Below are 55,830 nucleotides of genomic sequence, written 5' to 3'. Positions count from 1 at the left end.
TGGATGGGTCCGGCATGGAGGGACGAAGAAGGGCGGTGAGCTTGCCACGCGCCAGGAGGGGCCGGGGTGATTTCACACCGGGCGCCCGGCACCCACCTTCCTCTCGGAGGCGAAGGGGCCTCCTCGTGGTTCCGGCGCCAGGAGGGGCCGGGCGGTGATGTTGGTGTCATGGCATCCCCTCACCCGGAGTGAGTGACTCCGGACGGAGTGTGAGCGGGCCAGTCGTCCGCTCCCGAGCAGCCCGCCCTCGCGTCGGCTTGCCTGCCCGCCAGGAGCGGACGCATGAAGACCCCGTGGGCCCGTGCGTGGCCACGCCTCACCTCGGAGGAGACATGCGCGCCATCGACTCGGGAGATGCCAGGGTGGCCTCCATCCTCGTCGCGGATGACCCGGCGCTGCCGCGACGAGACGGCCTGGACGTGGTGGTGCGACTGCGCGACGGCCGTGGGTTCACCCTCACCCTGGTGCCACTCCATGTGCTGCAGCGGCGGCTGGCCGCGGCGCCCTCCCTGCTCGCCACACGCCTGGTGCTGGTGCGGCAACTCACCGACGACGCCGTGCTGCACGCGGTGCGCTCAGCGGTGGACGAGGGCATCGAGCAGTTCGGCACGCTGCAGCCCCCGCTGGAGCAGTAGCCCTCCGCGCACGAATTGCGCCCACCTCCCCGGGGGCGCAAGAACTGCGCGAACAGGCTCGCCCGCCGGGGCACTGTCCGACGGCGCACGGATTGCTAGGGCCTTGGGGTAGGAATTTTCCCCCGCGCGAAGGAACGCCGACATCATGAGCAGCACCGTCGTCCCCTCTCCGAGCCTGAATCCGAGCTCCGACATCCGCCTGGTTCCGGTGGAGATTGCCCCCGAGACGTTCTGGGTGGGCAAGCGAGAGCCCGGCAACATCTTCTACGCCAACCCATACCTGCGCCGCTTCCGCGGCACGGACACGAAGACGCAGCGGCCCACGGAGTTCAACCTCCTCATCGACCCGGGCTCCAGCAGCGACTTCTCCGCCATGCACACCAAGGTCACCGCGCTCATCGGGGGCATGGAGCGCCTGTCGGCCATGTTCGTCAACCACCAGGACCCGGACGTGGGCTCGTCGGCGAGCCTCATCTCCGCGCGCTACGCGCCCCGAGCGGGCATCCTCTGCTCGGAGGACACGTGGCGGCTCATCGTCCACCAGAACCTGCCGCGCCACCGCTTCATCCCCACGGAGAAGTTCGCCCAGGGGCTGAGCGTGCCCACCGGGCACAAGCTGTTGCCGGTGCCCTCGCCCTTCTGCCACTTCCGGGGCGCGGTGATGCTCTATGACCCGCAGACGCGGGTGCTCTTCTCCGGCGACCTCTTCGGCGGCCTCACCGACTCCAACGCGAAGGGGCTGTGGGCGGACGAGTCCGACTGGACGGGCATCCGCGCCTTCCACCAAATCTACATGCCGGTGAACGCGGCGCTGGCGCGCGCGGTGGCGGCCATCCGCAAGCTGGAGCCGGGCGTGGAGATGATTGCCCCGCAGCACGGCCGCATCATCCGCGGCCCGCTGGTGCAGCAGTTCCTGGAGCGCATGGAGCGGCTGCAGGTGGGCCTGGACATCATGGACGAGGCGCAGGACCGCACGCACCTGCAGGCCTGGAACGCGGTGCTGGACCGGGTGCTGTCGCTGGCGCGCGGCTACCTGGGCGCCTCCGTGGACGCGAAGCTGGCGGCCAGCAAGGAGCTTTCGGACACGGCCACGTACGACGGCAAGAGCCTCCACGTGAACAAGCTGGGCAAGTGGACGCTGGAGCACGTGGTGTCCCTGCTGTGCCACGGCGAGCCGCCCGAAATCGCCGGCCCCATCATCGTGGAGGCCACCAGCGCCGCCGCCGAATACAACCTGCCCACTCCGCACCTGGACCTCGAGGGCGCGGGGGCTCCGTCCCACGTCTCACTGCTGGACCCGTGAGCCGGGGCGCACCCACACGAATCGAGGGAGGGGCTGGTGCAGCCGACGGACGATGATGCCGGCGACGTGGCCTACCTGGGCGGGGCCGCGCCGGAAGCGGTACCCGCCCCATACTCGCCGGTGACACCTCCAGGCGCGGACCTGCGGCCCGTGACGCCTCCGCCAGCGGTGTCGCTGGCGGACACGCTGCGGCCGGCCACGCCGGTGTCGCCGCAGGGCACGCTCCTCCAGGGCTTCACGACGCCGCTGCCGCTCTCCATGATGGTGCGGGGGCTGGTGCCGGGGCAGGTGGTGGCGGGCCGCTACCGCGTGGAGCGCTGGCTGGGCGCCGGGGGCAGCTCCACGGTGTACGAAGTCACGGACCTCCAGCAGGGCGAGCACGTGGCGCTCAAGGTGCTGGCCGTGCCCCACGCGGAGGCGCACCTGGTGGCGCGCTTCCGCAAGGAGGTGGAGCACGTGCGGGCGCTCGAGCACGTCAACATCCTCCGCGTCTTCGACGTGGGCGACGACGGCGAGCGCCACTTCCTCACCATGGAGCTGCTGGAGGGCTCGGACCTGCGGCAGGTGCTGGCGGAGCGGCGGCCCTCATGGACCGAGGCCCTGCGCTGGCTCACCCACGCCACCGTGGCGCTGGAGCACGCGCACGGGCGCGGGGTGCTGCACCGGGACGTGAAGCCCGCCAACCTCTTCATCACCCGTACCGGGGTGCTGAAGCTGATGGACTTCGGCCTCGCCAAGAGCATGCACGTGCCGGGCACCACGGCGCAGGGCGCGGTGCTCGGCACGCCGGAGTACATGGCGCCCGAGCAGGTGATGGGCAGCCCCCCGGTGTCCCCCGCCACGGACCTGTACGCGCTCGGCGTGGTGGCGTACGAGCTGTTCACCGGGCAGCTCCCCTTCCGCCACGCGGAGCCGGTGCCGCTGATGTTCCTGCACGTGCAGCAGGCCCCGGTGGCACCGCGCACCCTGTGCCCGAACCTGCCGGAGCCCTTCGAGCGCGTCATCATGAAGCTGCTGGAGAAGCGGCCCGAGGACCGCTACCCCGACGCCGCCGCGCTGCGCACCGCGCTGGCGAAGCTGTGGCCCCAGGTGCTCAAGGCCCCCGCCTGAGCGGAACGGGTGCCGCGTGCAGTCTCCTCAACCCCAGGCTCCGGGCCGCTGGGAGCCCTCTCCCGCCGGCCTCCTCCCAGGTCATGCGCCGGTCGCCGCCGCCTCCGGCGTCCTGCCGGGAGCGAACAGCGCCAGCATGAGCGCGGCGGTGGCGGCGAGCCCGGCGGCGATGGCGAACTGCGCGGCGAAGTGTCCCCGGGCCAGCGCCAGCAGGGCCACCGAGAGCGCGCCTCCCAGGAGGCGCATGGCGTAGAGGCTGCTCGTGACGATGCCCCGGTGATGCCAGGGCGCGCGGGACTGGGGACCAATCAGCGAGGTGCTCGCGGCCGGGCCCAGCCCCAGGCCCAGGATTCCCAGGCCCACGAGGGCCGCGGGCACGCCCCACCCCAGCGCGGCGGACAGGGACAGGAACCCGGCGCCCGTCGCGGACACCGCGAAGCTCACGCCCGCGCTCAGGCGCATGCCGCCGCGCACCAGCAGCTTCACGCCGAAGGTGGAGCCCACGGACCAGCCCAGCAGCATGGGCAGCAGCGCCAGCCCCGCGCCCACGGGTGTATGCCCGCCCTGCTCCGTCATCCACAGGGGCACCCACGCGGCCATGCTGTACAGCAGCGCGCCACCGGTGATGTTGCCCACCACGCCGCTGAGCACGGTGCGGTCTCGTACCAGCTCACCCGGGAGCAGCGGAGACGGGGACGCGCGCTGCTGGCGCACCAGCACCGTGCCCATACCCACCGCGGCCAGCGCGCACAGCCACCGCAGCCCGGCGGCCCCGGGCTCCAGCGAGAAGAGGAGCAGCGCCGCGGAGGTGCCGGCCAGCAGGGGGCCCCACCGCTCCAGCGTCACGTCCGAGCGGCGCGGCGGGTCCCGGTAGGACAGGTACAGCAGCGCCGCGGCGAACAGGCCCACGGGCACGTTGACCAGGAACACCCAGCGCCAGGAGGCGTGCATCACCAGCCAGCCGCCGATGAGCGGGCCCGTGGCGTTGCCCACGCCCCAGGCACCGGTGAAGAGGCCCTGCACGGCGGCGCGCTCGCGCAGGGTGTAGAGGTCCGCGCTGATGGTGAGCGTGGTGGGCTGGAGCGCGCCCGCCCCCAGGCCTTGCAGCACGCGGAAGGCGATGAGCATGGGCACGGAGTCCGCGAGGCCGCACAGGGCGGAGCCCACCAGGAACAGGGCCATGCCGCCAAAGAAGACGGGCCTGCGCCCCAGCCGGTCCGCCAGCTTCCCGGAGACGAGCACGCCCACGGTGGAGGCGAAGAGGAAGGCGGAGAACACCCACGAGTAGAGGTGTTCGCCGCCCAGCTCGCGCGTAATCGTGGGCATGGCGCTCGTCACCACCGTGCCCTCGAAGGCGCTGACCACCAGGGCCAGCAGCACCGCGCCGGTGGCCATCCGCCGCGCCGTGCCGGGACGCGCTGTGACTCCGGGCTCCACCGTCAAGCCGCTTCCACTCATACGTAACGTGTACGCCCCGGAAGGCCATGCGGAAACCGCATCTTGCGCATAGACTGCTTGCGGAAACCGCATGACCACCGAACAGCTCAGGGCCTTTCTCCTGGTCGCCCAGGAGGGCCGTCTCTCGCGCGCGGCCCGGGGGCTGGGCCTGTCCCAGTCCGGATTGTCGCGGCAACTGCAGTCGCTGGAGGCGGAGCTGGGCACGCGACTGCTCGTCCGTACCCCAGGCGGGGCGGTGCTGACGGACGCGGGGGAGCGCTTCCTGCCCCACGCGCGCCGGGCGCTGGAGGCGCTGCAGGCGGGCACGTCCGAGCTGGAGCACCTGGCGGGCACGCCCCGGGGCATGGTGTCGCTGGGCACGCTGCACACGGTGGGCGCGTACCTCCTGCCGGACATCATCCCGGCCTTCGCCCGGAAGTATCCGGAGGTGCGGCCCCGGCTGAGCGAGGGCATGGCGGCGGCGCTGGAGGAGGGCGTGGCAAAGGGGACGTTGGACCTGGCCATCCTGTCCCTGCCTGTGCGGCGGGCGGACCTGGTGGCGCAGAAGTTGTGGGAGGAGTCGCTGGTGCTCGCGGTGCCACGCGGGCACCGGCTGACGCGGCTGGGGAAGCCGGTGACGCTGGGCGAGGTGGTGGAGGAGTCGTGGGTGGTCATCCCCGGCATGGCCGGTACGCGGGCGCTGGAGGCGGAATCCGAGGCGCGCGGGGTGACGCCGAAGCTGGCGCTGGAGACGGACAACGCGGAGGCCATGCGCCGCATGGTGGAGCGCGGGCTGGGCGTGGCGCTGGTGCCGGAGTTGATGGCGAGAGACCACCAGTCACGCGGCTTCGACGTGGTGCCGCTGGTGCGGGGCCCGAAGCGGCAGGTGGCGCTGGTGCACCGGGGCGAGGGCTACCTGACGGCGGCGGCGCGGGCGCTGAAGGCGTTCCTCGTGGAGAGCATCCGCGCGATGCCCGAGCCGTGGGGGACGCGGAGGGGTGGCACGGGAGCCCCCTCGGGTCCCCGGGTGCGGTAGCCTGCCGCGGGCTGGCGGGAGAGGTCTGTCATGGCGCTGAAGGTGATGACGTTCAACGTCCTGCAAGGAGGAGAGGAGCGGTTCGACGCCATCCTCACCTTCCTGGCACGGGAGTCCCCGGACGTGCTGGTGCTGCAGGAGTGCCTCGGCTGGGATGACGGCGGGAGGCTGCGCCGGGTGGCCGAGGCGCTGGAGGTGCCGCAGGACGACGCGCACATGGTGCTGGGGCAGTCCCGCTCACGGCCGAGCGGGCGCTGCTACCACGTGGCCGTGGTGAGCCGCCCTCCCCTGCGCTCGGTGAGCGTGCACAACGACCGGCACTTCCTGGGGCACTGCATCGTGCGGTGTGACTTCGACGCGAATGGGCCGGTGACGCTGTTCGGGACGCACTTCGACGCGCACCACGAGAAGCTGCGGTACGTGGAGGCGCGGTATCTGCGCTCGTTGCTGGACACGGCGGCGTTCCGGGAGGGCCAGTTCCTGCTGGCGGGGGACCTGAACTCGCTGTCGCGGAAGGACCCGTACCCGGTGGACCTGGAGGACCGGCTGCGCCGGGCGGGGACGGACAAGTATGGCCATCCGCCGCGCTTCGACGTGATTGACGACGTGGAGGAGTACGGCTGGGTGGACACGCTGCTGGCGCGGCCGGCATCGTCGAAGTGGGTGACGGCGAGGAGGAACCGGGGCGGAGTGACGATTGACTACCGCACGGACTACGTCTTCGCGTCGCCGCGGATGGCGGAGCGGCTGGTGTCGGCGGAGGTCATCGACGTGGGAGACGCGTCGGACCACAACCCGCTGGTGGCGACGTTCCGCTGAGGAGAAGGAGGAGCCATGGCCCGGACGGACAGCTTCGTGGAATACACGGTGGAGTTGCTGGAGAAGCTCGGGCCGGTGCGGGCGCGGTCGATGTTCGGCGGCTGGGGCCTGTACTTCGGTGGGCGGATGTTCGGGCTCATCGCGGACGGGCAGCTCTTCCTGAAGGTGGACGACGTCACGAAGCCCGAATTCCAGGCAGCGGGGGGCCGGCCCTTCATCTATGAGGGCGGCGGCAAGACGGTGGAGATGGGCTACTGGACGCCGCCCGCGGACGCGGCGGATGACGCCTACGCGCTGCTGCCCTGGGCGCGCCGCGCGGTGGACGCGGCACAGCGGGCCGCGGCGAAGAAGGCGCCGAAGAAGAAGGCCCAGGCGAAGCAGGCTCCCGCGAGCAAGAATGCGGCCCCGGTGAAGAAGGCCGCGAAGAAGCCGGCGCGGAAGTCCACCTCACGTACCCGACAGACCTGACGAGGCTTCCAACCTCTCGCGGCTGTCTTACTGAGCACGCAAGGCCTTCGTGCGCTTGAGCCAATAGCCCGGGCGTTGGCGCACGTGGGCAACGGCCAGGACCACGCTGCGCTCCTTCAGCACGGTATAGGGCAGCGCAAAGGGAAAGTCGGAGAGCAGGAAGCGATGGATGGTTGGAGCGTGACGCACTCCAGGCCATGCAGGCCATGTCTCGGGAGCGTCCTCGATGGAGTCGAGTGCATGGAGCACCTCGACAGCGAAGTCATCTCCAAGACCTGGGGTGCGCTCCTCGTACCAACTGGCGGCGGCGGAGAGCCCCCGCCGCGCCTCCTCATGCAACTCAGCGCGCACGAGTGGACTCAGCCCCCGCGGCGTACCCGCAGCTGCGCCCTGACTTCCTCGATGGCCTGGCGCGCGTCGTAGGTCTTCACCTTGCCGGAGACCACCTCCTGAGCACGCCGCCCGAGTTCCGCCGCCCACTCGGCGTCAGCATCAGCTCTCGCGTCTCCGTCTTCGAGGCTGAGCAGCAGCTTGTGCGCGAGACGGGCCCTCTCCTCGGGTGGGAGCTGAAGTGCATCTGGCAGCAGGTCGTCCGCGGAGGAGGCCATGAGCCCAATCTAGCACTGGCCTCGCCGGAAGGCTGCCCACGAAGCCGGGAGAGTCGCCGGAGCAGCAATCAAGCAGCCGAGCGAGCACCTCCCGTCCTCCCAAAGCTCCTCACGCCGTCTTGATGGCCGCCGCGTCCTCCAGCCCCAGCTCCATGACGGACACCTCGCGCATCCGGAACTTCTGCACCTTGCCCGTCACCGTCATCGGGAATGCGTCCACGAACTTCCAGTAGCGCGGCACCTTGTACGTCGAGATGCGGCCCGTGCAGTGTTTCGTCAGCTCCTCCGCCGTGAGCGTCACACCCGGCTTCGGCTTCACCCAGGCCATCACCTCCTCGCCGTACTTCTTGCTCGGCACGCCGATGACCTGCGCCTCGCTCACGCCCGGGTGCGTGTGCAGGAACTCCTCCACCTCGCGCGGGTAGATGTTCTCCCCACCGCGGATGATCATGTCCTTGATGCGGCCGACAATCTTCACGTAGCCGTCCGCGTCCATCGTCGCCAGGTCGCCGGTGTGCATCCACCCCGCCTTGTCCACCGCCGCCGCGGTGGCCTGCGGGTTCTCCCAGTACCCCAGCATCACGCTGTACCCGCGCGTGCACAGCTCGCCCGGCGTCCCCCGGGGCACCACCGCCCCCGTCTCCGGGTCCACAATCTTCACCTCCAGGTGCGGGTGCACGCGCCCCACCGTGGACACGCGCTTGTCCAGCGGGTCATCCAGCGCGCTCTGCGTGGACACCGGCGACGTCTCCGTCATCCCGTAGCAGATGGTCACCTCGCGCATGTTCATCCGCGACTGCACCTGCTTCATCACCTCCACCGGACACGGCGAGCCCGCCATGACACCCGTGCGCAGCGACTTCAGGTCGAACTCGCCGAAGCGCGGGTGGTCCAGCTCCGCGATGAACATGGTGGGCACGCCGTACAGCGACGTGCAGCGCTCCGCCTGCACCGTCTGCAGCACGGCCAGCGCGTCGAACGCCTCGCCCGGAATCACCATGGTGGCCCCGTGGGACGTGCAGGCCAGGTTGCCAATCACCATGCCGAAGCAGTGGTAGAAGGGCACCGGGATGCAGACGCGGTCCTCCGGCCCGTAGCGCAGCGCCTCGCCGATGAAGAACCCGTTGTTCAGCACGTTGTGGTGCGACAGCGTGGCCCCCTTCGGGAAGCCCGTGGTGCCGGACGTGTACTGGATGTTGATGGGGTCATCGAACTGGAGCGACGCCTCGCGGTCCGCCAGCGTGCGCTCGCTGACGTGCTTCGCGTTGGAGAGCAGGAGCTGCCAGTCATCATCCAGCACCAGCGTCACCCGCAGGCCGGGGCAGCGCGGGCGGACCTCCTCGACCATGGCCCGGTAGTCCGTCTGCCGGAAGCCCCGGGAGAACAGCAGCACGCTGACGCCGGACTGGATGAGCGCGTACTCCAGCTCCGAGGTGCGGTAGGCCGGGTTGAGGTTGACGAGGATGGCGCCGATGCGCGCGGTGGCGTACTGGGCCACCACCCACTCGAAGCGGTTCGGGGACCAGATGCCCACCCGGTCCCCCTTCTCCACACCCAGCGCCAGCAGGCCCAGCGCCACCTGCGTGGTGGTGTCCCAGAGCTGCCGGTACGTGGCCCGGTACCCCTGCGAGGCGACCACCAGCGCCTCCCGGGCGCCGTGGAGCTCGACGGTGCGGCGCAGGTTCTGGCCAATCGTCTCCCCGAGCAGCGGGGTGGTGCTGGTGCCGTGGACGTAGGAAGGAACCGAGGCGTGGGTCATGCGGCCATCGTCCCGCCGTCACCCGGCTCGCGGCAAGCACGAGCATGCTGGGAGCCCCAACCCGCGCGGTACCGGCGCCTCCTCCGGCCACGCGGCACCGCCTCCACGCCCTGGCAACCCGGTGGATGCCGCGCCCTTGAGGCATCCCCCCGGGTCATCCGGCCCACCCGTCCCCGCCACCCCGGGCGCCCCGCCCGCCCGGCCCCCGGCGGAGCAGCCCGCCCGCGCCCCCGCCAGGCCCTTCCCGCTGTCCCCTGGCCCACATCTTCCGGGCGTTCGCCGCGCGCCCCGGACATGAAGAGAGACAGAGGTCGTGCGGCGCCACCACGCGCCGCATTAAATGGAGCGGCTCATGGACGATTTCAACCCCAGGCTGGTCGCGGCCCTCCTCGAAGCCCGCCAGCGCCACTGCTTCCCTCCAGACGTGCGCCGCGCGGCGCCCGAGTTCATCGGGCAGGTCCTCGGCCTGCTCTTCCCACACTTCTCCGAGCGCCTGGAGTGTACGGCCGCCGCCGTCCGCCGCGACGTCACCACCGTGGAGGCCAGCCTCCACCGGATTCGCGAGACGCTGGCCCCGCTCTACCCCGACATCAACCCCGCCCTGCCCTCGCGCTTCATGGAGCGCCTGCCGGGCCTCTATGACTGGCTCCGGCAGGACGCCCAGGCCATCTTCGAGGCCGACCCCGCCGCCCGCACCGTGGACGAGGTCATCCTCACCTACCCGGGCTTCTACGCCATCGCCATCTACCGCGTGGCCAACACCCTGCACGGCCTCGGCTTCCCGCTGCTGCCGCGCCTGCTCACCGAGTTCGCCCACCAGCGCACCGGCGTGGACATCCACCCGGGTGCCACCATCGGCCGGCGCTTCGTCATCGACCATGGCACCGGCGTCGTCATCGGCGAGACGACGCTCATCGGTGAGAATGTGAAGCTCTACCAGGGCGTCACCCTGGGCGCCCTCATGGTGGAGAAGGCCCTGGCCGACAAGAAGCGCCACCCCACCATCGAGGATGACGTGGTGGTGTACGCCAACGCCACCATCCTCGGCGGCGAGACGGTGGTGGGCCGGGGCAGCATCATCGCCGGCAACGCCTGGCTCACGCAGAGCGTCCCCCCGCAGTCCGTCGTCACCCGCCGCAGCGAGGTGCGCCCGCGCGGCGCGGACGGCACGCTCGACGCCATCGAGTTCCACATCTGAACCGCCGCACCCTCACGTACAGCCCCCACCCGACGAGGCCCAAGACATGAAGGCGAACAACATCCTGGAGACCATCGGCAACACGCCGCACGTGCGCATCAACCGGCTGTTCCCGTCGCGCGTCACGGTCCACATGAAGCTGGAGCGGGCCAACCCGGGCGGCAGCATCAAGGACCGCATCGCCCTGTCCATGATTGAGGACGCGGAGCAGCGCGGCCTCCTCAAGAAGGACAGCGTCATCATCGAGCCCACCAGCGGCAACACCGGCATCGGCCTGGCCATGGTGGCCGCGGTGAAGGGCTACAAGCTGGTGCTCGTCATGCCGGACTCCATGAGCATCGAGCGCCGCCGCCTGATGGCCGCCTACGGCGCCACCTTCGAGCTCACCCCGCGCGCCCAGGGCATGAAGGGCGCCATCGCCCGCGCGCAGGAGCTGGTGTCCCAGGTGCCCAACGCGTGGATGCCGCAGCAGTTCGAGAACGAGGCCAACATCGAGGTGCACCGCCGCACCACCGCGAAGGAAATCCTCGCGGACTTCCCGGAGGGGCTGGACTACCTCATCACCGGCGTGGGCACCGGCGGCCACATCACCGCGTGCGCCGAGGAATTGAAGAAGGTGTGGCCCAGGCTGAAGGTGTTCGCGGTGGAGCCCGCGAAGTCCCCCGTCATCAGCGGCGGCCAGCCGGGCCCGCACCCCATCCAGGGCATCGGCGCGGGCTTCATCCCCAAGAATCTGCACAAGGAGGCGCTCGACGGCGCCATCCAGGTGAACGAGGAGGACGCCTTCGAGTTCGCCCGCCGCTCCGCGCGCGAGGAGGGCATCTTCGTGGGCATCTCCTCCGGCGCCGCGCTGGCCGCCGTGAATCAGAAGCTGGGCGAGATGCCGGACGGCAGCCGCGTGCTGTGCTTCTGCTACGACACGGGCGAGCGCTACCTCTCCATCGAGACGCTCTTCCCGGCCCAGCAGTAGGCCTCAGCCCGGGTACGTCCGCACCAGCTCCACCAGCCGGTCCATCTCCTCGGGCAGGTTGTAGAAGTGGGGTGACAGGCGGATGCGGCCCCGGCGCAGGGAGTGGGCGACATCGCGCTCGGCGAGCCACGTGCTGAGCGCGCGCGCCTCTCCCCGGGGCGGCAGGAAGGTGAGGATGCCCGCGCGGTGCTCCGGCGCGGGCCCCACGTCACAGCCCAGCCCGCGCAGTCCCTCCTCCAGCCGGGCGAGCAGCCCGCGGATGCGCGCCTCGATGGCGTCCAGGCCCACCTCCTCCAGGAGCTCCAGCGCGGCGCCCAGCGCGTAGATGCCGGTATACGCGGCGCTGCCCTCCTCGAACTTGCTCGCGTCCGGGCGCAGCTCGAAGTGGCTGCGGTTGAAGTTCCACGCGTCGGTGGTGCTGCGCCAGCCCACCAGCACCGGGCGCACCCGGGGCAGCACGTCCTTCGCCACGTAGAGGAAGCCGATGCCCGCGATGCCGAGCATCCACTTGTGGCTGTCCGCGCTGAGGAAATGGATGCGGCTCTTCTTCACGTCCACGGGGACGCAGCCGATGCTCTGGATGCCGTCCACACAGAAGAGGACGCCCGCGCGCTCGCACAGGGCGCCGATGGCGTCCAGGTCCGTGCGGTAGCCGGTGGCGAACTGCACGGAGGACAGGGCCACCAGCCGCGTGCGCGGGGTGAGGGCCGCGGCCACCGCCTCCGGGGTGACGCCGCCCGAGGGCGCCTCGATTTCGCGCACCCCCACGCCGCGGTCCTTCAGGTGCAGCCACGGGTAGACGTTGGAGGGGTACTCCAGCGAGGCGGCCACGGCCACCTCGTCCCCGGGCTTCCAGTCCAGCCCCTCGGCGACCAGGCCGAGGCCGTGGCTGGTGTTGCGCACGAAGGCCACCTCGCCGGGCTCGGCGTTGACGAGCCGGGCGGCCAGCGCGCGCACCCGCTCGCAGTGCGCCTCCCAGCCGCGCTCGTGCTTGAGGCCGTGGTAGACGAGGTCGTCCATCCATCCCCGCACGGCCTCGGCCGCGCGCAGGCTGGTGGGGGCCACGCCGGCGTGGTTGAGGTAGAGCTGCTCCTGGAGCACGGGGAAGAGGGCACGGTAGGACTCGAGCGAGCGCGTCATGCGCGCGAGTGTACCCGCGGGCCGGGCCGTGGCGGGTCCCTGTCTTGCGGCGGCCTTCCCGGGGCGGCTCGCCCCCCCTCCTCCCGCGCGGCGGGCGGATGCGGTATGCGTCGGGCCCTGGGAAGAGAGGGCACCACATGCGCCGCGACATCCTGGGAGCCGTGAGGAACTCGCTGCTGGCGGGGACGGCGCTGCTGGCGGGCTGCGCCGGCACCGTCCATGCGCCCTACCCTCCCATCCGCGCGGACATGTCCCCGGCGGCGCTGGCGCGCGGGGCCACCATCTTCCACGCGAGCTGCGAGGCCTGCCACCGCGGCGGGGACGCGGAGACGGTGTCCGGCGCGCCGCTGCGTGAGCTGCCCTCGTACATGGGCCGCTTCCATGCGGCCAACCTCACCTCGCACCCCACGGCCGGCATCGGCTCCGCGACGGACGAGGAGCTGGCACGCGCCATCCGCTACGCGGTGAGCCGGGACGGGCGGCTGATGGTGATGCCGAGTTACGGCATGGGCGACGCGGACCTGGCGGCGGTGCTGGGGTTCATGCGCTCCGGGCATCCGCTCTTCACGCCGGACGCGCGGCCGGTGCCGCGCTCGGAGTTCAGCTTCATCGGCGGCCTGGGCTTCCGCGTCATCACCGGCAACGAACCGGTGGAGCGCCCCGCTGCGGGCATCCCCGTGCCGCCCAGGGCCGCGACGCGGGAGTACGGCCGCTACATGGCGCATGACGTGTACGACTGCGCGTCCTGCCACACCGACGGCTTCAGCCCGCGCAAGACGGAGGGTGACGACGTCTTCGCCGGAGGCATGGCCTTCGTGGACCCGGAGGGGCGCAAGGTCCACTCCAGCAACATCACCTTCCATGAGACGGGCCTCGCCCACTGGACGCTGGAGGACTTCACCCGCGCGGTGCGCGACGGCATCGCTCCGGATGGCTCCGTGCTGCGCTCGCCCATGCCACGCTTCCGGGGCATGGACGCGGTGGAGGCGCAGGCCCTCTATGACTACCTGCGCTCCGTGCCCGCGCGGGACAACGAGGTAGAAGGGGCGCGGCCCCGGCTCACCGCCACCTCCGTGCGTCCCTCCTGGGTGGCGGCGGCGGGAGTGGAGAGCACGCCCCATGACGAGGCCAACGTCGACCCGGCCACCGCGGCTGCCGTCGCAGAGGCCGCGAGCCTGAGCCCGCGGGATGCCTCCGCCTCCCACGGCTCCGGGACACCCGAGGGCTCCGCATCGAACGCAGGGCCCCGGATGGAGGGCTCCACGCAAGCGGCGAGTCCTCGGACGGACGGCGCCGGGGCGCCGGCAGCCAATGGTGGCGCACCGGGTTCCACGTCCGCGGGGGCGGGGGGCGCCGTGCCCCCGGCCGATTCGCAAGCGGGGACTCGCGGCTCGGCGGCGACCCCCACACCCCGTGCGCCCACACGGAAGCCGCGCCCCACCACGCCGAAGGTGGATGCACCGAAGCTCTTCGTGCAGCTCGGCTGCGCGAGCTGCCATGGCCCCGGCGCCCGCTACCAGGACCGGCTCGCGCGGGTGGCGGACCGGAGTGAGGCGGAGCTGGTGCGCTGGGTGCGCAACCCTGAACAGTTCCTCCCGGGCACCCCCATGCCCACCTACGCGGAGCTGATTGACGAGCCGACCGCGCGGGCCCTGGTGCGCTGGGTGAAGGCGGGCGGCCCCGCCTCGCTGCCTTCCCCCTCCCGCTGAGCCCGCCGCGCCCTCCTGGGCCAGGCAGGTGCGCTCCCCCCCGGGCGGGTGGGAAGTGACAGACGAAATTGCCAGGAAAACCCCCTCTCGCCGTATTCCGATTGGAAGTTCCTCGGGGGTGGTTCTTGGTTCCACCCTCGAGGCGCGTGCCACTCCGGTGCTAACCGGCCCCTGCCCCGGAGTGGCACGTGTGACTTCCATTCCCCGGCCCCTGGTGGCTTCGCCGCCAACCCTTCGTCGGAGTTCCTCTGGCCACCGGAAGCACATGGAGCGCCCGCCTCATGCAGGTGGAGCGAAAGCTGGAGCTGCTGCGGCAGCGGGACACCACGCTGAAGGTGCATGGCGCCAATCGCCATCGCTACGAGCTGGGTCCACGCCTGTCAGACGCGGAGCTGCGGCGGTGGGAAGCGCGCCACGAGACTCCACTGCCAGAGGAGTACCGGGCCTTCCTCCAGGAGCTGGGCAATGGCGGTGCGGGCCCCGCCTACGGGTTGCGGCCATTGACGGAGGACGCCGCGCCGAGCGGGGGCACCTTTCCCCTCTCCAGAGCCCAGGCCGAAACGCGCGCGAGGGAGCCCATCGACGAGGAGGGCAACTTCCTCGCGCCGCCCTATGAGGGCCCGCCGCCCGCCGCGCTCTGGCTGTGCGAGCACGGCTGCGGTGAGGAGGACTGGCTGCTCGTGCGCGGAGAGCTGAGTGGCGGTGTCTGGCACACCGGCGACTCGCACTTCCCCTGGTCCGACGTGACGACGGGCCGGCTGTATGGCTTCCTCGACTGGTACGAGTGCTGGCTGGACGAGGAGCTCGCCGAGCTCGAGCGCCGCGCCTGACGCGGCGGCGGGCCGGCCGCGCGGCCAGGGGGAGGACTCCACGCTTGAAGGGTCCCCCCAGGGAGTCCGAGCTGCACCCGGGGCCCCGGCTCGCATAGGGTGGGCCCCATGACGGAGTGCCTCCTCAACATCGACCTGGGCGAGCTCCCCGAGGAGGACGAGCAGCTCTACACGCTCGCCCACGTGGCCAACATCGCCTGCGGTGGCCACGCGGGGGACGACGCGTCCATGCGCCGCGCGCTGGAAGCCTGCTCGCGCCATGGCACCCGCGCCGGAGCGCACCCCTCGTATGAGGACCGCGAGGGCTTCGGCCGCAAGGCCCTGGACGTCACGCCGGAGGTGATGCGGGGCCAGATGGCCGCCCAGTGCTCGCGGCTCGCACGGCTGGCGTCCGGCCTGGGCGTGCCGGTGCGGTACGCCAAGCCACATGGCGCCCTCTACCACTCCGCCAACGCGTCGCCCGCGCTGGCTCGCGCGGTGGTGGACGGCGTGGTGGAGGCACTGGGCCGGGGCATCACCTTCATCGGCCCGGGCACGGGCGCCCTGCGGGACGCGGCCCGGGAGGTGGGGCTGGCCTACGCACGAGAGGGTTTCGCGGACCGGGGCACGCGGCCGGATGGCTCGCTCATTCCGCGCGGGCAGCCCGGGGCCGTGCTCACCGACCCGGCGCTGGCTCGGGAGAACACCGTGCGGCTGGCCACGGGAGGCACCGTGGACACGCTCTGCGTTCATGGCGACACCCCGGGCGCGGTGGAGATGGCCCGCGAGGTCCGCGCCACGCTGGATGCGCTCGCGCTGCCCGCCGAGCCGCTGGGGGACGGCGCGCTGCGGCTGGTGCTTCCCGAGGGCCTGGAGCGCCGCGCCACGCGCGAGGCGCTGTGTGCCCTGCCCCGCGTGGTGGACGCCGTCATCACCGAGGAGCACGCCTGCGTGTACTTCGACCCGGCCGCGCCCCCCGAGGAGCCCCGGCTGGCCCTGGCGCGGCTGCTGCGCATTCCACCTCCCGTGGATGAGCGCCCGCCCACCACCATCCGCGTGCGCTACGACGGACCGGACCTGGCGGGGGTGGCGGAGCGCGCGGGACTCCCGGTGGAGGAGGTGGCCCGGCTCCACGCGGCGCGCGAGTACTCGGTGCGGTGCGTGGGCTTCCTGCCGGGCTTCGCCTACCTGGGCGAGGTGGATCCGCGCATCGCCGTGCCCCGGCTGCCCACGCCGCGCACGCGTGTGCCGGCGCTGGCGGTGGGCATCGCCGGTGGGCGCACGGGCGTGTACCCCTTCGCGTCTCCGGGTGGGTGGAACCTCATCGGCACCGCGCTGGACTTCACCGCCTTCACGCCGGAGCAGGGCGCGGTGTTGCGGCTCGGAGACCGGGTGCGCTTCGAGCGGGTGGACTGATGGCGGGCTGGCTCGAAATCGCGGGAGTGGGAGGCCCCGCCACGGTGCAGGACGCCGGGAGGCCGGGGCAGATGCACCATGGCGTGCCGACGGGGGGACCGCTGGTGCCGGAGCTGCTGGCCCTGGCCAACCGCGCGGTGGGCAACGCGTGGGGCACGGCGGCGCTGGAGGCGTTCGGCCGGCTGGAGCTGCGGGTGCGTGGGCGTGGAGCGCGGGTGTCGGTGGACGGGCGCGCCTTCGCCGTGGCCGAGGGAGAGGCCTTCACGGTGCCCGCGCCCGAGAATACGAGCGTGCGCTACGTCGCGGTGGACGGGGGGCTCGCGGTACCGGAGGTGCTGGGCGGGCACGGCACGCTGCTGGTGGCGCGACTGGGCGGGCACGAGGGACGCGCGCTGCGGCCCGGAGATACGGTGCCCCTTGGTGAAGGTGGCGGCACACCGGAGATGTTGGAGCCCGGGGATGCGCTGGACGTGGCGGCGCCCATCCGGGTGATGCTCGGGCCGGACGCGGAGCGCTTCGACCCGGCGACGGTATCCACGCTACTGACGGGAGCCTTCACGGTGTCCCCCGCGAGCGACCGGGTGGGGATGCGGCTGAAGGGGCCCACGCTGACACACGGAGACGAGGGAGCAGGCACCTCGCGGCCCATGGTGCGCGGGGTCATGCAGGTGACGTTGTCGGGAGAGCCCATCGTGCTCGGACCGGACCACCCCACGACGGGCGGCTACCCGCTCATCGCCGCCGTCATCCGCGCGGACTGGGGCCGGCTGTGCGCGCGGCGCCCGGGTGCACCGGTGAGGTTCCATGCTGTGAGTCTTGAAGAGGCTCGCGAAGCGTGGCGCCGGCATGTGGAGCGCTTCCGGTCTCCCCCCTGAATCAGGGCGCCTCCCTCCTCCGAGGCCAGAGCGCGCCAAGATTCAGCTCCACGTCTTCAAATGGCGCTGCCCGGACACGCGCTTCACCGGAGTACGTGCCACGCAGCCCCCACATGTCGCCCTCCCGTTGAAACACCTCCAGCGTCCGTGCGGCCGGGTCCACCAGCCACACATGCCGGACACCCTCTCGCGCGTAGATCTCCCGCTTACGCCCCCGGTCCAGCGTCTGGGTGGTGGGGGACAGCACCTCACAGACCCAATCCGGCGCCAGGATGAAGAAGGGCACCGTCGGCATCTCGGGCATGCGCTCCCACCGCCAGCCCCCGATGTCGGGGACCAGGACGTCCCGCCCAAGGTGCAACTCCGGTTCATCCACGATCCACCAGCCCCCAGGGGACTGCCGCCCTATCTGGAAGGCCGTCAGCAGCAACGCCCCGAGCACCGAGCTGGCCACCGCATGCGGGCTCGCCGGCCGCGGCATGGCGATGAGCTCCCCGTCGATGATCTGCCCGACCATGTCCTCCGGCAGCGCCAGCAGGTCTTCATAGGTCGCGGGTCGCTTCGTCTCCTTGCCCATCTCGGAACTCCCCGGTCCACCGACCTCCACTCCCTCCATCATCAGCCCTGCCTCCCAGAAGTGAAACCCCACCCCTGATGGTGTGTCCACTCCCTCCTACTCCACAGGTCTGACACGAGAGAGCCAACCTGGTACGCACGGGGGCTCGCAGGGAGGACTCACCAGCGACACCACCGGTCAGGGCGCCTCCAGCTCCGGAGGCCACAGCGCGCCGAGGTCCAGCTCCAGGGCCTCGAAAGGCTCGGCCCGAATCCGTGCCTCGCCGGAGTACGTGCCTCGCTGGACCCACTGCCCACCGTCCCACCAGAACACCTCCAGCGTCCGCGAAGCCGGGTCCACCAGCCAGACGTACTCCACGCCCTCACGCGCGTAGATCTCCCGCTTGCGCTTGCGGTCCAGTGACGCGGTGGACGGAGAGAGCACCTCGCAGACCCAGTCCGGCGCCAGCGTGAAGAAGGGCACCCTCCGCATCTGGGGCATGCGCTCGCGCCGCCAGCCGGCGATGTCCGGGACCAGCACGTCCTGACCGAAGTGCAGCTCGGGCTCGTCCACAATCCACCAGCCGCCTGGAGACCGCTGCCCGACCTGGAAGGTCGTCAGCAACAGGCCCCCAAGCACGGAATGCGCCACCGCATGGGGGCTCGCCGGCCGCGGCATGGCGATGAGCTCCCCGTCGATGATCTGCCCGACCATGTTCTCCGGCAGCGCCAGCAGGTCCTCATAGGTCGCCGGCCGCTTCGTCTCTCCACCCATCTCGGAACTCCCCGGTCCTACAACCCCCAGCCCTTCCATCATCAGCCCTGCCTCCAAGAAGTAGAACCCCACCTGGGATGGCGTGTCCACTCCTTCCTACTCCAGGGGTCTGACAACCGGCTGGGGACCGGCCGTCACCGCTCCACCTTTCCCGCGCCCATGAACAGCACGCGGTGGGCCACGTCCGCGGCGAAGCCCATCTCGTGCGTCACCACGCACAGGGTCATCCCCTCGCGCGCAGCTCGCGCATGACCTCCAGCACCACGCAACTCCGGATTCCCAGTCTCCGATACTGTCGGCATGACGACCCCCATCAAGGGCCCCCGCGTCCAGCCTCGCCCCCTCGAGACGCCGAAGCCGTCCCTCCCGCGCAACGAGGTGAAGCCGAAGGCGCCGCAGGCCGCGCGGCCCGACACGGTGGGGGTGTCCCGGTTCGACTCGGGGAAGGGCCGCTCGCCGTCCGTGGCGCTGTCCTCGCCGGTGGCCGCGCCCCAGGGCTCGCCCATCCAGCCGGGCAGCCATCCCACCGCGGAGGACGTGAAGGCCATCTCCGCCATGAAGGACCCGGTGGCGCGCAACTACGCGATTACGCAGGGCTACTCGGACCTGTCCGCCGCCATGAGCCAGATGCTGGGCGACGACAACGCCAACTGGGCCACCTTCGCGACGTGGGCCTCGAAGCAGGCCGGCGTGAGCATCCGCGGCGAGGACATGCCCAGGTTCCTCACGGACGCGCTCAAGGGCGCGGACGGGGCGCTGGGCCCCCTGGCCAGGGTGGATGACTTCCTGCGCAAGCTGGGCCTGCCGGCGTTCCCCATCGGAGACCTTGGTGCGGCCGGCAACGAGGCGCTCACCAGCGTCAGCAAGGCCATCGCCGACGGCAACCAGTTCGTCTTCCGGGAGGTGGGCCAGGAGTTCGCCCGCTTCATCGAGACGTTCCAGGGCGACACGAAGTACGACGCGGCCAAGGTGAAGCAGTACCTGGACGGCTTCCCCAAGGACAAGCCGCTCTTGAAGGAGGCCTTCGGCCACTACGCGCAGGCCATGTTCGAGAAGGACCCGAACAAGAAGGCCGAGCTGATGCTGCTGGCCAACAACAAGGTGGGCCTGCACGAGCAGACGCAGCTCCAGCCCTTCATCGACAAGGCCCTGAACGCCCCGGTGAAGGAGACCTTCCGCAAGGTGCTCAAGCAGGGCATCGAGGCCTCCATCAACGCGCTCCCCTTCCCCGCCAACCTCGCCGGCAAGGCCGCGCTGAAGTCGGGCGCCGTGGACGCGCTGCTCAACCCCGTCGTGGACGCGGCGGCCGGCGCGTTCCGCCGCGTCGCCACCGAGCACATGATGAAGCTGGCCGTGCCCGGCGGCGCGCTGAAGCTGGGCAACGATTTGCCGCCGCCCAGGGGCATGGAGTCCACGCTCTTCCCGCCGCACCTGCGCACCATCCAGAACCCGGAGCTGCGCGCCCTCCTCGGCAGGCTGGACCACAGCCCGGACAGCCTCAAGGGCACCGGCGCGAAGGACTGGAGCCGGCTGGAGCAGCGGATGGACTACATCATCGACCTCTTCCGCACGCGCCAGTCGGACCCGCACCTGTTCGACGCGCCCTTCGGCCGGAGCGGCACCACGTACCCGCTGCCGAACGCGCCGCGCTGAGGCCCGCGGCCCGGCCGCTCACGCCTCGTCCACGACGAACTGCTCCAGCCGGGCGATGCCCAGCTTCTTCATCCGGCTCTGCAGCGTGGACGGCTTGAGCCCCAGCAGCGCCGCCGCCCCGCCCGGCCCGTAGACCCGGCCGCGGGTGAGCGTCAGCACCCGCATGATGTGCTCGCGCTGCACCGCCGCCAGCGTGGGCACCGCGCCCTGCTTCAGCGGCGCCTCCGCCACCTGCGCTTCCCGGGCCACCTCGCCAGCCCCTCGCGCCGGGACATCGAACGCCTCCGCGCCCAGCTCCGTCCCGCGCGTGAGGATGGTGGCGCGCTCCAGCGCGTTGGCCAGCTCACGCAGGTTGCCCGGCCACTCGTACGACGCCAGCCGCTCCAGCCCCGCCGGCGTCACCTTCATGCCCCGCCGGCCCGTGCGCCGCGCCTGCTCCTCCAGGAGGAAGGCGCAGAGCTGCGGCAGGTCCTCGCGCCGCTCGCGCAGGGGCGGCAGCCGCAGCGGGAAGACGCTCAGCCGGTAGTAGAGGTCCTCGCGGAAGCGCTTCTGGGCAATGGCCTGCTGCAGGTCCACGTGCGTGGCGGCGAGGATGCGCACGTCCGCGCGCACCGTCTTGTCGCTGCCCACCGGCTCGAAGGTCTTCTCCTGCAAGGCGCGCAGGAGCTTGGCCTGCAGCTCCACCGGCAGCTCGCCCACCTCGTCCAGCAGCAGCGTGCCCCCGCTGGCCATCTGGAAGCGGCCCGCCCTGTCCTTCGTGGCCCCGGTGAAGGCGCCCTTCACGTGGCCGAACAGCTCGCTCTCCAGGAGCCCCGCCGGAATCGCCGCGCAGTTGAGCGTGACGAAGGGCTGGTCCGCCCGCGCGCTCCACCGGTGGATGGCCCGCGCCAGCCGCTCCTTGCCCGTGCCCGTCTCGCCCGTAATCAGCACCGGCGTGTCCGTCTCCGCCACCTGCCGTGCACGGCGCGCGAGGTCCCGCATCGTCGGGCTCAGCGACGTCTCGAGGATGCCCTCCGAGTCCCCGCCGAGCTGCGCCTCCAGGAGCTTCGCGTGCTCGTGGTCCTGCCGGTGCATCCGCTCGAAGGTGGCGCGCTGCTCCGCGGCCTGCAGCGCCGTGGCCAGCATCTGCCCGTACACCTCCACCAGGTCCACCACCGGCTGCGGGTACGTCTCGCACTCGGCCCGGTCCAGCGACAGCACCCCGTAGCAGCGCTCACCCGCGCACAGCGGCACCACCATGCACGAGTGCCCTGGCGGCAAATCCAGCACGCCGTCGAACGGGTCCCCGTCCCCGTGCGAGTGGTCCTCCTCCGTGAAGGCCCGCGCGCGCCGCGTCTCCAGCGCCTGACGCAGCGAGGGGAACTCCGCCAGGTTGAGTGTGTGCCTGCGCACCTTCTCGTTGGCCAGGGGCCCCCGCGCCGCCACCGACACCAGCCGCCCCTCCTTGAGAAGGAACAGCGTCGCCAGGTCGAAGCGCACCACCCGCGTCAACCAGTCCAGTCCTCGACGGAGCAGCTCCTCCACCGAGTCTTCCGTGGTTGCCAGCTCGACCAGGTCCCGAGCATCCTGCGCGCCTTCGATTCGGCCTGACATTCCGTCCGACATGCTGCACGAATAATAGCGGTCCACCGAAATTGCAGTGGCGAAACCCACCGAGATTTCGTTATTCACCGGCCCGCTGGCACCGAACAGTCGGGGGATAGAGTCAAACCCCTGGAATCATTGAAGTCGAAGGCTGGCACGGGGCCTGCTTTAGCAGTTGGCACATCACACGTTCCCGGGTCGTCCCTGTGGCGGCCCCTAGACCCAAGGAGCCGTAACGACATGCTGACCGTTGGCGACAAGATCCCGAGCTTCAAGGTGAAGGCCACCGTGTCCCTGGAGAAGGGCAAGGAGTTCGCGGACATCACGAACGAGACCTACAAGGGCAAGTGGCTGGTGCTGTTCGCCTGGCCGAAGGACTTCACCTTCATCTGCCCGACGGAGATCGCGGAGTTCGGCAAGAAGAACAAGGACTTCGCCGACCGTGACGCGCAGGTGCTGGGCCTGAGCACCGACAGCGAGTTCGTGCACCACGCGTGGCGCACGCACCACCCGGACCTGAAGGGCCTGCCCTTCCCGATGCTGGCGGACCTGAAGCACGAGCTGTGCAACGCGCTGGGCATCCTCCACAAGGAGGAGGGCGTGGCGCTGCGCGCGACGTTCATCGCGGACCCGCAGGGCATCATCCGCCACGTCACGGTGAACGACCTGTCCGTGGGCCGCAACGTCGCCGAGACGCTGCGCACCCTGGACGCGCTCCAGACGGACGAGCTGTGCCCCTGCAACTGGACCAAGGGTGAGGAGACCCTGACCCAGAAGCTGGCGAAGGCGGGGTAATCCACCATGGCCTCGCTCGAAGTCGTCCGCACCGAGCTGGCGGACGCCCACAAGGACACCCGCCTCAACCTCCAGGCCGTCCTGGAGGGAGGGAGCCTCACCCCGGAGCAGCGCTGGGGCGTGGCCGTCGCTTCCGCCTTCGCCGCGCGTAACGAGCGGCTGAAGGAGGCGATGCTCAACGAGGCGAAGAAGGCCCTCGCGAACCCGGAGCCGGTCATCGAGGACGCGCGCGCCGCGGCGTCGTTGATGGCGATGAACAACGTCTACTACCGCTTCCGGCACATGATCGGGAAGGAGTCCTACTCGACCAAGCGCGCCGGGCTGCGGATGAACCGGCTCGCGCAGGTGCTGACCAACAAGGTGGACTTCGAGCTGGTCTGCCTCGCGGTCAGCGCCATCAACGGCTGCGAGATGTGCATGAAGAACCACGAGAAGGTCGTCCTCGAGGGCGGCCTCACCGAGGACCAGGTGCACGACGCCGTCCGCATCGCCGCGGTCATCCACGCGGCGGCGGTGGGTCTCGAGTCGTAAGCACGGCTGTCGCGAGTCATCGCCGTGGATTCAAAGCGCCCTCCGGTGGAAACACCGGGGGGCGCTCCATTTCCGGGCTCCGGGCATCTCAACTGGCGCCAAGACACGAACGAAAGGAACGTCACCATGTACCGAAGCCCCAGCCCCCTCCCCGAGAAGGCCCGCGCCGCCATCGCCGAGTCACTGAATGCCCGTCTGGCGGACGGCCTGGACCTGCACTCGCAAATCAAGGTCGCCCACTGGAACATCAAGGGCCCGCAGTTCGCCGCGCTGCACCCGCTGTTCGAGACGTTCGCGGTGAGCCTGGCCGCCCACAACGACTCCATCGCCGAGCGCGCGGTGACGCTGGGCGGGAAGGCCTACGGCACCAGCCGCCACGTGGGCAAGACGAGCCGCCTGCCGGAGTACCCGCAGGAGACGACGAAGGACATGGAGCACGTGAAGCTGCTGGCCGAGCGCATCGAGGTCTACCTCGAGGGCCTGCGCCAGAGCCGCAAGACGTTCGAGGAGAACCAGGACACGGACTCGGTGGACCTCGTCACCGGCATCATCACCGAGTTCGAGAAGCACGCCTGGTTCCTGCGCGCGTCGCTGGAAACCTGAGCCGCGCGTGGGGCGCCACACACCCGGGCGGGCCCGCCCGGGGTGTGCAGCGCGCTTCACGCACCCGGGGTGGCCCCGGCGGGGCCACTCCCTCTCTTCCCGTGGGTTTACGCGGGGGCATGTCGATTGCTCTTCTCCAGGCCACGGGCCGCCGCGCGACGCGGTGGGGCCCGCCCCTGTCGAGGAGCTCTCCATGCGCCGCATTGTCCCCCTGTGCCTCGCCGTCCTCGCCACCGCCTGTGGCGAGGAGGCCCCCACGAAGGAAGAAGTGGACGCCGCCCGTGAGACGGTGGAGCGCGCGGTGGCCTCCGCGCACCAGGCGCGCGGCGCGCTGGAGGCGCTGGGCATCCTGCCGGTGTACACGTGCGGCGAGCCGCGCCGCTCCTTCGTGGGCCGCGCGGCGGAGGGCGTCCACGCGAGGTACGCGTGCGCCACCGCCACGGTGGAGGTCCGGGACGACGTCACCGACGCGGTGGTGATGACCTTCGCCGAGGGCGGGTGCGAGGTGCACGGCCTGCGCTTCACCGGGCAGGTGGCCTTCCTGTATCGCGGCGGCGAGGACCTGATGGAGGTGCACGCGGACCTGCGCGGGCTGGCGGTGGACGGGCACACCGTGCAGGCGGAGGTCGGCTACGGCACCTGCGGTGACGAGACGCGCGTGTTCGCGGACGTCTCGGGCAGCGTGCCCGGGCGCGAGGAGCACCGCTTCCACATCGACGGCCGGGTGGGCATGCGGGCAGGGGTGCCGGTGATTGGCGGCTCGGAGCTGGTGCTGGACGGCCCCGGCGAGCTGGTGGGTCCGGGGGGCACCGACCGCCTCACCCTCACCTCGCTGCTCTACGACGTGGGCCAGTACCTGCCGAAGACGGGCACCGCGGTGCTGGAGACGGCCGAGGGGCGCCGGGTGGAGGCCCGCTTCGAGGAGGTCCTGTGGCGGGTGGGCAAGGTGGAGGTCACCATCGACGGCAAGGAGCCGGTGACGGTTCCCATCGTCCGCTGAAGCCCCCGCGCTGCACCCGGCCTCCACTTCCGCTAGGGTGGGCCGCCGTGAGCGACGACGTCACCATTCATGCCTTCCGCTCCGTGCCCCGCACGGGCGTCATCTATGTCACCGCCGAGGCGAGCCGCCGCGGCTACCGTTCCAGCGACCCCGACTGGTGCAACCTGGGCCAGGGGCAGCCGGAGACGGGAGAGCTGCCCGGCGCACCGCCCCGGATGAGCTCGGTGAACATCGACGTGGCGGACATGGAATACGCGCCGGTGGCGGGGCTGTGGGAGGTGCGCGAGGTCATCGCCAGCCTCTACAACCGGCTCTACCGCCGGGGCATGCCGAGCCAGTACAGCGCGGAGAACGTGTGCCTCTCCGGCGGCGGACGCGCGGCCCTCACCCGCGCCGCGGCGAGCCTGGGCACCATCAACCTGGGCCACTTCCTGCCGGACTACACCGCCTACGAGGAGCTGCTGGACGTCTTCAAGGCGTTCACCGCCATCCCCATCCTCCTGGAGGGCGAGCGCGGCTACGCCTTCACGGCGGACGATTTGCGGCGCGAGGTGCAGGGCCGCGGCCTGTCCGCGCTGCTCTTCTCCAACCCCTGCAACCCCACCGGCAAGCTGGTGCAGGGTGACGAGCTGGCGCGCTGGGTGGGCGTCGCCCGTGAGCAGGAGTGCACGCTGCTCATCGACGAGTTCTACTCCCACTACATCTGGACGGGCCGCCCCGGGCACCTGCCGGTGGAGAGCGCCACGCGCTACGTGGAGGACGTGAACAAGGACCCGGTGGTCGTCTTCGACGGCTTCACCAAGAACTGGCGCTACCCGGGCTGGCGCATGACGTGGACGGTGGGGCCGCGGCAGGTCATCGAGGCGGTGTCCAGCGCGGGCAGCTTCCTGGACGGCGGCGGCAGCCGGCCGCTGCAGCGCGCGGCGATTCCGCTGCTCCAGGAGGACTCGGTGGTGGCGGAGACCCTGGCCATCCACAGCGCCTTCCGCGAGAAGCGGGACAGGTTCCACTCCCGGCTGGAGCGGATGGGCATCCGCACGGACCGGGCGCCGGACGGGACGTTCTACGTCTGGGGCAACGTGTCCGGCCTCCCGCCGCCGCTCAACGACGGCATGGGCTTCTTCCGGGCGGCGCTGGAGCAGAAAATCATCTGCGTGCCCGGCGAGTTCTTCGACGTGAATCCGGGCAAGCGCCGCGCGCGGCCCTCGCGCTTCCGCAGCTACGTGCGCCTGTCCTTCGGTCCCTCGCTGGAGACGCTGGAGAAGGCGCTGTCACGGCTGGAGGCCATGGTGCTGCACTACACGCGCTCGCCGCACTCGGCGCCTCCAGGCACCTGAGGGGCGATGGCCCGGCCCCTCTCGCGGGGGGGAGCCGGGCCCCTGCCACGTCGCCGGAGGCTACTCGCAGGTGAAGATGAAGTCCGTCACCGCGAACGACGTCCTCCGGCCGCTGATATACGCCGTTTCGTAACACGCGCAGGCCATGGAGCCGACGAGCTTGGTGTACGTCGCGTCTGAGTAGTAGTCGATGAGGTACGACTGGTTGCCGCAGTAGGGCAGCGCGTCCTCGCGCGAGTCGAGCTGGGCCTGGGGCTCCTCCACCATCTCCGGCCCGCCACAGCCCACCAACAGCAGTCCCGCCAACAGCAGTCCACCCGTGATGCTCTTTGCCTGCATGCGTGTGTCTCCTTGGCCGCCGTGTGATTCACGGCGAGTCAAGGATATCACACATCAACAGCGAAACAGGTGAAACAGTGATGTAGGAGCGGCTAGCGTGGCGCACCCGCGCCACCGCGCTCCGGAACGACCCAGAGGTACAGGGTGCGGCCGCCCTCCTGCACCTGCTGCTCCGGCTTCCAGTCTCCCATGTCGAAGCCGTGCGAGACGATGCGCGTGCCCGGCTTCAGCTCGGACAGCAGCTTGGGCTTGAGGCGCTCGTTGACGGAGGGAAGCAGGTACAGCGTCACCACGGTGGCCTCGCCGATGTCCGCGTCGAAGAGGTCGCCCTGGCGGAACTCCACCTTGTCCTGCACGCCCGCGCGGCGCGCGTTCGTGTTGGCCTCGGCGATGCGCTCGGGGTTGATGTCCACGCCCACCGCGCGCATTGCCCCGTGGTTCTTCACCGCGGAGATGACGATGCGCCCGTCACCACTGCCCAGGTCATAGACGACGTCTCCCGGCTTCACCCCCGCCAGCTTCAGCATGCCCTCCACGGCGTCCTCGGGCGTGGGGACGTAGGGCACCTCCGGGGCCGGGGTCGTCAGCTCGGGAGGCTCCGGCACCTGCACCGACTGGCCCGTCGTGATTCCCTGCGCGGACGCCGTGGCCCCCGCCACGAGCGCCAGGACGAGAGTGAAACGCTTCATGTTGCCTCCTTGGGTCGTTGCAGCCGGGGTGAGAGCCGCGCGCGGCGCTGGCTGCCACGCGGCGTGCGGCGGGTCCGGGCCACCTCCACGGCGAGCAGCACGGCGCCCGTTCCCAGCACGGCCAGCCCCGCCAGCGCGCCGGGCCCGGTGTACGCCAGGCTCGAGTAGAGGACGTACGCGCAGATGCCGACGAAGAGCAGCGGCGTGAGCGGATACAGCGGCACGCGGAAGGGCCGGTGCGCACCCGGCTCGCGCACGCGCAGCACCAGCAGCGACACGCCCGTCAGCAGGAAGAAGAGCCAGAAGACGGGCGCGGTGTACTCCACCATCGTCTGGAAGCCCTGGCGCGTCACCGTGCCCAGCCCCACCAGCGCCAGCGTAATCGCCCCCTGCGCGAGCAGCGCGCGGGTGGGCGTGTTGGCCCGCGCGTGCCAGCGCCCCAGCCCGTTGAAGAGCACGCTGTCACGCCCGAAGGCATAGTGGGTGCGCGCGCCGGTGAGCACCGTGGCGTTGGCGGAGGTGAGCGCGGAGATGGCGATGAGCACGCTGATGGCCACCGCGCCCCCGGTCCCCAGCGCCCGCTTCATCAGGTCCGCGGCCACCGCCTCCGAGCCCGCCATGCCCGCGTGGCCCAGGCCGCGCAGGTACGCCCAATTGACGAGCAGGTAGAGCGCCGTCACCACGCCGATGCTCACCAGCAGCGCCCGGGCGAGGCTGCGCCGCGTGCCCCGCACCTCGGCGGACAGATAGGCCACCTCGTTCCACCCACCATAGGTGAGCAGCACGAAGACCATGGCCAGCCCCCAGGACGTTCCGGAGGGCGCCGCCACGGGCGCCGCGCTCGCGGAGGCGGGGGCGAGCAGCAACCCCGCGACGATGACGGCCCCCACGCCCAGCACCTCCAGGGCGGTGAGCAGGTTCTGGGTGCGCGTGCCCTGCCGCAGCCCGGCGATGTTCACCGCCGTCAACCCCACCACCACCGCCGCCGCGTACACCGAGGACGAGTACGGCCCCAGCGAAACGAGCTGCGTGGCGTAGTCTCCGAAGACGAAGGCCAGCAGCGCGATGGAGCCGGTGGGAATCACCGTCAGCCGCGCCCACGCGAACAGGAAGGCCGGCCCCCGCCCGAGCGCGCGGGACAGGTAGTGATACTCCCCGCCCGGATGGGGCCAGGCGCTGGCCAGCTCCGCGTAGCAGAGCGCGCCCACCAGCGAGGCGACGCCTCCCAGCAGCCAGGCCAGCAGCATGGCCCCGCCGCTCCCCGTCTGCGCCGCCACCAGCGACGGTGCCTTGAAGATGCCGGCGCCCAGGACGATGCCCACGGTCAGCGCCACCGTGTCGATGATGCGCAGCGTGGGCGAGGGAGCGGCCATGCCCTCCACGGGCGCTGGAGACGCCGCCGCTCGCTGGCCTTCCGGCAATGCCTGCTGCTCCCGCATGGTGTCGTGCTCCGCGCGCCGGGACTGTCCGATGCACGCCACAACCTGCACCCGAGGTGTGGCCGCGGGGAGGCGCTGGACTTCCGGTCAACCGGCCTCCGCCCATGCGCAGTGGGGCTTCCACGCGCCCTCGTCGCGGGGACACCACGGGCGGGCAGCCGGGCGCCGCCCTTCCCTCCAGCGCGCCCCTGGAGCCGCCCCTCATGAGGCCGGTCCCGGCGCGAGCCCGTGCCCGGTATCGCCCCGGGCGCCCTAATTCCCGTGGAGGCTCCGTGACGCGGGCGGCGGTCCTGAGCGCCCCCGGGGCCGGGACTCCGCCGCGAGCGCCTTCCCGGCCGTGCGCTCCCTGTTACCTGGTACCGCCCCGCCTCGCCGTGGAGGCCCTATGCTGCGCCAGCCATGAGACTTCCGTCGCCCCGGCTCGCGCTCCTGAGCATGCTCTACTTCGTGCAGGGCATGCCCTTCGGCTTCCAGTCGACCGCGTTGCCCGTGTACCTGCGCACGCAGGGGGTGTCGCTGACGGCCATCGGCTTCGCCAGCGCGCTGTCGCTGCCGTGGGCCTGCAAGGCGCTATGGGCCCCCCTGGTGGACCGCTATGGCTCGGCCCGCCTCGGGCGGCGCAGGTCCTGGATTCTGCCCATGCAGCTCGGGCTCGCGGCGAGCTGCGCCGCCGCGGCCTTCGCGGCGTCGCAAGGGGCCATGCCACTGCTGATGGGGCTCGTCCTCGTGATGAACCTCTTCGCCGCCACGCAGGACATCGCGGTGGACGGCTTCGCCGTGGACACGCTGCGGCCGGACGAGCTGGGCCCGGGCAACACCGCGCAGGTGGTGGGCTACAAGTTCGGGATGATGTTCGCCGGAGGCGGGGTGATGACCTGGACCGGCAACCGCGTCGGCTGGCCGGGCATGTTGCTCGCCATGGCGGTGATGAGCCTGGCGGTGTTCGTGGTGATGTTCTTCGCACGCGAACCCGCGCCTCGCGAGGGCGGCTCCCCCGTCAAGGGGGTGAGCTGGAGCGAGCTCGCCGGGCGAATCAAGCAGGTGCTGATGCTGCCCGGAGCGGGCTGGCTGCTGCTCTTCGTCGGCACGTACAAGTTCGGCGAGAGCATGTCGGACGTGCTCTACAAGCTCTTCCTCGTCGACGCTGGCATCCCCGCCGAGCGCATCCTCCTGTGGGTGAATACGTGGGGCACCGTGGCCTCCCTCCTCGGCTCCGCGGTGGGAGGCCTCCTCGCCGCGCGCATGCCACTGCTCGGAGCGGTGGGCCTCACCGCCACGCTGCGGGTGCTGCCGCTCGTCGGGCGCTGGGGGCTCGCGACGGCCGGCGTCAGCGACTCCGCGGTCATCGGCGTCACCCTGGCCGAGGAGTTCTTCGGCGGCGCGCTCACCACGGTGATGTTCGCCTTCATGATGTCACGCGTGGACCGCCGCATCGGCGCCACGCACTACACCCTGCTGGCCAGCCTGGAGGTGTGGGGCAAGGCACCCGCCGGCCCCCTCGCGACCTGGCTCGCGGACCCGGCGCGCGGCGTGGGACTGGGCTACGCACCCGTCTTCCTGCTCGGCATCGTGCTGTCCGTGGCCTTCCTCGTGCTGCTGCTGCCGATGAGACGCCAGCGGCGCGTGGAGGCCTCGCCGGCCGCCACCTGACGCAGTGTCTCAATCCCGTAACACAGTGTGCCTGTAAGACATGTGATGCATGGATGTCGCGGAGGGATGTCAGTCGCGCGTGTTAAGTCGCGGGCCGTCGTCCCCCTCATTCCCACGGGCCTTCCGGCCCGCGAGAGGTACACCGCATGTCCTCCCCATCCCTGAAAGCACTCCTGGGCGGTGTCGTCCTGATGGCCGCGCCCGCGGCCCTCGCTGGTAGCACCACCAGCATCCCCGCGTTCGACGCGAAGATCGCCGCCGCCCGCGCCTCCACCAGCCCCGGCGGCACCACCGTCATCCGGAGCGAGATGGCCGGCGCGCTCGGCCAGTTCACCTACGATGACGGCACCGTGGACGCCGCCGAGCGCGCCTACCTGGGCACGAAGGTGAGCGACACCACCTTCCTCACCGGCCTCACCGGCACGGCGAAGAAGCTCCTCACCGACTACTACGAGCTGAACGACGCGGCCACCACCGCCGCGCCGCTGTACCTGGGCTGGCTGCAGTCCACCCCCGCGGAGCTGTACGGCGCGAGCGGCTCGCTGGCCAACTCCTCCGAAATCGTGGAGGGCTACATCCCCAACGGCCAGGGCGTGGCGAACCAGGTCACGCTGACCTACAGCGCCTATGAGACGTTCCGCGTCGACAACCCCGGCACCTTCGAGCCCATCACCCTGCGCGAGCTCGTCGACACGCTGAAGACCCGGTACTACGGCACCGCCGTCACCACGGACGAGGTGGACGGCGCGGTGGCCTTCATCACGCAGATCTCCCGCAACAGCAACCGCCTCTACGTCTCCAACTGGCAGTGCAACGGCTGCGGCGGCGGCCCCGGCGACATGGGCGGCTACATCGTGGCCGCGGTGAGCACCGACCGGCGCTTCGTGCGCATGGTGAAGGTCTGGACCTGGACGGAGTGATTCCCGTGAGCGGCTCCTGACCCGCGGCGAGCCGCCGCGGGCAGGTGCCCCCCCGGCCGGACGGCGCACGCGCCGCGCCCTCCGGCCGGGCCGTTTCCCTCCAGAGGCGGCGCTCAGCCCCTGGCGGGGGCCTGTGGCAGCTCCGTCGCGCGCCAGAAGTACCAGCTCGCCACCGTGCGCCAGGGCCGCCAGCGCTCGCCGAGTGCCAGCAGCTCCTTCGGGCGGGGCATCTCGGGCAGGCCGTACGCGAGCATGAAGCCCTTGCGCACGCCGAAGTCGTCCACGGGCAGCACGTCCGGCCGGCCGAGCCGGAAGATGAGCAGCATCTCCACCGTCCACTGGCCGATGCCGCGCACCTGGGTGAAGTGGTCGATGAGCGCCGCGTCGTCCATGCGCCGCACGCGGGCCAGCGGCGGCACCGTGCCCTCCAGCGACTTGCTCGCCAAATCCCTCATGGCGGCCAGCTTGTTGGCGGACAGCCCGCACTCACGCAGCGCCGCGTCCGGCACGGCCATCAGCGCCTGGGGCGTGAAGCGCCGCCCGTGGCCCACGCGCTCGCACACGCGGCCGAAGATGGTGGCGGCCGCGCGGCCGTGGAGTTGCTGGTAGACGATGGACTCCGCCAGCGCCGCGAAGGGGCTGTGCAGCGGGCGGAGCTGGAGCCGGAAGGGGCCCACGCGCTTCATCAGCGCGCCGAGCACGGGGTCCGCCCGCGCCAGGGAGCGGCGGGCCGCGGGAGTGAAGTCATCGGGGAGGCGCGGGGCGGCGGGAGCGGGACGCGGCACGAGGGGGAATCATGCCGCCGCTCCGGCCGGCCCGCGCAACCCGAATCTTGCGTGCCGGACGGCGCCTCGGCTCCAGGTCGAATGGCCCAAGGCCAGGAATGCAACGCGGGTGCGATAAGCGGCGGGGCCGGAGCATCCGCCTGCCTGCCTGCCCTGCTTCAGGGCCTTTGAGATGTGTACGGGCGGACAGTGGCCGCGCTCGGGTGTTCGCAAGTCATGGTGGCTGGGGAAGCGAACCTGGGGTGCCCCGCCCCCCCGCGATACAAGTTGAGACATCGTGGACAGGGGCGTGGAGCCGCCGCGAGCACAGGAGTCACACGGATGCCCGTGGAGAGAACGGTCGGAAGCACGAGCCTCGTCGACGTCCTGGACCGGGTGCTGGACCGGGGCCTGCGCTGGGAACCGAGCGCCCGAGCGGTGCCGGGCCGTGCCTCCGCCTCCCCGGGCGCGACGCGCATCGTGGTGACATTCATGGAGGTGCGGACCGACGACAACCCCGCCCGTGGAGCCCCTCCACGTCCCCATTTCCCTGGAGCCTGACGCATTTGGCCTCACCCGTCCCGTTGTCCACACCCACCGCGCCCGCCGTGGAGGCGCGCCTCGCCCTGGCGGAGCAACTGCTCGCCTGTGACGCGGCCCGTCCGTGCGCCGAGGCGGTGGTGGAGTGGCTCGCCCACCACGTCCAGGCCGGCGCGTCCGCCTGCCTGGTGCGCGAGGAGCACGGGGAGCGGCTGAGGTGTCTGGCGGCCCGGGGCCTCTCCGAGTCGCAGTGCGCCGCGCTGGCGCTCACGCCCGAGGGCGATGGCCACCCGCTGGTGGAGGTCCTGGCCCACGCGGCGCCGCGCTACTTCCCGGGCCCGCGCCCGCCCCTGCCGGCCCTGGGGAGCGGGGGCTGGTTCGCGGTGCCGCTCGGCCGTCCCGGCGCACCGCCGGTGGGGCTGCTGCTGCTCGCGATGAACGGAGCGGTGCTGCCGAGGGAGGTGGCGTGGGCGGCCGCGCACGCGGGGCCCACCCTCGCGCGCCTGGTGCCCCCGGCGCCGGTGGCCCAGAGGGAGGTGGCGGGAAACGGGTTGCTTCGCCGCATCATCGACGCGGTGGCGGACCCCGTGCTGCTGACGGACCAGGCGGGACGGCCGCGCATCGCCAACGCGCGCGCGGAGGTGCTGCTGGTGTCCGGCCCCGACGCGAGCGAGGGACGCCGGCGCGCGGTGGAGCTCAACCGGCAGGTGTTCGCCACGGCCCTGGCCAGCGCGTCCAGCGCGGAAGGGGCATCGCGGAGCTCGGGCTTCCGCCGGCGCGAGGTGCCGCTGGTGGACCCGGTGGAGGGCATGGACCTGCTGTTCGAGCTGCTCAGCACGCAGGTGCTCGAGACGGACGGACAGGTGGCCGTGGTGAGCGTGCTGCGCAACGTGACGGACCTGGGCCGCGCCACCCAGGCGCTGGGCGAGAGCTACCGCCGCCTGCGCGCCACCGAGCGCGAGGCGCGCAGCGAGCGCCACCGGCTGGACCGGGTGCTGGACTCGGTGGCGGACCCCATCATCCTGTCGGACCCGTCCGGCGGCACGGTGATGATGAACGACCCGGCGGAGAAGCTGTTCGCCCTGCCCCTGGATGGCAATCAGGCCGCGCGGGGCCGCGTGCACACCAACGACGCGACCTTCTCCTCGTTCCTGGCCAACCTGGTGGACGCCGGGGGCAGCCTGCGCTGGCGCGGCCAGCTCAGCCTCGTGGACCCGGCCACCGGCGCCACCATCCCCGTGGAGGCGGTGGCCAGCAAGGTGCTGGGGGACAACGGCGAGCTGACGGGCATCGTCACCCTCTTCCATGACCGCACGGAGGCGCTGGAGAAGGCGCGCCTGCTGGAGCGGGTCAAGGACGTCTCCAGCCACCTGGAGGCGCGGGTGCAGATGGCCACCGCGGAGCTGGCCGAGCAGAACGAGAAGCTGCGCCGGCAGGCGATTCAGCTGGAACAGGCGAGCGCGGCCAAGTCGCAGTTCCTGGCCAACATGTCCCACGAGTTCCGCACGCCGCTCAACGCCATCCTCGGCTACACCAACATGCTCCTGCAGGGGGTGTCCGGGGAGCTGACGCCCGCGCAGAAGCGCAACCTCACCCGCATCGACTCGAATGGGAGGCACCTGCTGGAGGTCATCAACGAGATTCTCGACATCACCCGCATCGAGGCGGGACGGATGCCGCTGCACCTGTCGGACTTCGGGATTCCGGAGCTGCTACAGGAGGTGGTGGCGGAGCTGGACCCCATCATCGCCCGCAGCAGGCTGGCGGTGAGCACCGAGCTGGGCGCGCGCCTGCCGGCGGTGCACAGCGACCGGCAGAAGGTGAAGCAGATTGTCCTCAACCTCCTGTCCAACGCGCTGAAGTTCACCCACGAGGGCTCGGTGACGGTGCGGGCGGACTACGTCACCGCCACGTCCACGCTCACCATCTCCGTGACGGACACGGGGATTGGCATCGACCCGGTGTATCAGGAAAAAATCTTCGAGGACTTCCAGCAGGTGGACAGCTCGCCCACGCGGGCCTACGGAGGCACGGGACTGGGGTTGTCCATCTGCCGTCGCCTGGCCACCATGCTGGGGGGACGCGTCACCCTCCAGAGCGTCCCGGGCCGGGGCTCGACCTTCACCTTGCACTTTCCACGACGCGCGAGGCGCGCATGACGAACCCCTCAACGACTCCCAAGCCGCTGGTGCTCGTCGTAGACGACTACCAGGACGCGCGGGAGATGTACGCCGAGTACCTGGAGTTCTCCGGCTTCCGCGTGGCCGAGGCGAAGAACGGGCAGGAGGCGCTGGACAAGGCCTTCGAGCTGCGGCCGGACATCATCCTGATGGACCTGTCGCTGCCCATCATCGACGGGTGGGAGGCGACACGGCGGCTGAAGAGTGATGACCGCACGAGCACCATCCCCGTGGTGGCCCTCACCGGCCATGCGATGACGGGCCAGTCCGACGAGGCGAAGGGCGCGGGCTGCGACTCCTTCGTCACCAAGCCGTGCCTCCCGGATGCGCTGGTGGACGAGGTCCGCCGCGTCCTCGCCACGCGTGGAGGCTCCCGGCCAGGGTGAGGCGCACCATGCCCCGGACGTCACGGACCCGAAAAGGCTCCACCGCCAAGGCCCGGACCCCCACCGGCGCGGGACGTGTCTCCACGCCGGTGAAGAAGCGGAAGCCGCGCGAGGAGGCTCCGGCGCCCACCGGGGCCCCACCCCACCCTCCCGAGGAGTCGGCCGTTGCCGCGTCACCTCCGCCTGGGGCGCGGAGCGAGGGAGCCGCGCTGCGTGCCTCCGCTTCCCCAGCGGCGCCTCCCGTGGCGCGGCGTGATGGCGATGTGCCGCCGGCCGCCAGCCCCCAGCCCGCGGAGCGCCCGGATGCGGCGACACCATCGGCCTCGGAAGCCCTTGCGTCCGGGGAACGGCTCGCGGCGGAGGGAGGTCCACGGGCGGCCCTCAACGGACGCGTCACGCCCGCCCCGCCCTTCGCTCACGCGGTGGAGGACGAAGAGAGCCCCCAGTACCTCTACGGCGTGGTGCGCGCGGAGGGCGACCTGGACTTCGGGCTGATTGGCCTGGGCGTGCCCCCGGCGGACGTGCGCTCGGTGCGTGAGGGCCAGCTCGCGGCCCTGGTGTCCACGGCGCCGGGCTACGTGGTGGACCCGACGCGGGCCCACCTGCTGGTCCACCAGCGCGTCACCGAGGCCGTGCTGCGCGAGCACACGCTGCTGCCGGTGGCCTTCGGGACGGTGCTGCGCTCCGAGGCGCAGGTGCGCGCGCTGCTGCGCTCGGCACATGACTCGCTCGTCGCCGCGCTGGAGGCGCTGGATGACAAGGTGGAGCTGGGGTTGAAGGTGCTCTACCACCGCGAGCACCTCATCCGGCGGCTGGAGCTGGACAACCCGGAGCTGCTCCGCGGCGAGGGTGAGGGCGAGGCCGACCACGAGCGCCGGCTCGGCACCGCGCTGCTGGCCCGCGTCGAGCGGGACATGGCCCTGCTGCTGGAGGGCCTGCGCCCGCTCGCCTTCGCCTCCCGCACCCTGTCCCCGGTGGGGGACCGGATGCTGCTCAACGCCGCCTTCCTGGTGGGACGCGACTGGGTGGAGTCCTTCGAGTCGCGGGTGAAGTCACTCGCGGCGCGCTCGGACACCTACGCCTTCCGCTTCACCGGCCCATGGGCGCCCTACAGCTTCGTGGACGTGCGGCTGGGCCTGGCGGAGGAGCCCGGCGCGGTGGCCTGACACGAGGCCACCGCGAAGTCCCGGCTCACTTCCCCGAAGCGGAGGACACCTGGGCGGTCACCTTCGCCGCCTCGGAGGCCAGGTTGTCCACGCCGGAGTGCAGCCGTGCCCAGCCGGTGGTGTGCTCGGTGCGGACGAAGAAGCCGCCGTCGCCGCGCGCCACCTTCACCTCGCCCACCGGCTTGCCGTCCCGGCGGTACTCCACGCGGAAGGCCTCCTCCGGCTCGCCTCCGGGGGGCACTTCACCACGGCCCAGGAGGTCCAGCGGCATCAGCCGCCACACCCGGTCATGCCAGTTGCGAGCGAACTCGTCCGGACGGTCCGGAGACTCCGCCGGCGCCAGGGACACCGGCCCGGGGGCCTTGCCGCTCGCGGTGAAGGTGCGCGACGCGCCCGCCGCCGTGATGACCACCGCGTCGAAGTCACCCAGGTCGAAGGTGTGCAGCCGCCGGTCCACCAGCCGGCTGGTGGCGTTCTCCAGGTCCGGCAGCAGCGCCGGGCCCAGGAGGAACACCCGGCCGTCCGACTCGCGGCGCAGGTACGGCGTGCCCCAGCCTCCCGCCGGCGAGGCCAGGGAGAAGACCTCCGCCTTGCCCCCCACCGTCACCGTCAGCTTGCGCTGGGTTCCGGCCAGGCCCACCTCCTCCAGCTTCTTCGCGTCCAGCTCGCCCAGCGAGCGCATGGCGCGCAGCGGGGCGAAGCGGGGGAACAGCTTCTCCGCCACGTCGTTGGCGCGCAGCTCGCGCGGAGGCGGAGGCTGCTCCACGTTGTTGGCGGCCACCGGCGCCGTGCCGGCATCCACCGCGGCGGCCACGGCCGTCCCCGCGTCGGTGCCACCATCCACGCCCGCCGAGGCCACCGGCGTGCCACCATCCGCGACGCTCTCAGCGGGCGGCACCGGCTTCGGCGGCTTGTAGCCCAGGCGCACCCAGAGCCTGTCCCGGTCCTGCGCGTCGCGGAACAGCTCCACGAAGCGGGCCTCGTCCTCGTAACGCACGCCGTCCAGCGCGCGCGCCGGGGCATCCACCACCGTCACCTCGCCCGGGGCGCCCGCGGGCTCCCGCTGCCAGACGAGGAAGGCGGCCACCAGGGCCACCGCCGCCAGGGCTCCCTGTACGGCCAGGTCTCGAACCTTCATCGCTCACCTCCCGCCGCCACCGCGGCCCGCGGCGCGCGCCGGCCCCGCCGCCGCGTCTTCACGAAGCCCACCGCCAGCACCAGGGCCGGCCCCAGGAAGACGGTGGCGTAGAACCAGGCCACGTCCTGCTCGCGCGTGTGCTGAATCGGCACGTCCTCCTCGGTGGACACCGTGCCGGCAATGGACTCCTCGCCGGTGAGCCACCGCAGCGTGTCCACCGCGAGGTACGCATTGCCCAGGTTGCCCAGCACCAGGTCGCTGACCGCGTCCGCGTCCGCCATGACGACGGCGCGCATCGGCGCCTTGCCGGCCGGCGCGGGCTTCTCCACCGCCACCACCAGCGGCCAGGTGCGCCGCATCTCTCCCGCGTCCTGCGCGAAGTTGCCGTTGGCGTCCGCGAAGGTGGCGCCATGCGCGCGCACGGAGATGTCGTGCATGACGGCGTTGGGCAGCGGCTGAATCTGGTCCATGGCACCCGCGCCGGGGAAGGCCACCGGCGCCTGCCCCGCCAGCGCCGCCAGCGAGGTGACGGACGGGTGCGAGGAGAAGCTCGCCGTGCCCAGGTTGCCGCGGTCGCTCTGCTGGCGCGTGGTGCGGAAGAACACCTGGTCATTGGCCAGCGGCGTCTTCAGGTACTTGAGGCCCATGGGCTCCAGCAGCGGCTGGAAGTCCGGGCCGTCCGGCTCCAGCGCCAGCCACAGCCGTCCGCCCCGGTCCGCGTACTCGCGCAGCGCGTTCAGCTCCTCGGGGAGGAACTCGCGCGTGGGGCCCACCACCACCACGGCGGAGGCGTCCTTGGGCACCTCGGAGCCCAGCCCCTCCGACATGCCCAGCGGCCGCACGTCCACGTTCTGCGCGCGCAACAGCTCCTTGAGCTGCGCCACGGACGGACGGGGCGTCTCGCCCGGCACCGGCCGCGACTCGGCGCGCTCGCCATGGCCCGCGGTGAAGTAGACCACGCGCCGCGGCCGGGCCACCGCCAGCAACCGGCGCTGCACCTCCTGGTCCAGCCGCTGGAGCTGGCCGCGCGCCCGGTCGATTTCGAGCCCCACCGTGAGCGGCTCCTTCCGCTCACCGCGCGCCAGGACGATGGTGCCGTTGTTGTGCACGCCCAGCGAGCGCGCCCGGGCCGGCTCCACCGCCTGGTCCAGCCGCTCCACGTTGAGGAGCTGCGGGCTCTCCAGCGACAGGTCCCGGAAGTACTGGTTCACCGCCTCACCCACCTCGTTGGCGGGCGGGAAGAAGAGCGTCACCTGCAAGGGCTCGTTGAGGCCGCGAATCACCTTGCGCGTGGAGTCGCCCGGCTTCGCGGTGCGGAAGTAGGACAGGTCCCACGTCACGTCCGCCTGCGTGGCCACGTACATGGACGCGAAGGCGAAGACGACGACGAAGGCCAGCCCCAGCCCGGAGTAGAGCGCGCTGCGGGCGCGGCCCGTCTCCAGCACCGGCGCGCGAGTCATCGCCGCGGCGGCCACCTCCACCAGCGCCAGGGGCAGCAGCGCGCACAGGAGCAGCGCGGGGAAGAGCGCCGCCAGCACCACCGCCAGCTTCGGGGCCTTCTGCGACAGCGGCCCGCCGAAGAGCGCGGCCCCCGCGTCCGACTGGAGGAAGTAGAGCAGCAGCGCCACCAGGCCCAGGCCATACAGGCCCAGCACCCAGCCCTCCACCGCGCGCCGGTCCGCCGCCGCCGAGCGCATGCGGGTGAAGCGCCAGGCCAGCGCTCCCACCGCCACCACCATGCCCAACGCGGAGAAGACGGTGCGGCCGGTGCCGGCGCCGAGAATCCGCTCGCCGATGAAGACCGCGAGCAGGCCCGCGACGTACACCAGCGTCACCGGCAGACCACTGCCCACAGGACGCGTGCTCATCGCCACCTCCGGGCCTCGAGCACCCGCGTGGCCGCGAACAGCGCCACGTAGGTGACCACGAGGTAGTAGACGACGTCGCGCACGTGGACGAGCCCCGACTGGAACGGCGGGAAGTGCTGGTTCCACAGCGACATCGCGCTGAAGACGTCCGCCAGCGGCTGCTCGGTGATTCGCGCCAGCAGCCAGCAGAGGATGAGGGCCACCAGCAGCACCGCGGACGTAATCGCCGCGAGCAACTGGTTGCGCGCCAGCGCCGAGCCGAACGTGCCCACCGCCAGCGACGCGCTGCCCAGCAGGAGCAGGCCCAGGTACCCGGCCGCCACGTGGCCGAAGGACACCTTGCCGTTCACCATGACGAGCAGCGGCATGTACACGGTGCACAGCACGTACAGCGCCAGGAAGGCCAGGCCCGCCAGGAACTTGCCCAGGACGATGTCCCTGTCCCGCAGCGGCGACGAGTACAAGAGGGGCAGCGTGCCCGTCTGCCGCTCCTCGGCCAGCAGGCGCATGGAGATGAACACCGAGGCGACGATGGTGAAGCCGCTCGAGTAATAGAAGAACTGCGACAGCACCTCGGCGGAGCGCTTGCTGGCGCCGCCCAGGGCGTACGCGTTGAAGAACAGCCCGTTCAACGCGAGGATGACCGCGATGATGACATAGCCGCTGAGCGTCCGCAGGTAGCCGGCCAGCTCGCGGCGAGCGATGAGCAGCGCCTTCACGCCCGCACCTCCTGTCCGTGCGTCAGCCGCAGGAAGATGGACTCCAGCTGGCCCGCGCCCTGGTCCAGCCGCAGCAACTCCAGGCCCGCGCCCACCACCGCCTGCGCCACCCGGGGCCGCTGGTCCGGCGACGCGCGCACCGTCAGCGCCACCACGCCGTCCGCCGCCCGGTCCACCTCCACCGGACCGAAGCCCTGCAGCACCTCCACCGCGCGCGCCCTGTCGCCGCGCACCTCCAGCTCGATGGAGCCGCCGCCGCCCATCTTCATGCCCAGCTCCTCCTCGGTCCCCTGCGCCACCAGCGTCCCCTTGTGGATGATGAGGAGCCGGTCACAGGTCTGAGAAATCTCCGGGAGGATGTGGCTGGAGACGAGCACCGTGTGCGCGCCCTTGAGGCCGCGGATGACGTCGCGCATCTCGACAATCTGGCGCGGGTCCAGCCCGCTGGTGGGCTCGTCGAGGATGAGCAGCGCCGGCTTGTGCACCAGCGCCTGCGCCACGCCCACGCGCTGGCGGTAGCCGTGGCTGAGCGTGGAGATGAGCTCGCCGTCCACCTCGCGCAGCCCCGTCTTCTCCTCCGCCTCCCCCACCCGGGCCGCGGTGTCCCGGGCCGTCACGCCGCGCAACTGCGCGACGTAGGCCAGGTACTCGCCCACCGTCATCTCCTCGTAGAGCGGCGGCACGTCCGGCAGGTAGCCGATGCGCTGGCGTACCTCGTGGGGGTTGTTCACCACGTCGTGGCCGTCGATGACGACGCGCCCGGACGTGGGTAGCAGCACGCAGCCGAGAATCTTGAGCGTGGTCGACTTGCCCGCGCCATTGAGGCCCAGGAAGCCGATGACCTCGCCCTGGCCAATCGTGAAGGCCAGCTCGCGGATGGCCGCGTGCTCACCGTAATACTTGGTCAGCCCTTCGACCGAAATCATCCGATGTCCTCTCCCCGTACGGAAGCGGCGTTTTGTCTGTCGCAGCCGTGGGGATTGTCAAGCGGCTCGGGCATCCGCCGCTCCCGGGGGCCGCCGGGCCCGGGGGGAGCGCGCGGTGGGAGAACCGGCGGCGCCACGGAGCCAGGCGGGAGAGCGGGGTATTGGGCAGGGTCCTGACTGCCTGGCCGGGGTGGCCCCGGGGTGCGGCATGGATTTGACCCGGCGCTTCCGCGAAGGGGTCCGCGCGCGCTCACCCCGCGGGACGGGTGCCCCGCCGCTCACGGCCCTTGCGAGAGCGGTAGGTGCGGACCAGCAGGTCATGGAGGACGAGCTCCTGCGCGCGGGCCGACGCCCGGCACATGCGGTTGGCGTGCATGTGCAGGAAGCTCCGCGCGAGGTGCAGGAGGGGCATGTGCAGCCGCCCTTCTCCATGGAGCGCGCGCAGCCCTGACATGACGGGGGCGAGCTTCTCGCTCCGGCGGCGGAAGACCTCCAGCCCGAAGGCCAGCGGGGAGCCCTCGTCCGCCGAGCCCTCCAGCAGCGCGTCAATGGCTCCACGCTCCTCGCGGAAGCGCTCGCTGAGCTGCCGCTCCGTGAGCGCACCGGAGTGGAACTCCCGCGCGAACACCTCGCGGCCCCCGGTGGTGGCGGCCAGCCGCTCCTCGAGGTCCATGCCGAGGTCCGAGAGCAGGCGGTCCATGCCGAGCAACGTCAGGCGCCAGCGCAGGTCGGCGCCCGCGTCGCCGCACATCCACGGGAGCAGCTCCAGCACCGCCTCGCTGTCTGCCTGGAAGAGCTGCTCGGCGAGCGGGAGGGCCTCGGGTCCGCCGTAGCGCTCCACCTCGCGCTCGTAGGTGTCGAGCTGGGCCTTCCAGAAGAGGCCCTCGCGCTCGAGCGGCTCCAGGGCCGCCATGAGGGCCTCGGGGATGACCCGGCGCATCCGCTCGGGCTCGCCGTGCAGCCGCAGCCGCAGGTGCCAGTCCGGGTCCCCATAACGGATGAAGAACCACCGGTCCACCGCGCCCGCGCCGAGCAGGGAGCCCACCAGCGGCGCGACTGCCTCGGTCAGGAGGCGGTCCACCGTCGCGGCCCCGGTGTAGAGCTTGAGGAACAGCCACTCCGACCCCGGCAGGAAGCGGCGCGGAAGGGAGATGGACGGAGGTGACGCGGCCCCGGTCCGCGCGGCCTCCGGGGCGGGCTGCTCGCGGACGAAGGGCACGATGACCTCGTGGACGAAGCGGCCCTCGGGGCCCTCCACGCACAGCGCCTCCGGGCCGGGGAACAGCTCCACCAGCGTGGCCGTGTCTCGTTCCTTGACGAGGTGGACGAAAGTCTCGACGCAGAGCACGTTGTCCAGGTCCACCGGCAGCACGTGGTCGCCGTCCTCCAGCGCCACGAAGCGGGGCAGGCGCCGCTCGGCCCGGAGTGTCTGCACGCGGGTGAAGCGCTCGGCGCCGCGCGCGGAGCCCAGGGACTCCAGGGACTCACGCCCCAGCCGCCAGCGCGCGAGCGACAGCACGCAGCGCCCGTACACCACCCTCGGCAGGAAGCGGGCGCTGTTCAACGGCCCCCAGCTCCACCCCAGCCAGCCCTGGACGCCCTGCCGCTGGAGCGAGCCGAGGAAGCGGTACGGCCCGAGGCTCCGCTCGGAGGAGAAGTTGTGCGCATGGGTCAGCCGGGGGAGCACCTCGCGCCCCAGCCGCTTCGAGCGCAGCACGATGCGCGGGCCCTGGATGGACACGAGGAGGTCCGTCACCGGAACCTGCCGCTCCACGGGCGCGCCGGAGCGTCCCAGGTAGACGAGCTCGTACTCGCGCAGCGCGGGACGGGCGATGACGTTACCGAGCCTCCCCTGCGGCAGGTGGACGACCTCCGCGAACACCGCGTCCGGCCGCAGCGCCTCCTCGGCGCGCAGGTGCGCCTCCACCCGCCGGCGCAGCTCCGCGTCCCCATGGCAGAAGCGCCCCAGGAGGTGGGCGCCCGAGGGCCCCGAGGCGAAGTCCAGGCAGACCTCGAAGCGGTCCGCCGCGATGGCCTCCTCGGACCCGGCCGCCACGGTGGCCATGACCGAGAACCCGTCCGGCAGCGGCGAGCGGTCCTTCCCCTCCCCCCGCACGAGGTCCCGCTCCTCCAGGTGGAGCACCTGGGCCCCGGTGCTCAGCGTCTCCTCCCAGCGCTCCAGGAGCCAGGCCTCGCGGGCGCCGAAGCGCGTGGTGGCCGCCGGGTCCTCGCTCCGCGGCGCCAGGCCCTCCAGCAGGGGCGAGCTCTCCGAGGTGGCGAGGCCCTCGAAGCCGATGCCCCCCTCCGCGTCCAGCACCTCCACCAGAGGGACCTCGCGCGTGCCATAGCGGGCCTCGAACGCGCGGCGGAAGCCCTCGAGGCCATCATCCCAGGGCGTGGGCGCGAGCCGGTGCAGCACCCGGACACCGCGAGCCAGCTCCTGGATGACGTTCTGCCCCAGTGTCAGCCCGGGAGCGGGCTTGAACAGGTCCACCTGGAACAGCCTGGAGGGTTCAACAGGCGCCGGGAGCGCGGACAGCGTCCGCGCCACCTCGCGGTACGGCTCGGCGGGTGCACCCACGCCCCCAGCGTCCAGACGCTCGAGCGCGTCCAGCACGCAGCTCAGCGATTCGGCGAGCCCGGAGTCCTCGCCGGGAAGCTCGCGCAGGCAGGAGACGAGGGCGGGCAGGGGCTCCGGGCCAGTGACGACCGGCTGCAGCTCGGAGACCAGGAGCTGGTGCTCGATGAGCGCGTCGATGAACTCCTGGGCCTCGGAGAGAGGGATGTCCGCCTCGGCCCCGGTGAGCGCCCGCGCGAGCACCTCGGGCCGCTCGCCCCTCCGCGCACGGGTGAGCGTGGCCTCCAGGTAGGGCGTCGGCTCCACGGCCCTCAGGTGGTACGTGCGGAGCCCATCGAGCACCCGCGAGGCGGCGTACCGAAGCCGTCCCCCGGAGAGGTAGAGGTCCGCGGCGGGCGTGTAACGAAGCCGGGGGCGCAGCTCGGGTGCGCGCGAGAGGGCCTCCGCGAGCGCGCAGACGAAGTCCATGTCCAGCCGCGTGTGCCGCCGGTACTCCGCGAGGGCACCGAGCCGCAGCCGCGTCCGTGCGCCCACGTCCCCCACCGAGCAGCCCGCGAACAGACCGAACGGCGTGGCCCGGCCAGCCATCCGCGCGAGGTAGCGCACCAGGACGCGCTCCACCTTGGCGCCGTGCGCGCTGTCCGGCTCACGCCGCCAGACCTCGAGGCTCTCATGGAGGGACGGAGAGGCGACGAACAGCGCCTCACGCACCTCGGGCCGGTCGAGCAGGACGCGGAGGCGGGCGCGCAGCACCACCTGGTCCCGAGCGAGCGCGTCCCCGAGCGTGGAGGTCTCCCGTGGAGAGTGGGGAGCTTCCAGCGCCTCGCCCCAGCGCTGGAATTCGTGGAACGGCAACAGCGGCGTGCGGAGGGCGAAGAAGCGGGCGACAAAGGGGAAGGCTTCGTCGGGGGGCCTGTGCTTGGGGTCAGCCATGGAGGAAGACGCTCGACGGTGGGAATGTGCCACGCCCACGTGCCCTGAATTGACAGTCTCACTCGGGTCATTTCAGAGTCACGCCATGAGTGAAAAGAAGAAGCTGAAGCTCTCTGTCGAGACCCTCTGCAACCTTGGCGGGGGCAAGCGGCCCGGACAGGCGGCGCCCCAGGCCGAGCGCGACACCCCGACCCAGTATGCCAGCTGCACGTGCTTCGTCGGCGCCAGGGCTCCCGAGCCCACGCAGAAGAAGTAAGAGGAGCGCGTCCTGGGGCTCGAGCCGGACGACGTCGACACACTGTCCGGGAGGGAGCGCATCGCTGGCCTGGTCTACGCGCTCCTGATGGGTTTCCGGGGTGTAGCCACTCCATCGACCGAGCGCCATGGCAACGTCCATACGGGCTTCTTCGCCTTGAAGCCGCGCTGCTCGAACCACTCGCGGTGCTCTCGCGGCAGGACGTGGTGCTTCGGTGCCTCGGACATGCCCGCTCCCGCTCTGCCAGTCACCTGCATGCCACGCACTTCCGGACTGTCTCCCAGCGCGTCGCGCACGCCCTCCGGCAGGTCCCCGTTCGCCTGCGCCATCATCACCTGCCCGCCGTGAATGCGGACAGCGGCGCTGACAGCGGGAATGGAGATGACACCCGCCTGCACGAGCCGCCGAATCATCTCCACCCACTCGGCGGAGACGACAATCCTCGACGCTGTAGGGGCACTCGCGGAGCACGACGTCGGCGAGGGTGAGGAAGTCGAGCCATGCGGCCAGCAGCATGGAGCCGAACATGGCCGCCTGGAGCCGGGAGCCCGTCATCCGGAGGATGCCCAGCTCCATCTCCGAGTCCGAGACTTCCTCGGCAGCGGCTACCAGCGTGGTGACGCTCCCCAGCGCACCGCGAAGCCAGGGCAGTTGGAGTGGGTGCGCATCGACTTGAAGCGGTAGGCCCTCGCCGCCGCGCTACGCCTGCGGCCGGGGAGCCCCGTCCCCGGCGGGGGCCTGCAGGGCCTCGGCGGGGGTTTCCGCTGCTCCCGTAGCCACGGGAGCAGCGGGCGGGACTTCGGACAGTCCCCTGAGCCCGGACGTCAGCGTCTCACTGGCGGAGCCCTGCGCGCTCCGCGCCTCGGTGCTCCTGGCATCCTCCACGAGCTGGTACAGCAACTGGATGCGCTGGACCTGCGAGTCCTGTGACAGCCGCAGCGCCACGTCATTCAGCAAGGGCTCGGTCAGCCCGTTGACCGCGAGCTCACTGAACCCCTTGGCCTTCTCCGCGGCAGAGCCGCTGACGTACCAGCACAGGTCCCTGGCGCCCCGTAGGCCCTTCTTCTCCAGGTCCTCCCAGGCATCCGGCAGGGCCTGGGCCAGCAGGGCCGCATCCATCCACCCGAGTATCTGGTGTTTGTCGAAGTTGGTGTTGCGCTGGAGGCGCAGCGGGTCCGCCATGGCCATGCCCGCGACGTCGTGGATGCCCTCCTCGTGGAGCCGCTCCTCGACCTGTGGCGTGACGCCGCGAAGCATCGCCAGCGGAACGGACCGCTCTGGAGAGACGAACTTCGACGCGTCCGCTCCAATGCGCTGCGCCTGCCGGGCAATGGCCTGCGCCACATACCGGGGAGCCATGCCCACTCCGAAGTACAGGGCCAGCGTGCCCCACCCCGTGGCCACATCGGAGCCCCCCATCCCCTTGACCCAGACTTTCGACAGGCTCGCGGCCATCAAGGGCCCCAAGGCCAGGGTGACTGCACACCAGAGTGCCGCGCCGCTGGTAACGTCATGGCGGAAGCCCCGCTGGCCCAGGTACAGGAGAACGTAGACGTAGGCGCCCACCGCCCCCAGGCGTGCCGCCTCCAGCGTGGTGTTGCCAATCAACTGCTGCCCGTCCTTGACGAGCACGATGTTGAGCGCGCCTTTGGAGGCGGGGTTGAGGACGTGGACGGCCACCGCCCCGATGGCGACGATGGCCAGCGCGGGCAGGCCATAGCGAAGCGCGATGTTGCTCGTACCGAAGTAGCGCTCATTCGCGTCGACCATCTCCTTGATGTTGGCCAGTTCGCGGGGTCCGAGCTCGCGGCCGGTCAACACCTCTCGCGAGATGAACCGGGGCTTGATGAGGCTCAGATAGAACCCATGGTGGACGACCAGGACCGCGGGAAGCGCCGCCAGTGCCCACCCCATGAGCGCACTGGGTGGGAGCAGGTTGCTTGCCAAGGCCGCGACGAGCATGGCCACCAGCACCACCCCCCACATCGCCCGCTCCCCCTGGAGTTGCTGCCGCAGGGAGAGGACTCCCAGCAGCATGAGGGTGGCGAAGACCAGGAGCACGCCTGTCCCGTTCGACTTGCCGTCCTGCGCGGCGGATGCCTTGGCTGCCTCCTGTGACGCGGCAGCTCTCCCCGGCGAGGCAATGCCCCCTGAGACTTCACAGCTTCCGTGCAAGCACGTGTGCAAGCGCTTCGACCAATCCCACGGAGAAATGGCCCCCAGGTAGTAGACCGCCAGAACTCCCGCCGCGGCGACGAACAGCGAGACGCCCAGCACGACCCGGCAGACTCGCCAGACCGCCGCCCAGCGACTCTCCGTCTGCTTCTCATCTTGATTACGCGGCGAAGATTGACGCTCCTGCTGTGTCATGGATTCCCCGGGGCGACAGCGCAGTGTAGGCGCGAAGGAAAGCCGGATGGTAATCCACTTCAGTCGCGCGCCCCACGCGCATGGGACGCAACTCACGGTCCAGGTGCACCACGGCGGTGCCCAGCCCGTTGCTCTGCATCCGCGCGTAGCGCACGTCGCGGATGGTGACGCGCCAGCCGCCTTCCGTCCGCACCACCTCGTACGTGGTGAGGCGCAGCCAGGTGGCGAGCCCTCGCAATTCCGGCGCGGCGAGGGCCGCCTGGATGACGGGACCGGGCTGGGGCTCCCGGGGCTGGCTCGCGTCGCTGAAGCGGAGGCGGTTCTCCTCCGGCTCCAGGAAGTTGGCGCTGACGAAGTGGTAGCGGTCCGGCGCGAGGGCGATGATGTCCCGCACGAAGGGATTGGCCGGGATGGGGCCGGCGATGATGCGCTCCACCGGCAGGCCCTGCGCGCGCAGCCACGCCAGCGCGCGCGCGCCCCCAAGCAGGTGCGGAGGAGGCGAGCGCGGGGCTTGAGGCAGCGGCCAGGAAGGAGCGGATGAGGGAGAGGACGCCGCGAGTGGACTTTCGCGGAGCTGCTGAGGAGGACGTTCGACGTGTTCGCCAGCGTGAGGTGTGGAGGCAGGCTCAAGGCTCTTGGCGGACGTGAAGGGAGCACCCGGGTGCAGGCGATTCTGGAGCACCTCGGCTTGCCCACGGCATGTGCGAAGTTGGCCCCGGCGCGCGGGCCACCCCAGGCCGAAGGGTGTTGAGGCTCACGACAGCAGCGCTCGTTGGGCTCTGTGCGGGGGCGGCCCGCCGAGGGCCGTCCTACCGCGACCATGCCCTCCAGCCCGTGAAGAACGGACGCGCCCGGAGTTGCGAATCTTTCCAGCACTGGGTTTGGAGGTGGACCGGCTCGCCTTCGCGCGGCTGTTGTCTTTCCACCGGTTCCCGAGGTTCCCCGGACAGCGACGGGGCACGCCCCGTCATGAGGCGCGAGACTGCGGCGGCTGGGGGATATGGGTCGCGCTGAGTGGTCAGCCGCTGAACTCTCCAGGAGGCTTCATGCTCCAGGCCTGGATCCAGTTCGTCGGGGAGGAGGCCTCGGGCCAGCGCATGGCCGTGCTGGAGAAGCTGGGACACGTGGGGGTCCAAGCGGTGCCGCGCGGAGTGGGGGAGCTGTCCGGCCCCGGGGTATTCGTCTTCGGCGCCGCGGACACGGCCACGCTGGAGACCCTGCGGGAGCTCCAGCTCCGTCCCTCCGTGAGGGTGCTCGCGGTGGCCACATCGGGGGCGGCGCTCGCGGAAGGCGCCTGCTGGAGGCTGCTCAAGGCCGGCGCCTCGGACGTGCTGGTATGGGACCGGGCACGGGACGTCGCGGCGGAGATCGCCGCCCGGCTGGAGCGCTGGGCCGCGGTGGACCACCTCATTGAATCACGCACGGTGCAGGCCCGGCTGGTGGGCCGCTCCCCGGCATGGCTCTCCGTGCTGCGGCAGGTCATCGAGGTGGCGGCATTCACCGACGCCTCGGTGCTCATCCTGGGCGAGAGCGGCACCGGCAAGGAGGAGGTGGCGCGGCTCATCCACGCGCTGGACGCTCGTGCGCAGAAGCGCGAGCTGGTCATCCTGGACTGCACCACGGTGGTGCCGGAGCTGTCGGGCAGCGAGTTCTTCGGCCACGAGCGGGGCGCCTTCACGGGAGCGGTGGGCGCGCGTGAGGGCGCCTTCGCCCTGGCCCACGGCGGGACGCTGTTCCTGGACGAGGTGGGCGAGCTGCCCGTGGGACTGCAAGCGCAGTTGCTGCGCGTGGTGCAGGAGCGCACCTACAAGCGCGTGGGCGGCAATGGCTGGCACCAGGCGGACTTCCGCCTCGTCTGCGCCACCAACCGGGAGCTGGCCGACGAGGTGGCCAGGGGCACCTTCCGGCGCGACTTCTTCCACCGCATCGCCAGCTGGGTCTGCCGGCTCCCTCCCTTGAGGGAGCGCTCCGAGGACATCCTCCCGCTGGCCCGGCACTTCCTCCAGGTGCTGCGCCCGGGCGTGCCCCTGGAGTTCGACGAGCCGGTCCGCGAGTACCTCCTGAGGCGCAGCTACCCGGGCAACGTGCGCGACCTGCGCCAGCTCATCACCCGCATCTGCAAGCGGCACGTGGGCACCGGCCCCATGAGCGTGGGCGACATCCCCCCGGACGAGCTGCCCCCCGCCGAGGGCCCCGGTGACTGGCAGGACGCCTCGTTCGCCCAGTCCATCCGCCGGGCGCTGGCGCTCGGAGCGGGGCTCAAGGAGATTGGCCGCAGCGCCTCGGACACCGCCATCCGCCTCGCCATCGCGGACGAGCAGGGCAACCTCCAGCGCGCCGCCCGGCGGCTCGGCGTCACGGACCGGGCGCTCCAGCTGCGCCGGGCCCAGTGGGAGGAGTAGCAGGTGGATTGACCCTCAGCCGAAGAACAGCTCGTATTTCTTTCCCGTCCCAATGGTGAGGTTGCTCACGCGGGTCTTGGAGTCATACGTGTAGCCCTTCTCCTTGAGTGTCTTGAGTATCTTGAGTCTCTCTGGTTCCTTGAGGTCCTCCCTCTGCATCCACCAGGGCACTGGGGGAAGCAGGTTCTTGATATCGATCGAGACACTCGGGGGACTGGGGAGGGCTCCTATCGCGCTGAACTTGAGGAAGGATGACCGGTTCCGCAGGTCCTTGTCGCTCCTCTGCTTCTTGTTGCTGATCTCCGCCACCACCTTGGCGTGGATGAGGGTCCGGACGATGGCGTGCTCCACCGTCTTCCGAAGCTTCGGGCCCGCGGGGGCGGGGATGGGTCCGAACCAGACATGGATGTGGCGGTGGTACGGGGGCAAACGCCCCACCGGGTCGGTGATGCCCACCTGGTACAGATCTCGAAGCCGCCCCATCCACCGGCGATAGAAGTTGTCGGTCTCGCCGACGTAGAGGGGCAGCATGTCGTCGGCCCGTATTTTGGCGAGGACCTCGTCTGGGGACGGCCTTTTTCCGAGGAGCTTCTTGTCCTGGACGACGATGTACACACCCCCTCCCGGGGGGATGGGAGGAAGGGGGGGACTGCCGGGGACGTCTTTGAGATGCCAGCCATGGAAAGTCCTGAACTTCCAGGTGCCGATCGTGGTGCCGAGAGGCCCGCGCTTCGCCTCGTACTCGACCTCGCTCTCTTCGTCCGGGTAGGGCTCCGCGTCCGAGCGCGGCGGGAAGACGGGAAACCCGTAACCGTTCGCATACGGGCGGGCGCCGTAGATGAGCCACGGCCAGCGCCGCCGCTGGCGCCAGGACCCCGGCCACACGGGCGCGGCCTGGAACATCCCGGCTCGGCTCGGGCGCGAAGGGCTCAGGGGCCGGGGCGCGGAGGACCGGCGCGGCGGAGCCGGGGCGCGGAAGCTCCGCGGGGGGCGGAGCTCGCCCTCCTCTTCTCCGAACAAGGCTTCCAGCTCATCTTCGGCTTCGTACCAGGCGCTCATGCCACCACTCCTCGCTCGCACGGGGCCCCGACTCCCGGCCCGGTTTCCGTCTCCCGTGGAGCGCCTCCTCCAGCGCCTCCACGGCCTGCTCCACTTCCTCCACTCCGTGCCGGGCGGTGAACACGAAGCTCACCGACACCTCCGGGCCACAGCGCGAGCGCTGGAGCACGGTCCTCACGCCGCGCTGGGACAGCCGCGCGTGGAGCTCCCTCGGGTCCACCCCGTCCACCGCGCCGAGCCGCTGCACCGGAAAGAGGCCCCCCACCGCCGACATCCCCGCCCGCCGCAGCCACGTCCGGAAGTGGCCGACCCGCCGCCCCAGCGCCGCTCGCAGCGCGTCTCCGTCCCGCGCGTTCACCTCCAGCGCGTGGGCGGCGGCGTGAAGCGTGGCCACCGAGGGCGGGCTGCAATGCATCCGCGTCTCGCCCCGCGCCTCCAGCCGGCCGATGAGCTCCTCACTGCCCACCACCCCCGCCAACGGCACCCCGAGCGCCTTGGCCATCGAGCCGCACCAGAGGACCTCCGGTTTCTGGAGGCCGCTCCAGCGCAGGGAGCCGCCTCCTCCGGCCCCATAGGGCATGCCCGGCGCGGGCGTGCCCAGCATCCCCACCGCCTGCGTGTCGTCCAGAATCAGCAGGCCCCGGTGGGCCCGAATCACCTCCAGGTAGGCGTCAATGGGCGCCAGGGCGCCGCAGCCCGGGCAATAGCCGTCCGTGACGACCACCGGCCGGCGTCCCGTCCTGGCGCCGCGCGCCACCTGCCGCGCGAGCGCCTCCGGGGAATGGTGGGCGAAGCTCCGCGCGGTCACGCCGCGCGCCGCCGCCCGCTCGACTCCCCAGCGCGCGACGGGATAGCTCCCCTCGTCCCAGAAGAGGGCCATCCGCCGGTCCACCAGCGCGCCGAACACGTCCCAGAACACATGCAGTGTCGAGGCCGCGAGCAGCGCGCGCTGGCCTCCCACCAGCGCCGCGAGCGCCGCGGAGGCCTCGGCCATCCCCGGTGGTTCCACGAGGGCCGCGGGGGCCCCCAGGGTGAGCTGCTCCCAGGGCTCGAGCGCCCGGCTGGGGTGCCTCAGGCCCAGGTAGAGCGCGGAGGTGAAGTCGAGCGCGGGCGGCGTCCCTCACTTGCGCCGCTGCAGGGCCAGCTGGTTGCGCAGGTGCTCCGAGGGCGCCACGTAGCGCTCGGCCAGGCGCCGCTGGTCGGTGATGTCGGCCGTGAGGTCCACGCCGGTGACGGCCCGGTACGCGTGGATGTAGCTCTGGATGTCCGGCCTCCAGTAGCGGGCCCAGTTGGCGGCCTGCTGCGCATCGTTCACCACGCTCCACCCGCCGTAGCGGATGGACAGCAGGAGCCGCTCACCGAAGACGGCCAGGTCGTGGAAATGGACGACGCTGGTGTCCGTCCACCCCTGGAGTGCCTTCATGGCGTCCACGCGGTCCATCCAGGGCTCCGGGTACGGCACCATGACCCGCCCGCCGAGGAACTCGCGCATCTCCGAGCGCGCCAGGAGCCACATCTGCATCAGCATCTCCTGGCGCGAGGTGGAGGGCATGTCCCCGAACTGGTTGTGGGCCCCATGCGCCAGCAGGTAGTGCGTCTCCTTCACGGAGTTGAGCACCGGGAAGCCGTCCGCCACCACGGTGGTGTCATCGTCCTGCCGGAAGAACTGCGTGCACTGGTGCAGCAGGTTGTGGAAGGACTCGAGGAACTTGGAGCGCCGGTCCGCCGCGCGCAGCCCGGCCACCGCCTTGCCGTGCAGCGTGAAGCCGTACTCGTGGGCGTACTCGGCCGCGCGGCGAAGGATGCTCAGCCGGTGCTGCTCGTCCTGCACGTAGCCCCACAGCAGGTTGTTGAGCGGCCGCAGCGGATCGATCTCCAGGTTGGCCAGCGGATCCCGCTCGCCCGGCGCGCGGATGTTCTGGAAGCGCCGGCTGATGTAGTTCATCGTCTGGACGAGCATTCCCTCCTCGTGCCAGTAGCTCCAGATGAGCTCCACGAAGACGGGCAGGCTCAGCTTCCGCTGGATGATGCCGTAGCACTCGATGAGGTCCTGCTCCTGGACGCCGAGGCCGGGGACGACGGGCACGTCCGGCAGCTTCGCCCGGATGAGGGCCAGGTACGGCAGCGCCTCGTAGTCCCCCGGGCGGGGGACGCGCTCCGCGCCGGCCTCGGCCGTCCGGCCCTCGCCCACCGGTTTGCCCCGGGTCCGCCGCGGCAGCCTCAGGCCGTTGACCCGCTCCAGGTAGGCGTCCCACAGGCTCTCGAAGGTGCCGAGTGCGTCACCCGGGGTGGGGTCCTCGATGGCGTGGCCGGTGCGCCGCTCCTCCTCCGAGAGGCTGAGCTCGGCGAGGAGCGCCGGGAAGTCCGTCATGACGCCGGTATTCACCAGCATGAAGACCTCGGTGGCGGCCTTCAGCTTGCGGTAGGCCTCCACCCCCGTGAAGGGGAGCGCCAGGCGCGAGCGGGAGAGGGCCTCGGCCACCGTGCGCTCCCGGCCCACCACCGCGGCGGTGTCGGTGCTCCCGCCCCGCCGGCAGAGGTACGTGTCGATGAAGTCGACGTACTGCGGGAACGAGAGCCTGTCGGTGCTCTTGCGGATCACCATCCAGAGGATTTCGTCCGGGCTGGACACGACGTGGGTGCGCCGCAAGGACACGGGCAGGGGCGCGCCGAGGTACGACGGGCGACGCTCCTCCATGACGTTGATGGCGGTGTTGACCACCGATTTCACCAGCTCCTCGGTCTTGTCCCCCGGCGCCGCGACCAGCGTCACCTCCGTGGTGGCCGTGATGGTGACCGTCCCCCCGTCCGGCGGCTGATCCGCATGGTAGCGGAGCTTGAGCTCGTGCGGCCCGGCCGGAAACCCGCTCGTGTCCCAGTGGGCGAGCCACCGCTGCGGTTTCGTCGAGTCGTCGGACTGCCTGGGCCCCGAGACCGAGGTGGTCGGCTTGTTGTCCACCGCCCATTCGAACCGGCGATCGACGTCGTCCGAGAGGGACGCGTCGAGCTCCAGGATGACTTTGACGCTCTCACCCACCACGGCCGGTTCTCTGGGGTCTAAGGTGATTTTGATGGTAGCCATGCTCATCCTCCACGAGTGATTGACGAATTGATGGGCAGCGCGGGAGGCCGGACGGCCGCCGCGGAGGTCCGCGCCCTGGAAGCCGAGGCGCAGACGACGGATGCATCGACCGTGCTGCGCAGCGCCCAGTACTTGAGCAGCTCGGCCATGGCCCGGGCCTCTTCCTCGGGCGAGATGGCGCCATCGGCCCGGGCCTGGCCGATGCCCGCGAACACCAGCGAGGGCCTCGCGTCCCGCACCCGCCGGCGCCGGGAGCGCCACTCCCGGTAGAGCGCCGTGAGCCGCGCCGGCTGGCGGGCCTGGGTCTCCATCACCTCCGCCAGCGTGCGTCCTTGGAGCGAGGCGGGCCGGTGCTCCACCAGCAGCCTCACCAGGCGCGGGATGCTCGCCTCGAGCTCCGCGAGGGCGCGCCGCCGCTCCGGGTCCAGCCCTTCGATGGGGTAGAACTGCTCCCAGGTGCGCGCCAGCCGCTCCCACTGCGGATGCGGATAGAGCGCCTGGCCCATGGCGCTGCTCAGCTTCACGCGAATCCAGGGAACCGGGTGCGGGTCCTCCGCGTTGAGCCGGAACACGAAGGGCCGAGGCAGGCTCACCACGCCCATGAGCCCCAGCGTGGACGTCACCCCCACCCGCGCCACGGACCAGAAGTCCGCGATGATTTCGGAGATCCACCGCCCCCACAGCTCCCACGCCCGCTTCGCGTCCTCGCCCTGCTCCGGCGCGGACTGCTGGAGGGCCTGGCGCAAGGAGGGCACCAGCGACAGCAAGGCCGCGCCCTGGTGGCCCACCTCGTGGATGAGCGAGGAGGCGATGCCGCTGCCGACCATCCGCTCGCGGGGGACGCGGATGATGGCGACCGGGCTCTGCCCGCCTCCGGGCAGCCGCGTGCGCGCGCGCCGGATGGCGGCTCCAGGCCCCCGGGCCAGGTAGCAGAGCACGGGCGGCACCTCGTAGTAGCCGGGCAGCTCCAGCGCGTCCCGGGAGACCACGTCCAGGCCGGCCAGCCAGATGCCGTTGTCCACCTCGCTGCGCTGGCTGAGGGCCTCGCTGAAGATGTCGAACTGCGAAAGCACCACGTTGAAGCGCAGCCGCAGGAAGGTGAAGCGCTTCTGGCCCTCGGAGGGCGGGGCCTGGCGCCCCTGGGGCGTCTCCAGCCACGCGAGGAACTCCCGCACCTGGGTGCGAAGCTCGCGGCGGCCCTTGAGCAGGTAGGCCTCGATGGCCGCCTGCGCTTCGACGGAGAGCGCGGCTGCCGGGACCATCGTCTCCGCCATCGCGAAGGACTTGACGCGCTCGAGCCGGGTGAGCAGCGCGCGGGCCTCCTGCGCGAGCACCCACGAGGCGAAGGAGCCGGCGGCCATGGCGCTCACACCCCGAAGAGGACGATGCGGTTGCCCTTGCGCACCCAGCGGCCGCTCTGGGCTCCCGTGCCCGCCATGGCACCCACCACACCGGCGAGCCCGGGGGCGAACTTCTGCACGGCCTTGCCGACGGCGGCACCGGCCACCCGCGCGGGGTTGGCCCCCGGGGGCGCGGCGAGGGCGGTACGGGAGGCGTCGCCGGCCAGGCGCACCACCTGCTTGGCCGCCTCGAACTCGCGGTCCTCCTGGCTCAGCCCCTCCAGCTCCAGCCCCAGCGCCTTGCCGGCCAGGGAGCCGAGCTTGCTGCCCACGGCGGTGCCCAGGCCGGGCGCCACCATGCTGCCGAGTGCGCCGCCCACCACCGGCAGCGCCTGCTTGGCCACGCCCTTGAGCATGCCCCCGAGCTGCTTGCCCACGGGCGACTTCACGACCTTGCCCGCGGTACTGGCCACCGTCTCGATGAGCTTGCCCAGGAACTGCTCCAGCTCCTGGTCGCTCTGGACCCCCAGCAGCTCCGAGGCGAGCTCGTTCAGCTCACTTTCTTGGAACACCTCATTCCACTCGCCCTCGGAGTTGAACTCGAACTCGAAGGACTCGGCCTGCGGCATGTCCAGGTCGTGCATCTGCGTGCTCCTCGTGGGTGGTTCGGCCTGCATGGCCGGTGAACACACCCCCTTGATGCAGCAGCAGTGCCAACACCGTCCCGGTGGGCGCGCCCGTGGAGGGGCTCAGGCCGGTGGCGAAGCGGGCTTCGGCGGGCCTTCCCGACGGGGGGATTGGGCGAAGCGCGCTTCGCCATTGTTGGCGGCCCGGCGCAGGGGCCACCACAGTGAGCTCCGTGTCGAGGAATGGGGGGCTCAGCACCACCCCTTTCAAGGTGATGGAGGAGGCTCCCTGGCGGGCGGGGCGGCAGGAGAGGTAGCGATAGCTTCGGGGAGCG

51 protein-coding genes and 2 pseudogenes (1 of these 53 only partly in view) are annotated in these 55,830 nt (G+C 71.4%); 26 read left to right on the top strand and 27 right to left on the bottom strand.

All coding sequences use genetic code 11. The features are described 5' to 3' along the window. On the bottom strand, positions 1–16 hold the start of the coding sequence (locus K8638_RS38165) for a YqaA family protein (RefSeq protein WP_223759656.1). Its footprint begins 455 nt before the window's first position; only the first 16 of its 471 coding nucleotides appear in the window; it begins with the start codon at positions 14–16; the stop codon falls past the left edge of the window. Between the two features lie 316 nt (positions 17–332). Between K8638_RS38165 and K8638_RS38160 the strand changes: the two genes are divergently transcribed. From K8638_RS38160 to K8638_RS38150, 3 genes are all read left to right on the top strand, one after another. Continuing rightward, positions 333–635 carry a hypothetical protein gene (locus K8638_RS38160; protein ID WP_223759655.1) on the top strand — a complete coding sequence of 101 codons (303 nt, stop codon included), beginning with the start codon at positions 333–335 and terminating at the stop codon, positions 633–635. Positions 636–780: 145 nt separating this feature from the next. Further along, positions 781–1,938, top strand: a complete 1,158-nt coding sequence (locus K8638_RS38155; protein ID WP_223759654.1) for a hypothetical protein — start codon at positions 781–783, stop codon at positions 1,936–1,938. Between the two features lie 36 nt (positions 1,939–1,974). After that, on the top strand, positions 1,975–3,048 hold the full coding sequence (locus K8638_RS38150; RefSeq protein ID WP_223759653.1) for a serine/threonine-protein kinase: 1,074 nt from the start codon (positions 1,975–1,977) through the stop codon (positions 3,046–3,048). A gap of 81 nt (positions 3,049–3,129) precedes the next feature. Here K8638_RS38150 and K8638_RS38145 read toward each other — a convergent pair whose 3' ends face one another. Next, positions 3,130–4,506: an MFS transporter gene (locus K8638_RS38145; RefSeq protein ID WP_370644223.1), complete on the bottom strand. Its 1,377-nt coding sequence runs from the start codon at positions 4,504–4,506 to the stop codon at positions 3,130–3,132. A gap of 70 nt (positions 4,507–4,576) precedes the next feature. Here K8638_RS38145 and K8638_RS38140 point away from each other — a divergent pair, with 70 nt between their 5' ends. From K8638_RS38140 to K8638_RS38130, 3 genes are read left to right on the top strand one after another with little or no spacing between them, the layout of a single operon-like run. Then, positions 4,577–5,521: a LysR family transcriptional regulator gene (locus K8638_RS38140; protein ID WP_223759652.1), complete on the top strand. Its 945-nt coding sequence runs from the start codon at positions 4,577–4,579 to the stop codon at positions 5,519–5,521. A gap of 30 nt (positions 5,522–5,551) precedes the next feature. Further along, entirely contained in the window at positions 5,552–6,340 is a 789-nt protein-coding gene (locus tag K8638_RS38135; protein WP_223759651.1) for an endonuclease/exonuclease/phosphatase family protein, read from the top strand. 15 nt (positions 6,341–6,355) lie between these two features. Then, positions 6,356–6,808, top strand: coding sequence for a TfoX/Sxy family protein (locus tag K8638_RS38130; protein ID WP_223759650.1), 453 nt, complete (start codon positions 6,356–6,358; stop codon positions 6,806–6,808). 27 nt (positions 6,809–6,835) lie between these two features. Here K8638_RS38130 and K8638_RS38125 read toward each other — a convergent pair whose 3' ends face one another. From K8638_RS38125 to K8638_RS38115, 3 genes are all read right to left on the bottom strand, one after another. Beyond that, a complete protein-coding gene (locus K8638_RS38125) occupies positions 6,836–7,159 on the bottom strand; it encodes a hypothetical protein (RefSeq protein ID WP_223759649.1) in 324 nt (107 codons plus the stop codon). Positions 7,160–7,167: 8 nt separating this feature from the next. Further along, a complete protein-coding gene (locus K8638_RS38120; RefSeq protein ID WP_223759648.1) occupies positions 7,168–7,416 on the bottom strand; it encodes an addiction module protein in 249 nt (82 codons plus the stop codon). A 109-nt stretch (positions 7,417–7,525) separates the two neighbouring features. Further along, positions 7,526–9,175 carry an AMP-binding protein gene (locus K8638_RS38115; RefSeq protein ID WP_223759647.1) on the bottom strand — a complete coding sequence of 550 codons (1,650 nt, stop codon included), beginning with the start codon at positions 9,173–9,175 and terminating at the stop codon, positions 7,526–7,528. Between the two features lie 352 nt (positions 9,176–9,527). On the opposite strand from K8638_RS38115, the gene epsC reads away from it, so the two are divergent. Next, positions 9,528–10,373, top strand: coding sequence for a serine O-acetyltransferase EpsC (gene epsC / locus K8638_RS38110; protein WP_223759646.1), 846 nt, complete (start codon positions 9,528–9,530; stop codon positions 10,371–10,373). Positions 10,374–10,419: 46 nt separating this feature from the next. Continuing rightward, positions 10,420–11,343 (top strand): cysteine synthase A, encoded by a 924-nt coding sequence (gene cysK / locus K8638_RS38105; protein ID WP_223759645.1) that lies wholly within the window; start codon positions 10,420–10,422, stop codon positions 11,341–11,343. A gap of 3 nt (positions 11,344–11,346) precedes the next feature. On the opposite strand, the gene K8638_RS38100 is transcribed toward cysK, so the two are convergent. Further along, a complete protein-coding gene (locus K8638_RS38100) occupies positions 11,347–12,483 on the bottom strand; it encodes an aminotransferase class V-fold PLP-dependent enzyme (RefSeq protein ID WP_223759644.1) in 1,137 nt (378 codons plus the stop codon). Between the two features lie 137 nt (positions 12,484–12,620). On the opposite strand from K8638_RS38100, the gene K8638_RS38095 reads away from it, so the two are divergent. The 4 genes from K8638_RS38095 (at position 12,621) to K8638_RS38080 (ending at position 17,292) form a co-directional block, all read left to right on the top strand. Continuing rightward, positions 12,621–14,192, top strand: coding sequence for a c-type cytochrome (locus tag K8638_RS38095; RefSeq protein WP_223759643.1), 1,572 nt, complete (start codon positions 12,621–12,623; stop codon positions 14,190–14,192). Positions 14,193–14,473: 281 nt separating this feature from the next. Further along, positions 14,474–15,022 carry an SMI1/KNR4 family protein gene (locus K8638_RS38090; RefSeq protein WP_223759642.1) on the top strand — a complete coding sequence of 183 codons (549 nt, stop codon included), beginning with the start codon at positions 14,474–14,476 and terminating at the stop codon, positions 15,020–15,022. Between the two features lie 108 nt (positions 15,023–15,130). Beyond that, a complete protein-coding gene (locus tag K8638_RS38085; protein ID WP_223759641.1) occupies positions 15,131–16,417 on the top strand; it encodes a LamB/YcsF family protein in 1,287 nt (428 codons plus the stop codon). Next, positions 16,417–17,292 (top strand): biotin-dependent carboxyltransferase family protein, encoded by an 876-nt coding sequence (locus K8638_RS38080; protein ID WP_223759640.1) that lies wholly within the window; start codon positions 16,417–16,419, stop codon positions 17,290–17,292. Before K8638_RS38085 ends, K8638_RS38080 begins: the two co-directional genes overlap by 1 nt. Before the next feature lies 1 nt (position 17,293). Here the strand turns inward: K8638_RS38080 and K8638_RS38075 are convergent, their stop codons facing one another. The 3 genes and pseudogenes from K8638_RS38075 to K8638_RS45435 all read right to left on the bottom strand — a co-directional run. Beyond that, entirely contained in the window at positions 17,294–17,911 is a 618-nt protein-coding gene (locus K8638_RS38075; RefSeq protein ID WP_223759639.1) for a Uma2 family endonuclease, read from the bottom strand. Positions 17,912–18,046: 135 nt separating this feature from the next. Continuing rightward, the gene (locus tag K8638_RS38070; RefSeq protein ID WP_223759688.1) at positions 18,047–18,622 is read right to left on the bottom strand and encodes a Uma2 family endonuclease; all 576 of its coding nucleotides are present in this window, start codon (positions 18,620–18,622) and stop codon (positions 18,047–18,049) included. 143 nt (positions 18,623–18,765) lie between these two features. Further along, positions 18,766–18,861 (bottom strand): annotated as a pseudogene (locus tag K8638_RS45435) (ectoine/hydroxyectoine ABC transporter ATP-binding protein EhuA); the annotation flags it as partial. Between the two features lie 61 nt (positions 18,862–18,922). On the opposite strand from K8638_RS45435, the gene K8638_RS38060 reads away from it, so the two are divergent. Further along, complete coding sequence (locus tag K8638_RS38060) at positions 18,923–20,275, top strand: hypothetical protein (protein ID WP_223759638.1); 1,353 nt, start codon at positions 18,923–18,925, stop codon at positions 20,273–20,275. Between the two features lie 18 nt (positions 20,276–20,293). On the opposite strand, the gene K8638_RS38055 is transcribed toward K8638_RS38060, so the two are convergent. Continuing rightward, positions 20,294–21,880, bottom strand: a complete 1,587-nt coding sequence (locus K8638_RS38055; protein WP_223759637.1) for a sigma 54-interacting transcriptional regulator — start codon at positions 21,878–21,880, stop codon at positions 20,294–20,296. Positions 21,881–22,099: 219 nt separating this feature from the next. On the opposite strand from K8638_RS38055, the gene K8638_RS38050 reads away from it, so the two are divergent. From K8638_RS38050 to K8638_RS38030, 5 genes are all read left to right on the top strand, one after another. Further along, the gene (locus tag K8638_RS38050) at positions 22,100–22,654 is read left to right on the top strand and encodes a peroxiredoxin (protein ID WP_223759636.1); all 555 of its coding nucleotides are present in this window, start codon (positions 22,100–22,102) and stop codon (positions 22,652–22,654) included. 6 nt (positions 22,655–22,660) lie between these two features. After that, entirely contained in the window at positions 22,661–23,185 is a 525-nt protein-coding gene (locus K8638_RS38045; RefSeq protein WP_223759635.1) for a carboxymuconolactone decarboxylase family protein, read from the top strand. 126 nt (positions 23,186–23,311) lie between these two features. Beyond that, positions 23,312–23,788, top strand: coding sequence for a DNA starvation/stationary phase protection protein Dps (gene dps / locus K8638_RS38040; protein WP_223759634.1), 477 nt, complete (start codon positions 23,312–23,314; stop codon positions 23,786–23,788). A gap of 193 nt (positions 23,789–23,981) precedes the next feature. Next, the gene (locus K8638_RS38035) at positions 23,982–24,788 is read left to right on the top strand and encodes a hypothetical protein (protein ID WP_223759633.1); all 807 of its coding nucleotides are present in this window, start codon (positions 23,982–23,984) and stop codon (positions 24,786–24,788) included. Between the two features lie 47 nt (positions 24,789–24,835). Continuing rightward, complete coding sequence (locus K8638_RS38030) at positions 24,836–26,125, top strand: pyridoxal phosphate-dependent aminotransferase (protein ID WP_223759632.1); 1,290 nt, start codon at positions 24,836–24,838, stop codon at positions 26,123–26,125. A gap of 60 nt (positions 26,126–26,185) precedes the next feature. Here the strand turns inward: K8638_RS38030 and K8638_RS38025 are convergent, their stop codons facing one another. The 3 genes from K8638_RS38025 to K8638_RS38015 all read right to left on the bottom strand — a co-directional run bounded on the left by K8638_RS38025 (position 26,186) and on the right by K8638_RS38015 (position 28,592). Beyond that, positions 26,186–26,464 (bottom strand): hypothetical protein, encoded by a 279-nt coding sequence (locus K8638_RS38025; protein WP_223759631.1) that lies wholly within the window; start codon positions 26,462–26,464, stop codon positions 26,186–26,188. Between the two features lie 92 nt (positions 26,465–26,556). Continuing rightward, positions 26,557–27,153, bottom strand: a complete 597-nt coding sequence (locus K8638_RS38020; protein WP_223759630.1) for a cyclopropane-fatty-acyl-phospholipid synthase family protein — start codon at positions 27,151–27,153, stop codon at positions 26,557–26,559. Next, positions 27,150–28,592, bottom strand: coding sequence for an APC family permease (locus K8638_RS38015; protein ID WP_223759629.1), 1,443 nt, complete (start codon positions 28,590–28,592; stop codon positions 27,150–27,152). The genes K8638_RS38020 and K8638_RS38015 overlap by 4 nt, the downstream gene beginning before the upstream one ends. 399 nt (positions 28,593–28,991) lie before the next feature. On the opposite strand from K8638_RS38015, the gene K8638_RS38010 reads away from it, so the two are divergent. Further along, complete coding sequence (locus K8638_RS38010) at positions 28,992–30,242, top strand: MFS transporter (protein ID WP_223759628.1); 1,251 nt, start codon at positions 28,992–28,994, stop codon at positions 30,240–30,242. Positions 30,243–30,388: 146 nt separating this feature from the next. Further along, entirely contained in the window at positions 30,389–31,162 is a 774-nt protein-coding gene (locus tag K8638_RS38005) for a hypothetical protein (protein ID WP_223759627.1), read from the top strand. 113 nt (positions 31,163–31,275) lie between these two features. Here the strand turns inward: K8638_RS38005 and K8638_RS38000 are convergent, their stop codons facing one another. Then, the gene (locus K8638_RS38000) at positions 31,276–31,947 is read right to left on the bottom strand and encodes a DNA-3-methyladenine glycosylase 2 family protein (RefSeq protein WP_223759626.1); all 672 of its coding nucleotides are present in this window, start codon (positions 31,945–31,947) and stop codon (positions 31,276–31,278) included. A gap of 321 nt (positions 31,948–32,268) precedes the next feature. On the opposite strand from K8638_RS38000, the gene K8638_RS37995 reads away from it, so the two are divergent. The 4 genes from K8638_RS37995 to K8638_RS37980 are packed head-to-tail and all read left to right on the top strand — an operon-like array spanning position 32,269 to position 36,198. After that, on the top strand, positions 32,269–32,487 hold the full coding sequence (locus K8638_RS37995) for a hypothetical protein (protein ID WP_223759625.1): 219 nt from the start codon (positions 32,269–32,271) through the stop codon (positions 32,485–32,487). Between the two features lie 5 nt (positions 32,488–32,492). Continuing rightward, positions 32,493–34,625: an ATP-binding protein gene (locus K8638_RS37990; protein ID WP_223759624.1), complete on the top strand. Its 2,133-nt coding sequence runs from the start codon at positions 32,493–32,495 to the stop codon at positions 34,623–34,625. Next, positions 34,622–35,032 carry a response regulator gene (locus K8638_RS37985; protein ID WP_223759623.1) on the top strand — a complete coding sequence of 137 codons (411 nt, stop codon included), beginning with the start codon at positions 34,622–34,624 and terminating at the stop codon, positions 35,030–35,032. The genes K8638_RS37990 and K8638_RS37985 overlap by 4 nt, the downstream gene beginning before the upstream one ends. Before the next feature lie 8 nt (positions 35,033–35,040). After that, positions 35,041–36,198: a GvpL/GvpF family gas vesicle protein gene (locus K8638_RS37980; protein ID WP_223759622.1), complete on the top strand. Its 1,158-nt coding sequence runs from the start codon at positions 35,041–35,043 to the stop codon at positions 36,196–36,198. Positions 36,199–36,223: 25 nt separating this feature from the next. On the opposite strand, the gene K8638_RS37975 is transcribed toward K8638_RS37980, so the two are convergent. From K8638_RS37975 to K8638_RS37955, 5 genes are all read right to left on the bottom strand, one after another. Further along, a complete protein-coding gene (locus tag K8638_RS37975) occupies positions 36,224–37,336 on the bottom strand; it encodes a DUF4340 domain-containing protein (protein WP_223759621.1) in 1,113 nt (370 codons plus the stop codon). Next, complete coding sequence (locus K8638_RS37970) at positions 37,333–39,204, bottom strand: Gldg family protein (RefSeq protein WP_223759620.1); 1,872 nt, start codon at positions 39,202–39,204, stop codon at positions 37,333–37,335. Before K8638_RS37970 ends, K8638_RS37975 begins: the two co-directional genes overlap by 4 nt. Beyond that, positions 39,201–39,923: an ABC transporter permease gene (locus K8638_RS37965; RefSeq protein ID WP_223759619.1), complete on the bottom strand. Its 723-nt coding sequence runs from the start codon at positions 39,921–39,923 to the stop codon at positions 39,201–39,203. Before K8638_RS37965 ends, K8638_RS37970 begins: the two co-directional genes overlap by 4 nt. Continuing rightward, positions 39,920–40,849 carry an ABC transporter ATP-binding protein gene (locus K8638_RS37960; RefSeq protein ID WP_223759618.1) on the bottom strand — a complete coding sequence of 310 codons (930 nt, stop codon included), beginning with the start codon at positions 40,847–40,849 and terminating at the stop codon, positions 39,920–39,922. The genes K8638_RS37965 and K8638_RS37960 overlap by 4 nt, the downstream gene beginning before the upstream one ends. A gap of 250 nt (positions 40,850–41,099) precedes the next feature. After that, the gene (locus tag K8638_RS37955) at positions 41,100–44,360 is read right to left on the bottom strand and encodes a lantibiotic dehydratase (protein WP_223759617.1); all 3,261 of its coding nucleotides are present in this window, start codon (positions 44,358–44,360) and stop codon (positions 41,100–41,102) included. Between the two features lie 85 nt (positions 44,361–44,445). On the opposite strand from K8638_RS37955, the gene K8638_RS37950 reads away from it, so the two are divergent. After that, positions 44,446–44,616 carry a hypothetical protein gene (locus K8638_RS37950; protein ID WP_223759691.1) on the top strand — a complete coding sequence of 57 codons (171 nt, stop codon included), beginning with the start codon at positions 44,446–44,448 and terminating at the stop codon, positions 44,614–44,616. Between the two features lie 155 nt (positions 44,617–44,771). On the opposite strand, the pseudogene K8638_RS37940 reads toward K8638_RS37950, so the two are convergent. The 3 genes and pseudogenes from K8638_RS37940 to K8638_RS37930 all read right to left on the bottom strand — a co-directional run. After that, positions 44,772–45,270 (bottom strand): annotated as a pseudogene (locus tag K8638_RS37940) (DUF2380 domain-containing protein); the annotation flags it as partial. Positions 45,271–45,315: 45 nt separating this feature from the next. Continuing rightward, the gene (locus K8638_RS37935) at positions 45,316–46,677 is read right to left on the bottom strand and encodes a hypothetical protein (RefSeq protein ID WP_223759616.1); all 1,362 of its coding nucleotides are present in this window, start codon (positions 46,675–46,677) and stop codon (positions 45,316–45,318) included. 274 nt (positions 46,678–46,951) lie between these two features. Continuing rightward, positions 46,952–47,422 (bottom strand): hypothetical protein, encoded by a 471-nt coding sequence (locus tag K8638_RS37930; protein ID WP_223759615.1) that lies wholly within the window; start codon positions 47,420–47,422, stop codon positions 46,952–46,954. Between the two features lie 610 nt (positions 47,423–48,032). Between K8638_RS37930 and K8638_RS37925 the strand changes: the two genes are divergently transcribed. After that, entirely contained in the window at positions 48,033–49,388 is a 1,356-nt protein-coding gene (locus K8638_RS37925) for a sigma-54 dependent transcriptional regulator (RefSeq protein ID WP_223759614.1), read from the top strand. A 15-nt stretch (positions 49,389–49,403) separates the two neighbouring features. On the opposite strand, the gene K8638_RS37920 is transcribed toward K8638_RS37925, so the two are convergent. The 5 genes from K8638_RS37920 to K8638_RS37900 all read right to left on the bottom strand — a co-directional run bounded on the left by K8638_RS37920 (position 49,404) and on the right by K8638_RS37900 (position 55,513). Beyond that, on the bottom strand, positions 49,404–50,291 hold the full coding sequence (locus K8638_RS37920) for a hypothetical protein (protein WP_223759613.1): 888 nt from the start codon (positions 50,289–50,291) through the stop codon (positions 49,404–49,406). Positions 50,292–50,418: 127 nt separating this feature from the next. Then, on the bottom strand, positions 50,419–51,441 hold the full coding sequence (locus K8638_RS37915) for an aminotransferase class I/II-fold pyridoxal phosphate-dependent enzyme (RefSeq protein ID WP_223759612.1): 1,023 nt from the start codon (positions 51,439–51,441) through the stop codon (positions 50,419–50,421). A gap of 126 nt (positions 51,442–51,567) precedes the next feature. Further along, on the bottom strand, positions 51,568–53,529 hold the full coding sequence (locus tag K8638_RS37910; RefSeq protein WP_223759611.1) for a hypothetical protein: 1,962 nt from the start codon (positions 53,527–53,529) through the stop codon (positions 51,568–51,570). Between the two features lie 2 nt (positions 53,530–53,531). Further along, entirely contained in the window at positions 53,532–54,890 is a 1,359-nt protein-coding gene (locus K8638_RS37905; RefSeq protein WP_223759610.1) for a hypothetical protein, read from the bottom strand. A gap of 5 nt (positions 54,891–54,895) precedes the next feature. Beyond that, positions 54,896–55,513: a hypothetical protein gene (locus K8638_RS37900; RefSeq protein ID WP_223759609.1), complete on the bottom strand. Its 618-nt coding sequence runs from the start codon at positions 55,511–55,513 to the stop codon at positions 54,896–54,898. Between the last annotated feature and the right edge of the window lie 317 nt (positions 55,514–55,830).

This window comes from Myxococcus sp. RHSTA-1-4 (genome assembly GCF_020037125.1).
Taxonomy (GTDB): domain Bacteria; phylum Myxococcota; class Myxococcia; order Myxococcales; family Myxococcaceae; genus Myxococcus.
Note: the sequence above shows the minus strand (reverse complement) of the source record. Positions and strands in the feature narration are given on the sequence as shown.

Bases quoted from the DNA above. Each gene is read 5' to 3' on its own strand.
- K8638_RS38160 (WP_223759655.1), top strand. From the start codon at position 333: ATGCGCGCCATCGACTCGGGAGATGCCAGGGTGGCCTCCATCCTCGTC.
- K8638_RS38155 (WP_223759654.1), top strand. From the start codon at position 781: ATGAGCAGCACCGTCGTCCCCTCTCCGAGCCTGAATCCGAGCTCCGAC.
- K8638_RS38145 (WP_370644223.1), bottom strand. From the start codon at position 4,506: ATGAGTGGAAGCGGCTTGACGGTGGAGCCCGGAGTCACAGCGCGTCCC.
- K8638_RS38140 (WP_223759652.1), top strand. From the start codon at position 4,577: ATGACCACCGAACAGCTCAGGGCCTTTCTCCTGGTCGCCCAGGAGGGC.
- K8638_RS38135 (WP_223759651.1), top strand. From the start codon at position 5,552: ATGGCGCTGAAGGTGATGACGTTCAACGTCCTGCAAGGAGGAGAGGAG.
- K8638_RS38130 (WP_223759650.1), top strand. From the start codon at position 6,356: ATGGCCCGGACGGACAGCTTCGTGGAATACACGGTGGAGTTGCTGGAG.
- K8638_RS38120 (WP_223759648.1), bottom strand. From the start codon at position 7,416: ATGGCCTCCTCCGCGGACGACCTGCTGCCAGATGCACTTCAGCTCCCA.
- K8638_RS38115 (WP_223759647.1), bottom strand. From the start codon at position 9,175: ATGACCCACGCCTCGGTTCCTTCCTACGTCCACGGCACCAGCACCACC.
- epsC (WP_223759646.1), top strand. From the start codon at position 9,528: ATGGACGATTTCAACCCCAGGCTGGTCGCGGCCCTCCTCGAAGCCCGC.
- cysK (WP_223759645.1), top strand. From the start codon at position 10,420: ATGAAGGCGAACAACATCCTGGAGACCATCGGCAACACGCCGCACGTG.
- K8638_RS38100 (WP_223759644.1), bottom strand. From the start codon at position 12,483: ATGACGCGCTCGCTCGAGTCCTACCGTGCCCTCTTCCCCGTGCTCCAG.
- K8638_RS38095 (WP_223759643.1), top strand. From the start codon at position 12,621: ATGCGCCGCGACATCCTGGGAGCCGTGAGGAACTCGCTGCTGGCGGGG.
- K8638_RS38090 (WP_223759642.1), top strand. From the start codon at position 14,474: ATGCAGGTGGAGCGAAAGCTGGAGCTGCTGCGGCAGCGGGACACCACG.
- K8638_RS38085 (WP_223759641.1), top strand. From the start codon at position 15,131: ATGACGGAGTGCCTCCTCAACATCGACCTGGGCGAGCTCCCCGAGGAG.
- K8638_RS38080 (WP_223759640.1), top strand. From the start codon at position 16,417: ATGGCGGGCTGGCTCGAAATCGCGGGAGTGGGAGGCCCCGCCACGGTG.
- K8638_RS38075 (WP_223759639.1), bottom strand. From the start codon at position 17,911: ATGATGGAGGGAGTGGAGGTCGGTGGACCGGGGAGTTCCGAGATGGGC.
- K8638_RS38070 (WP_223759688.1), bottom strand. From the start codon at position 18,622: ATGGGTGGAGAGACGAAGCGGCCGGCGACCTATGAGGACCTGCTGGCG.
- K8638_RS38060 (WP_223759638.1), top strand. From the start codon at position 18,923: ATGACGACCCCCATCAAGGGCCCCCGCGTCCAGCCTCGCCCCCTCGAG.
- K8638_RS38055 (WP_223759637.1), bottom strand. From the start codon at position 21,880: ATGTCGGACGGAATGTCAGGCCGAATCGAAGGCGCGCAGGATGCTCGG.
- K8638_RS38050 (WP_223759636.1), top strand. From the start codon at position 22,100: ATGCTGACCGTTGGCGACAAGATCCCGAGCTTCAAGGTGAAGGCCACC.
- K8638_RS38045 (WP_223759635.1), top strand. From the start codon at position 22,661: ATGGCCTCGCTCGAAGTCGTCCGCACCGAGCTGGCGGACGCCCACAAG.
- dps (WP_223759634.1), top strand. From the start codon at position 23,312: ATGTACCGAAGCCCCAGCCCCCTCCCCGAGAAGGCCCGCGCCGCCATC.
- K8638_RS38035 (WP_223759633.1), top strand. From the start codon at position 23,982: ATGCGCCGCATTGTCCCCCTGTGCCTCGCCGTCCTCGCCACCGCCTGT.
- K8638_RS38025 (WP_223759631.1), bottom strand. From the start codon at position 26,464: ATGCAGGCAAAGAGCATCACGGGTGGACTGCTGTTGGCGGGACTGCTG.
- K8638_RS38020 (WP_223759630.1), bottom strand. From the start codon at position 27,153: ATGAAGCGTTTCACTCTCGTCCTGGCGCTCGTGGCGGGGGCCACGGCG.
- K8638_RS38015 (WP_223759629.1), bottom strand. From the start codon at position 28,592: ATGCGGGAGCAGCAGGCATTGCCGGAAGGCCAGCGAGCGGCGGCGTCT.
- K8638_RS38010 (WP_223759628.1), top strand. From the start codon at position 28,992: ATGAGACTTCCGTCGCCCCGGCTCGCGCTCCTGAGCATGCTCTACTTC.
- K8638_RS38005 (WP_223759627.1), top strand. From the start codon at position 30,389: ATGTCCTCCCCATCCCTGAAAGCACTCCTGGGCGGTGTCGTCCTGATG.
- K8638_RS37995 (WP_223759625.1), top strand. From the start codon at position 32,269: ATGCCCGTGGAGAGAACGGTCGGAAGCACGAGCCTCGTCGACGTCCTG.
- K8638_RS37985 (WP_223759623.1), top strand. From the start codon at position 34,622: ATGACGAACCCCTCAACGACTCCCAAGCCGCTGGTGCTCGTCGTAGAC.
- K8638_RS37980 (WP_223759622.1), top strand. From the start codon at position 35,041: ATGCCCCGGACGTCACGGACCCGAAAAGGCTCCACCGCCAAGGCCCGG.
- K8638_RS37975 (WP_223759621.1), bottom strand. From the start codon at position 37,336: ATGAAGGTTCGAGACCTGGCCGTACAGGGAGCCCTGGCGGCGGTGGCC.
- K8638_RS37970 (WP_223759620.1), bottom strand. From the start codon at position 39,204: ATGAGCACGCGTCCTGTGGGCAGTGGTCTGCCGGTGACGCTGGTGTAC.
- K8638_RS37960 (WP_223759618.1), bottom strand. From the start codon at position 40,849: ATGATTTCGGTCGAAGGGCTGACCAAGTATTACGGTGAGCACGCGGCC.
- K8638_RS37955 (WP_223759617.1), bottom strand. From the start codon at position 44,360: ATGGCTGACCCCAAGCACAGGCCCCCCGACGAAGCCTTCCCCTTTGTC.
- K8638_RS37950 (WP_223759691.1), top strand. From the start codon at position 44,446: ATGAGTGAAAAGAAGAAGCTGAAGCTCTCTGTCGAGACCCTCTGCAAC.
- K8638_RS37925 (WP_223759614.1), top strand. From the start codon at position 48,033: ATGCTCCAGGCCTGGATCCAGTTCGTCGGGGAGGAGGCCTCGGGCCAG.
- K8638_RS37920 (WP_223759613.1), bottom strand. From the start codon at position 50,291: ATGTTCCAGGCCGCGCCCGTGTGGCCGGGGTCCTGGCGCCAGCGGCGG.
- K8638_RS37915 (WP_223759612.1), bottom strand. From the start codon at position 51,441: ATGGCCGAGGCCTCCGCGGCGCTCGCGGCGCTGGTGGGAGGCCAGCGC.
- K8638_RS37910 (WP_223759611.1), bottom strand. From the start codon at position 53,529: ATGGCTACCATCAAAATCACCTTAGACCCCAGAGAACCGGCCGTGGTG.
- K8638_RS37905 (WP_223759610.1), bottom strand. From the start codon at position 54,890: ATGGCCGCCGGCTCCTTCGCCTCGTGGGTGCTCGCGCAGGAGGCCCGC.
- K8638_RS37900 (WP_223759609.1), bottom strand. From the start codon at position 55,513: ATGCACGACCTGGACATGCCGCAGGCCGAGTCCTTCGAGTTCGAGTTC.